Consider the following 57,671-nt stretch of genomic DNA (forward strand, 5'->3'; position numbering starts at 1 on the left):
ACTCATTGATTGATCCCAATACCATCCCCTTCTACTTTTCGACTGTCTCAGATCGGAAGAGCAGAGCCATGCACTCAGCGGTTCGGACTTACCGTATCATTTCGTCGGTTTCCCTCCTCATTCTACGAGTCCTATCCCATGGGCGGAACATCTGCTTCTACTTCGCTGATGCCTCAGCTTGTACAAGCAGTGATACCACCTCAACATGATGCGTTTGTGGGACTCAAAAGGTTTGGTGAACCTTTTGAGGTTTAACTACGTTTCTCTAAATAACTCACACACTCAACGTGATGCGTCTGCGGAAATAAATCCACCGGCTGAACTTTTTTCAATTCATATCCCAACTCTTGGTAGAGTTTGATATCACGCGCCATGGTTGCGACATTACAAGAGATATAGGCGATGCGGTCAGCCCCAATTAGGCTACTTGCTTTGATAAAGCTTTCGGTCAAACCCTTGCGTGGTGGGTCGACCAAGATAACGGTTGGTTGGATACCTTCCTTGAGCCAGTTCTTCATAGCATTTTCAGCAGTATCACAGACATAGTGGGCATTTGTGATATTATTTAATGCAGCATTCTTCTGGCTATTCTCAACTGCTTCTGGAATCACTTCAACACCGTATACTTCTTTAACATGCTTGGCAACGGATAATCCAATCGTTCCAATCCCTGAATAGGCATCGATCACCACATCATCTGCTTTTAACTCCGCAAACTCAATGGCTGTTTGATAGAGTTTCTCCGCCATTTGAGTATTGACTTGGTAGAAAGCTGGGCCAGCGATTTGGAAATCATTTCCCAACATCTGGTCCGTAATATAGTCTTGGCCATAAAGTGTGCGCCATTCTTTCCCAAAAATCGCATTGGTATTCTGGTCATTGATATTCTGCATGACAGAGACAATCTCTGGGAACTGCTTGATGATTTGTTCAATCAATTGCTCCACTCGGAAAATTTTAGGACGTGTAGTCACTAAGATAACCATGATTTGTCCTGAATAGTGACCACGACGCACAACGAGGTTGCGAATCAAGCCAGACTGTTCCTTTTCATCATAAGGTTTCAAATCATAACGACGGAGCAGGTCTCGAAGAGCTACTACAACTTGGTCAATCACCGGATCCTGAATAAAGAAATCTTCGAGTAGCATAAGGTCATGCGAATTCTTACGGAAAAAGCCAGTTTCCAAGACACCATTCACTCGACGAACGGGCACCTGCGCCTTATTGCGATATTTGACTGGATGTTCCATACCTAGTGTCTCAGCGACCTCTACATTTCTAATGCCAGCAATTTTGTAGAGACTATCCTTGACTTGCTTGCTTTTAAACTTGAGCTGCTCTGGATAGGCAAGATGCCCCAAATCAGCGATACCTGAGCGTAGATAAGCTAGGTCAAGGTCTTGGTTACGATGTGGAGAGTAAGTAAGGTATTCTTCAACTTTCCCATAGCCAATCTTTTTATTGACTTTAAGGACTCGCATGAGGATTTTCTCAGTTGGTAGAGCATTCTCTACAAAGAAAACCAAACCTTCTACCTTGGCCACCCCAGCACCTTCATGGGTCAAATCAACAATTTCAACTTCAACAATATCATTTTTCTTTAACATATTTTTCACTTTCTATCGGCCGACAAAAAAGACGGCAACATTTCTGTTACCATCTATTATATCATGAAATGACCTAAGCACCAAAACTCTTGAAGAAGTTGACAATGGCTTGCCAAAGAGAGCTAAAGAAGTTGCCCCCCTCTTCTAGCGCTTTATTGGCATCAAAGTTGAGGTTGATATTTTTAAAGCTATCTCCAGCTTGGGATACAATGCTTTCCTTGAGGTCATTTAGGGTTTTAGTGAAGTCAGCATTGTTCAAAATATCACTCTTTGAGAGGTTAAGTGCAAAATTGATGATGATATTGACCTGGTTTCCTGTTATAACCTGATCGAGTTTGTAGTTTTTTAGTGTGTCTTCAACGATTTTGCGGACATCTTCTTCTGTCAGATTTCCTTTGGCTTCTTTTGCCTTTGCTATTCCTGCCTTGATATCTGCCATGGCCGCATTTAGCTTATTGGCATCGTAACCTGACTTGTCCTTATTTTCAGCATTGATATCGGACAAGGCTTTTAGCTCCTCTTGAGCTAGATCTTTATTGGCTTGCGGAACTTTAGCACCATTGGCCTCTAACGAGTAGTAAATCCCAGCAAGAGCGCTCTCACCTGTAACTGGAATAGGAGCTGCAACTGTGATTTTGGCATGCTCCACTCCCAGCGTCACTGCTGCGTTACGGTACATATCCTGCGTCACCTTGGTGATGTTTTCAGGCGTTTCAATCTTGACCTCTAGAGGTGATTTGTCACCCAGCTTTTGAATTTTAGCCGACGAATAGAGCTGTAGACTAGCATCATTAGCCACATTCATAATTTTCGAATAGATATCAGGTGTCATGGTTTTGATATCTTTGGTGTCTTTTGATGCGTCATAGCCAAGTTTGCTAAGAGTTTGGTTTTTCTGGTCTTCAGATAGAGAAGAACCTAGGACATATTCTGGTTGTACATAGGTTTCATCGATTACTTTTTGAACATCGGTTGCTGCGTGGACACTCGTCATAGCTATTGCGGCCCACAATACTGCAGCACTTGTTAGAAAGAATTTCTTTCTCATGGGATATTCCCTCCTTTACCTTTCTAGGGTAATAAAACAATCTTAAAGAAAGCTTATAGTGAAAAACACCTGGTCAAACCAGATGTTTAGAAGAAATTAAAGAATTTCATGATGTAGAGATTAAAGCGTACCTGTCTCGAGTAGTAATAATTTCCTCCATTTTCATAGAGTTCTGCACCATGAAAGATAGAAATTGGGTTGATGTAGGTGTAGGTCTTCCCAGTGGTATTTCCAAGGATAGGAGCAACCGTTTCTCGGGAGTAACGCTTGGCTAGGGCCAGAGTATTTTCCTTGCCATTCTGAGCGATAAAGTCGATATAGGCAGGTCCAAAATTATAGGCTTGAACGGCGGTCCAGACATCTACTCCTTTGCTCTGTGCCAAATAGAGATTATCTGTTAGTGTCTGTATCCCTTGGCGAATACTAGAGGCATCGTCTTTGATGGTATTGGTAGCGCCACTAGCAGACTCACTAGACTGCATGACATCCCGCTCTTTTCCCTTCGTTTCGGTATAAATCATGGCGAGCACCAACTCTTCATTGGCTGGGGTATCTCTTTCACTCAAGATTTCTCGAACCATGGGTTGGTAGGTCATGACTTGTTTAACATCCTGATGGATATGATAAGCTTTATATCCTGCAAAAAGGAAGACTGCTAGCACAAGCACTCTTCTTATAAATTTAAACATTATTTACTTTGAATATCCTCGATATTTTTAATTAAGATAGAATAGGTTCCATTGTCATTTTGGATAAACTCGACCGATTCCGCATCTTGGTATACATTGTTGGGAACGATGAGCTCGATTCCATTTGACAAGGAGAGTTTTTGGTTTTCAAATTTCTTGAGCTGACGACTGGCATCAATTTCATCGAACTGGACTGGTTCTGGTACGGCTTCCTTGACTTGGTCGATAAAGCTCAAACGAGCTGTCAGATTGTTGTCAAAAAGGTCATTAGCCAATTTCTCAGGAGACAACTCATTGTTTTCTTCAAGATTGTTGAAAATCGCTGATTTGACCTTAGATTGAAATTGAAAATCATCTGTGTTAAAGGACTCTGCAATTCTCTGAGCCGTTTTTTCCAGTTCCTTGATGGATTTTTTTGGCGAAATCTTAGGGGCAACAGCTAGGAGATTTTCTGAAAAATAATTCAAGAAAGTCCCATTATACTTGATTCGTTTTTCAATCAGATGGTACTTGCGACTCTGTAGATTAACCACCAAGGCCTCGTCAGCTCCCGTTCCAAATCCAGGAAGGTTATTCTGAGTTAGCTTGATTGGGTTATCAACTTCTCCACCAAGGTGGGTCAAGGTCTCACGTAGAGCAATTCGCAAGAAAGCAAAATGTTCAACGCCTTCTTTAGAAAACTGAACAAAAACCAAGTCATTGGTCTTGAGATTTTCAGAAATGCTAAACTCCTCTTTCCAGAGATTAGCCAGTGTTACTGATGTCTCCAACAAATCATCTGTGATGTGATTGAAGAAGGGATTTTCTTCTTCGAAAATCCCAGTCTTAGCTTCATCTGAATACACACGTTCGATTTTTTTGCGCAGGTATTCTTCGATTTTTGGAGTGATATTGAGAAACTTATCCGCTAGAAACAACTCAGTATCATCTGGGCTGAACTGATGGATAATAGCTTTCTTAATATAAATGTCCATAAAAGTATTAGTCCTCGTATAGTGGGATGGCATCTGTCAACGCTTTGACTTCACTTCTCACTTCTTCTAAGACAGCTTCATTTTCTGCATTCTTAAGGGTTTTAATGATGAGTTCAGCAACTTTACGGCTTTCTTCTTCACCAAATCCACGTGCAGTGATGGCTGCAGATCCGATACGAATCCCACTTGTCTTGAATGGTGACAAGGTTTCATATGGGATTGAGTTTTTATTTAGGGTAATATTGACTTCATCCAGCAAGTTTTGAGCAACTTTTCCGTTTTCTACAACCTTAGTCACATCCACTAGGAAGAGATGATTTTCAGTACCACCAGAAATGATACGGAAATCAGGGTCTTGCAAGAAGACTTCAACCATAGCCTTGCTGTTTTTGATGACATTAGCAGCATATTCCTTGAAGGCTGGATCCAAAACTTCTTTGAAGGAAACTGCCTTAGCAGCGACAACATGCTCCAAAGGACCACCCTGAATACCAGGGAAAATAGCTGAGTTGATTTTCTTAGCTAGGTCTTCATCATTTGTCAAAATCAAACCACCACGAGGTCCACGAAGAGTTTTGTGGGTCGTTGTTGTAGTGATATGAGCGTATGGCACTGGGCTTGGATGAAGTCCAGCTGCAACCAAACCAGCGATATGGGCCATATCGACCATGAGCTTAGCACCAACGGCATCTGCGATTTCACGGAATTTTGAGAAGTCGATAATTTGAGAATAGGCTGAAGCACCCGCTACAATTAATTTTGGTTTTATTTCTTGGGCTTGTTTCAAGATAGCATCAAAGTCCAAGAGTTCCGTTTCAGGATCAACACTGTAAGAAACAAAGTTGTAGGTTTGACCAGAGAAGCTAACTGGAGCTCCGTGGGTCAAGTGTCCACCTGCTGCCAAATCCATCCCCATAACGGTATCACCTGGCTCAATCAAGGCCATGTAAGCCGCACAGTTGGCTTGGCTTCCTGAGTGAGGTTGGACATTGGCGAATTTAGCACCAAAAATTTCTTTTGCACGTTCAATAGCTAGAGTTTCTACCACGTCTACTACATCGGTTCCACCATAATAACGGCGTCCTGGGTAACCCTCGGCATATTTGTTTGTCAAGATAGACCCTTGAGCTGCCATAACAGCCTTGGAAACCACGTTTTCCGAAGCAATCAACTCGATATTGTTTTGTTGGCGTTCTTCTTCTTTGGCAATAGCATTCCATAGATCAGCATCGTATGCTTTAAAATCGTCTTTGTCAAAAATCATAGGTCTTCTCCTTTATAGTGTGACTGGTCCTTTAGTTTAAGAAAATAAACTAAAAGATGCGAATAAACCGTTTCTGCACTTTATCACAAGTATAACCAACTTTTTCATAAAATGCATGAGCACCCAGACGATGATCGGCAGAATTTAAGCGGATAAACCCATAACCACGTCTTTTTGCTTCTTGATCCAACCCTTGCAGTAAGCTTTTACCGATACCTCGGCCTTGTGCTTGAGGCGAAACTGCTAAAGCTAAGATATTGAATCCTGCTTTGGAATAGAGGGATTCATAAACTTCAGCATGGACATACCCAAGCAAGGTATGGCTGGCTTCATCCTCATAACCAAGTAGGAAATGATGGGAATCCTGAGACAGTCTAGCTAGTTGACTAGCTGTGTCCTCTGGACTAAAAGAATAGCCCAAAGCCTCTTGGTTAATCTCACATATAGCATTCACATCTGTTTCTTGCAAATCTCTTAGCATCTCATTCCTCCTCAAAAGAAATCTCTGGCAACTGTGCAAGAATATCTTCTCGCTTAATCGCCCCTTGGCGTAAGATTTTCACCTTGTCTCCAGACAAATCCAGAATCGTCGAATCCTGTCCAGTTAGAAAAGCATCATCCTCCAAACCCAGAACCTCTTGGTCAAAATCCTCTAGAATTTGAGCAAAGGTCACTCCACTCGCCTGACCTGAAATATTGGCAGACGGCCCAATCAAAGGACCTGTCTCTCGAATCAAATCAAGTGTAATGGGGTGACTCGGCATCCGAAATCCGACAGTTGCAAGACCAGAGTTGGCCCAATAGGGAACTCGGTCATTGGCTTCGAGGATAATGGTCAAGGGACCCGGTAAAAAGGCCTCTACAATTTTTTCTAGATAAGTTGGCTGATTCTTTGAAAAGTGCAAGATGTCCTCTAGAGAAGCGACATTAAGATTGAGTGCCTTATCTCTGGGACGACGTTTGAGTTGGTAAACATGGTCGACAGCTTTTTCATCTAAGGCCTTAGCAAAGAGACCATAAACTGTCTCGGTAGGTAAAACGACTGCCCCGCCCTTTTCCAACTCTTGTCTAATCCTGTCCATCATCAACTACAACCATCCTATCTTGACCAAATTGGTCCTTGAGTGTTCGTACCCGTTTTTCAGGAAGATGTTTCCTAAAAAGCGCAGGAACACTTTGACCTTGTTTGTATCCAATTTCAAGGTAAATCTTACCACCATCTGTGAGATAGTCTTTTGCATCTTCCGCAATTCTGCGGTAAATAGCTAGGCCATCCTCATCTGCAAAGAGAGCTAGATGAGGTTCTGAATGCAAAACATTCAAACCAACCTCTGACTCATCTTCACGAGAGATATAGGGTGGATTGGATACAATTATATCATATTTTTCAGAAATTTCTGCAAAACAATCAGATTTTTTAAAAAATATATTAAGATTTTGATTGCTAGCATTCTCTGATGCAAGCTCTAAGGCGGCTTGGGAAATATCTGCTGCTGTCACTGACCAATCTGGTCTGTTTTTAGCTAATCCAAGAGCTATGGCGCCACTTCCAGTCCCGATATCTAGGACCTTAAGATTTTCCTCAGGATTTTCTGTGAGGATGAGTTCCACCAACTCTTCTGTTTCTGGACGAGGAATCAAAACTCGCTCATCCACTTTTAACTGCATTCCAAAGAAATCTGCGTGACCAATGATGTACTGCGCCGGTTTGTGAGCCACTAACTGCTGGTAAATTTCCTCTACAAATTGTTTTTCTTCCTCTGTTACTTCTTGCTGGAGGGCAAAGACGAAATCTGTAAAAGAGAGTTTTTTCAGGCTACGATAGACAAAAGAGAGGCTTTCTGCTTCCTCTCCTTGTCTTATCAATTCTTCTTCAAAATCTGAAAATAATTGAGCTAATTTCATTATTTGTTTAATTCTTCTAATTTTTGTGTTTGGTCATAAAGAACCAAGGCATCTACAACTTCATCCAATTTACCTGACAAGATGGTATCTAGTTTTTGGAGGGTCAAGCCAATACGGTGGTCTGTAACACGGTTTTGTGGGAAATTGTAAGTACGGATCCGTTCTGAACGGTCACCAGTACCGATAGTTGACTTACGCTCAGCGTCTTGCTCATCTTGGGCAATCTGTGCAAAATGGTCAGCCACACGCGCACGGATGATTTTCATGGCCTTCTCACGGTTCTTCTGCTGGGTACGTTCTTCCTGCATCTCAACCTTGATATTGGTCGGCAAGTGAACAATACGAACGGCAGTCGCAACCTTATTGACGTTCTGACCACCAGCACCAGATGCGTGGTAGATATCAACACGAAGGTCTTTTGGATCAATATCGTACTCTACTTCTTCTACTTCTGGCATGACAAGAACTGTCGCTGTTGAGGTGTGGACACGGCCTTGGCTCTCTGTCACAGGGACACGTTGCACACGGTGGGCACCTGATTCGTACTTAAGCTTAGAGTATACAGACTGACCAGAAACCATGGCAACCACTTCTTTGAAACCACCGACACCATTCATAGAAGCTTCCATGACTTCAAAGCGCCAGCCTTGGGCTTCCGCATACTTTTGGTACATGGTTAGCAAGTCTCCAGCAAAAAGTGCTGCTTCGTCACCACCAGCCGCTCCACGAATTTCAAGGATGATGTTCTTGTCATCGTTTGGATCCTTTGGAAGAAGCAAGATTTTTAGTTTTTCTTCGTATTCTTCTTTTTCAGCCTTGGCATCCTTGAGCTCTTGCTTGGCCATTTCTTCCAAGTCCGCATCTCCGCCTGATTCTTTAATCATCTCTTCTGCATCAATGATGTTTTGGAGGACTTGTTTGTACTCACGGTAGGCTGTTACCGTATCACGAGTAGAAGCCTCTTCTTTTGAGAGCTCCATGAAACGCTTGGTGTCAGAAACCACATCCGGGTCACTAAGCAACTCTCCTAACTCTTCATAACGGTCTTCTACAGCTTGTAGTTGATCATAGATGTTCATTTTTCTTCATTCTCCTTATTGATTTCAGGGGCAAAATAATGTTTACGGCAAACCGAGATATAGGTTTCATTACCACCTATCTGGATTTGTTCACCTTCATATGTGGGTTTCCCATCTAGCGTTCGTAGTACCATGGTCGCCTTTTTCTTACAATACTGGCAGATGGTTTTGATCTCATCAATCTTGTCTGCTAGTAACAATAGATGTCTAGATCCTTCAAAAAGTTCATTACGAAAGTCGTTCTTTAAACCAAATGCCATAACAGGTATGTCTAACTCATCGACAACACGCGCTAGGTCGTAAACATGGTGACGCTTTAAAAATTGGGCTTCATCGACCAAAACACAGTAGGGCTTTTCAGGTAAATCTCGAATAAATCCAAAAATATCCGTAGTATCATCGATAGCAACTGCTGGTCTTTTCATCCCAATCCGACTTGAAACATAGCCAACACCATCTCTTGTATCAAGAGCTGAAGTCATGATGACAACACTTTTACCTTGCTCCTCATAGTTATAGGCTACTTTAAGAATCTCAATGGTCTTTCCTGAATTCATAGTCCCATAACGATAATACAACTGTGCCATGCTTCTATTTCACGTCCATTTCTAAATTTTTGCTACATTCTAGTATACCATATTTTCTCAAAGCTTTAAATGCCAAAATATGGTAAAATAAAAGAAATCATTTAGTGAGTGGAGGAAACTATTATGCCATTTGTACGCATCGATTTATTTGAAGGACGCACGCTAGAGCAAAAGAAAGCCTTAGCTAAGGAAGTAACTGAAGCTGTGGTACGTAACACTGGTGCACCACAATCTGCTGTTCACGTTATTATTAACGATATGCCAGAAGGAGCTTACTTCCCGCAAGGGGAAATGCGCACTAAGTAAAGCTTAAGCAATCTGCTTAGGCTTTTCTTTATAAGTGGCATTCGTTGAATAAATAACTTTATTTTGTTACAATTTTAAGAGATATTAGTAAATAAAAGACTTCATTTTTAAAAAGGAATTAACATGATTACACGTGAATTTGATACCATTGCTGCAATTTCCACACCTCTCGGAGAAGGAGCCATTGGTATTGTCCGCTTGAGCGGAACAGACAGTTTTGCCATTGCGCAAAAGATTTTTAAAGGCAAAGACTTGAGTAAGGTTGCCAGCCACACACTGAACTACGGCCACATTGTTGACCATTTGACTGGTAAGGTTATGGACGAGGTTATGGTTGGGGTTATGAAATCTCCAAAGACCTTCACTCGCGAGGACATTATCGAGATTAACACCCACGGTGGGATTGCCGTCACCAATGAAATTCTCCAGCTAGCTATCCGTGAAGGAGCTCGGTTAGCAGAACCTGGTGAATTTACCAAACGGGCCTTTCTAAATGGTCGTGTGGACTTGACACAGGCTGAGGCGGTGATGGACATCATCCGTGCCAAGACAGATAAAGCCATGAACATTGCAGTCAAACAATTGGACGGTTCCCTTTCTGATCTCATTAACAATACTCGGCAAGAAATCCTCAATACGCTTGCCCAAGTTGAGGTCAATATTGACTATCCTGAGTACGACGATGTTGAAGAAGCCACTACTGCAGTTGTCCGTGAGAAAACTATGGAGTTTGAACATTTGCTAACCAATCTCCTTAAAACAGCTCGTCGCGGTAAAATCCTTCGCGAAGGAATTTCAACAGCTATCATCGGCCGCCCCAACGTTGGAAAATCTAGCCTTCTCAATAACCTCTTGCGTGAAGACAAGGCTATCGTGACCGATATCGCTGGTACTACACGTGATGTCATTGAAGAATACGTCAATATCAACGGTGTTCCCCTTAAATTGATAGATACAGCTGGAATCCGTGAAACAGATGACATCGTCGAACAAATCGGTGTTGAGCGTTCCAAAAAAGCCCTCAAGGAAGCTGACTTGGTTCTACTGGTGCTCAATGCCAGTGAACCTCTGACTGCCCAAGACAGACAGCTTCTTGAAATCAGCCAGGATACCAACCGCATTATTCTTCTTAACAAAACTGACCTGCCAGAAGCGATTGAAACTTCTGAACTTCCAGAAGATGTCATTCGTATTTCAGTTCTTAAAAATCAAAATATCGATAAGATTGAAGAGAGAATCAACAACCTCTTCTTTGAAAATGCTGGTTTGGTTGAGCAAGACGCCACTTACTTGTCAAATGCCCGCCACATTTCCTTGATTGAAAAAGCAGTTGAAAGCCTACAAGCAGTTAATGAAGGCCTGGAACTGGGGATGCCAGTTGACCTTCTCCAGGTTGACTTAACTCGTACTTGGGAAATTCTCGGAGAAATCACTGGGGATGCTGCTCCAGATGAACTCATCACCCAACTCTTTAGCCAATTCTGTTTAGGAAAATAAGAAATCCATGATCGTTCTTGCGGTCATGGATTTTATTGTCTTTATTAGTAATCTGGTCTTAAGACACCTGTTACAGTTGCTTTAGTTGCTTCGTAGTCGCCATCTACGACAACCTTGATAATGCGTTTGGCATCTTCTTCTGGTGCTGGAACGAGAGGTAGACGAGTTGGTCCAGCTTCAAATCCCATGTAGTTCAGAACTGCCTTAACTGGAGCAGGGCTTGGATAAGAGAAGAGGGCATTGACCTTAGGAATGAACTTGCGCTGAATAGCTGCTGCTTTCTTCATATCGCTTTCTGCAATGGCAGTGAGCATCTCGTGCATCTCATCTCCATTTGTATGGGAGGCAACAGAAATAACCCCATCCGCACCAAGGTTCATGGCATGGAAGGCATCTCCATCTTCACCTGTATAAATCAAGAATTCTTCTGGCTTGTGCTCAATCAAGTAAGCCATATTGGCCAAGCTGGTACATTCTTTAACACCGATGATATTTGGATGGTCAGCCAAACGAAGCAAGGTTTCTGGAGTTAATTCAACAACTACACGCCCTGGAATGTTATAGATGATAATAGGTAAGTCAGAAGCATCTGCAATCGCTTTAAAGTGCTGATACATTCCTTCTTGAGAAGGTTTGTTGTAGTATGGTACGATAGCAAGTCCAGCAGCGAAGCCACCAAAGTCTGCTACTTCTTTGACAAACTCAATCGAGTCACGCGTATCATTGGTACCTACACCCGCAATCAAAGGAACACGTCCATTAACAATCTTTTGTACAGCCGCAAAGAGTTCCAACTCCTCATCGTGGGTCAAGGTCGGACTCTCAGCAGTCGTTCCAGCTAGAAGAATTCCATCTGTATGATGGGCCAATAAATGCTCAATCAAGGCTGGAATGGCATCAAAGTTGATGGAACCATCCTCATGGAAAGGGGTAATAAAGGCTGTGATGATTTTACACTCTTTTAAATCTTGATAAGACATGAGAAACACCTCTCTATTTCAAAGAAGGAGTTCATCTGAACTCCTAAACGATATGACTATTTTAATTCAAATTTCAACTCAGCTGTTGGACGAACCAATCCACGTTCGTGAAGCGTTTCTGCAATCTGAACTGAGTTCCAGGCAGCACCTTTAAGAAGGTTATCTGAAACAACCCACATATGGATTCCTTTTTCAGCATCTAAGTCTTTACGGATACGACCAACAAAGGTATCACGTGAACCAACTGCATTGATGGCTTGCGGATAGATTTGATGCGCTACGTCATCCTCAAGAACAGCACCTGTAAAGGCTGCGATAGCTGCTTTCACTTCTTCGATTGGAGCCACTTCTTTTGTTTCAATATAAACTGACTCAGAGTGAGCTGACAAAACTGGAATACGAACACAGGTTGCAGACACTGCGATGCTATCATCTTCCATGATTTTCTTCGTTTCCTTGGTCATCTTCATCTCTTCGTAAGTGTAATCATTGTCCGTGAAGACATCGATTTGCGGAAGAGCGTTAAAAGCGATAGGATAGTGTTTCTTGTCACCACCTGAAGGCAAGATTTCTGCATGCAAATCACGTGGATTTACACCGTCATTCAAGACTTCACGAAGTTCACGTTGTGTCTCAAGAATCGCTCCCATACCAGCACCTGAGACCGCTTGGTAAGTTGAAACGATGATACGGTCCAAGCCCCATTTTTGACGAACAGGCTCAAGAGCCACCATCATTTGGATTGTTGAACAGTTAGGGCAGGCAATGATTCCGTTGTGGGCATCAAGTGCATGAGCATTGACCTCTGGAACAACCAAGGGTACATCTGGGTTTTGACGGAAATAAGATGTATTATCCACTACTACCGCTCCAGCTTGAACTGCGTATGGTGCATACTTAGCTGATGTCGAACCACCTGCTGAAAAGAGAGCAATGTCAACTCCTTCAAAAGCAGTTTCAGTCGTTTCTTCAATCGTAATATCTTGGTCTTTAAATTTCAAAGTCTTGCCTGCTGAACGTGCAGAAGCAAGGTAACGAATTTTATCGATTGGAAGTGTTGATTCTTCCAACATTTTTATCATCTGAGCTCCGACAGCACCTGTCGAGCCGACTACAGCAACTGTATATCCCATAAACAACCTCTTTCGGAATTTTCTAAAAATTTCTATAATAGATGTATTATACTACTTTTTCCAGAAATTGAAAAGCATTTTTGGGTTATATTTTCTGAAAATTAAAAATCCCTAGTCATTGACCAGGGACTAAGAGGCATCTTCATGTGATGAGCAGGTTCACACAACTCATCAAGGTCCGCTCCTGCGTTATGACCTCCTTATGCTCAATAGCAGTCCGAAGACTACCTATCGACTCATCGCAGGTTTTATTCTACTATGCTTTGCTGACTTTGTCAAGGCTAATGCGGGGGAAATATAAAAAACTCTCGAAAATCAAGAGTTTTTTTGTCTATCTAATGCTAATTGCCGGGATTGAACCGGCGACCTCATCCTTACCATGGATGCGCTCTGCCAACTGAGCTAAATCAGCTTACCTAAAAAGTATACTATAGTTCTATGCTCTTGTCAAGCGCTCTCTTTTAAATTTCTGAAATGAAAAAAGCTAGATCTATCAAGAATCTAGCTTATAAACTTCTTATTTTGTTAGATCGATTCGCTGTCCTAGTTTTCCGATTAGGATTGCACCAACGATAAGCGATGCAAATTCTCCAATCCCTGTAGAAAACCAAGTAAAGAAGAATGGAGCTTCAGCAACGATATGAAGTTCTGCTGCAATGGTAATCATTGAAATAGAGAAGAGGATTGAAAATAAGAAATGATCTTTTCGAATCAAACCATTGAACAAATAGTCTTTCTTATACTTGCTAAAGAGCCATACACCTAGACTTAGGAAAACTAGGGTAGATCCCCCGCCAACAAAGACATCAATTAGGCCAAAACTAAAGAAATTAGCAATCATACAACCAATCGTCACACCGATGATATATTTAGGATTGTAAAAAGCCAAAAAATTCATCATCTCAGAAATACGGAACTGGTAAGCACCGAAGCTAATAGCATTTAGTGGTGGGGTAATGGTCAAAACCACATAGATAGCAGCAACGATGGCAATATCTGCCATGTCACGAACAGTTAATTTTTTCATGTTTTCTCCTTTGGCGGTTTCCCGCGTAAAATATGCTTGATGAAAGAAGCTAAGCACCAAGGGTTGAGTGAATCAACCTTACCAGTATAGCACAATATATGACTTTATGCTATACTAAAATCATGAAAAAACTAATAAAAACTTTTTTTGATAGCGAAATCCTTGCCTATCTATTTTTTGGTGGCGCTACTACTTTGGTTTCTATTGTATCGCGTTTACTTATTTACCATATCAGCCACCAGGAAATCCTCGCAACTGCCCTCGCTAATATTATCGGGATTCTCTTTGCCTTTCTCACAAATGATACAATCGTCTTTAAACAAGAGAGAAGGAATTGGCCAACCCGCCTGGCTAAGTTTTTCTTAGCTCGTCTCTCAACACTTGGTCTCGACATCCTTTTAACTTATATCTTTGTTACAACCTTTCCTGATCTTATTGGCCAGTTTGTCGAATTTAATATAGATAGGGTTAATACGATTGAAACTATCCTAGCACAAATTTTGATCATCATTTTAAACTATATTTTCAGTAAAATCTATATTTTTAAAGGGAACAACTGACCACTTTGAGCGTTCAAGTTGCTTTTTGTCACATTTTAGGATATAATAAATTAGAAAATTAGGAAAGGAATTTATGAAAATGTTAAAGGATCTTAAAGCATTTTTGCTTCGTGGTAATGTTGTTGACCTCGCTGTCGGTGTGATCATTGCCTCTGCATTTGGTGCTATCGTTACTTCATTTGTTAATGATATCATCACTCCACTTCTCTTGAACCCAGCTTTGAAAGCTGCGAACGTTGAACGTATCGCTGAACTTTCATGGAATGGTGTTGGTTATGGTAGCTTCTTGAGCGCTGTTATCAACTTCCTCGTTGTGGGTACAGTTCTCTTCTTTGTTATCAAAGGTATTGAAAAAGCTCAAAACCTTCGTAAGAAAGAGGAAGTGGTTGAGGAAGCTCCTGCTGCTCCAACTGAACTCGAAGTTCTTCAAGAAATCAAAGCTCTTCTTGAGAAAAAATAAGACAAATAAAGGATCTAGCTTAAAGCTAAATCCTTTTTTCTTTACTCTTTTGGTAACTTCCCAGCCTTTTCGAGCATTTTCTTAATCAAGTAAGGCATCTTCACATTTTCACGGCCTTTTTTCTCAATGAGCTTTTTGACAAATTCTGGCATCTGAAGATCGTCTGTCTCCTCCATGATGTCCTTGGTAGTTGCTGAAGGAGCTAACTCATCAAAAGTTTCTTCTTCTGGGAGAAAAGCTTTAAATTCTTTGTCTTCATTGGCTCTTACAGTAGCAACTAAAGCGTCAATTAAACGGCTATCCGTATTGGGCATAGGTGGGCGATGGTAGGTGACACCTAATTCTTGACACAACTCATAACATTCCACATCGTTGTCAAACAAGACTTCGATGTGCTCACTGATAAAACTAATAGGAATAAAAATATAATGCTCGGGATATTGCTTTTGTTCTCGTAAATATTCTAAGACATCTGGCTTGATCCAAGGGATTCCAATATCGCTTTCGCTCTGCCAAGTATTGGTATACTGGTCTGTCATTAGGCCGAGTTGTTCAGCGATTAGCTTGCTATTATCGAAAATCTGATCGATATATGGATCTCCATAGTCCAAGGCAAAAATGGGAACACTGTGGGCTGAAAAGATTACCTTGAAGGACTCTTCTCCCACCTCATTTCGTAAAATTTTTCTAATCTCATCTGTCCAAAAGTCCAACAAAGCCTGTTGTTGATACCAGTCCTTAATTACTAAAAATCGGATCTGCTGGCTTTCCAGAAACTTTTCATACCCCATGACTGAGTAAAAAGAATAATGAGGTTCCAAAATCAAGCAGATACATTCTTCAACACCATCAGCCTCCATCTGCTTGATCACTTCTGGGATAAAGGGGCGAGAAAATTTGTTGGCAAAGTAGATACCATACTCCTCACCTAATCGCTCTCTAACTAGGGCAACTTCTTCTCGCGTAATCCGCTGCAAGGGCGTCCCACCGATAAGGACATAGTTGTCATAGAGAGTCTGAATCTCGTGATCTTGGGGTCTAACTCCACGACGAATGTTTGTAAAAAATTCTGCTACTCCTTCAAAACTAATCTCCTCTGGAGATCCAAAGGTCATCATCAATATTGCTTTTTTCATATTATCATCCTTATGTTATTATTTTCACTATCTATTCTATCATGAAAGAAAAAAATAGTAAACGCTTCCGAGTCTACTATTTCTTTTGTTCTTTTGTATTTCTATCTCTCCTCATGATTAGGATGATGAGGATAAGAAGTAAGAGGACGATAATAAGGAGTAGAAAGGCTAGGATGTAGATCCAATGGCTGGGAATTCCGTGATCGAAATACCGCGTTCCTACTGCTTCTCTACTCTTATCCTGTGCTACTTTTACCGGCGCATCCGTTATTTTAGCTAAGAGGATATGTCGTCCATTAGTTATGTTAAGGAAACAGGTGCTTAATAGAACAATCTTGTCCGTTGAGGTCAAGGAAACATCTCGCTTGTATTTGGCTTTGCTTAACAGATACTGATAGTAAGCCTGATGTTCCTCGTCATTGGAACTCAGGGTTCGATAAATCTCCGTGTCATAAGCATCCACTTCTAAAATCCCAAAAATCTCTAGCCCTCGTTCACGACCGTTATAATAGATAGAACCATAGCGATGCTTTTCAAAAAAATCTTGATCCGCAAATTTTTGAATCTCCCCAAACATAGCACCAGAGGCCATAGAGTGACCGTATATGATGGTATTAAAGTCAGTAAAATTTGGATTAAAACGATAGTCTAGAAAAATAGACCCCGACACAGTATAATCACCAAAGGCATTTCGGTCAAGGTATTTAACATTGTCCTGACTCTGCAAGAGAGGATAGTCTACCTTGGTTCCATCAAGGCTAATCCAACCACAAACATCCTTATTCAAGTGCTGCAGGGTTTCAAAACCCGTACTGCTCGCATCTTTTTCAATGGGATTATAGTGATCGTAGTCGCTCGCAAGGACCCTGTCACCGGTAAAAAGATAGAATAAAGCTAAAAAGAGAGATAGAATGACCTTTATGACTTTGCGACTCGTATTTGTTTTCATATTTCCTTCTTTCTCCTTTCTAGCCTTGAAAATAAAAGAGCAAGAGAGGCTGTCCCTTTCTCTTTTATTGGTAGTTTAGTCAGTAATGGTATCTGCTCCTTCTTCCTTTGCTTCTCTTCTACGACGCAAGATCAAGTAGAGGATGATGAGCAAGAAGATCAATAGCAAGAGCAAGATAAACAAGATGATGTACCATATCCACAAAGGAATCGATGAGAGAAATCGTCCGAGCGACGAATCATCAAAGACACTGTATGGGAATGGTTTTGATTTTTTCGTATGGAAGGTGTTCTTTGGAACCGTATCCGTAATCTTGGCAACTACGATATGTCTCCCATTTGTTACGTCTAGGAAACAGGTACTGAGAAGGATGATATGGTCATTTGGCCCCAGTGTAATGTCTCGTTTGTGAATGGCAACCGAGAGTAAGTGATCGATATATTCTTGGCGCCGATCATCCCCATTAATACCTGGATCGTAGATGTTAAAGTCATAGGCGTCCACCTCGAGCATTTCAAAGATTTCAAGACCTTTTTCAACGCCATTATAGTAAATACTGCCGTAGCGATGCTGGTCAAAAAATTCCTTATCAGAAAACTTTGCTACATCTCCAAACATAACCCCATTTTCTACATGGTGACCGTAGATGATGGTATTAAAGTCTTCGAACTTGGATTCATTTCGAGCCTCAAGGAAAATAGCCCCTGTAGCTGCAAATTCTCCCTTAGAATCCTTGTTCAGGTATTTTTCATTGTCTTTGGCTTGGACTAAGGGATAGTCGATATTGGTGCCATAGACATTGATCCAACCGAGAACCTCTGGATTGACTTGCTGTAGCTTGTGAAAGCCAGAAAAACTAGCAAGCTCATCCTTCTCACTGGTACTAACAGGTCTATAAGCCTCATACTCACTTGATGAAGCCTGAGAATAAACCTGATTGGCATCCCAAAGGGCGTAGAAACCAAAGAGAAAGACTAAGGCAGCCAAGAGGAGCAGGATATGATTCATCAATGCATCTACAGCAAGGACCAGACGCCTAGACAAACTCCTTTTTGGTTTCTCACGCTTGATTTTCATAATTCAAACCAGTTGCCTAAGCTTGTCTGCGTTTTTTAGACAAAACAACAAATCCAGCCAAACCAAGACCAATCATCAAGATGAAAGGAAGGTTATCAATCAAGAGACCAGTAGGGGTAACGTCTGGTAAGCTATTTGTGATAGTGTTATCGTTTGGCTTTTCACCAATAAGGATGTTTTCTTGTGTAAAATCTTGTGATTTTGTTCCATTCTGTGTTCTAATTAAACCATTTGATTTGAGTTCTGATGATGCAGTATATCCCTGAGAACTAACTTCAACTAATTTATATTTTGTACCAGCTGGAATTTTTTTAAATACAAGAGTTTGATTATGTCTTAAAGTAATTGTAGTTTCTCTATCATATTCAAAAGTTTTGGAAACTCCATCAATACTACCATTAATTGAACTTGCTTCTTCAGTCGACGCTTTTTTAAAAGTAAGTTTGAAAGTGAAATTTTTAGTCTTATCAGCACTTGATCCTGACACAACTTTTTTAATAACTAATGAATTTGCTGTTGGATCTATGTTAGCTTGATCTGGATTATTTGGTTTTGGATCATTGGGGTCCGTAATTTTTCCAGCATCTTTTCGATAGATGTTACTAAATAAATCATATTTATATGTTTCAGAGCCTGTAGAAGGTTTTACTTTTGCGCCATTAGTATTACTGGTTTCTTTAAAATACACAGATGAAATGTAAGTCCCATTCTCACGACTCTTATTCTTTACAATAACGTGCATGTCGTATGTACGCGTATCATAAGTCATATAATCAATAGGGGTACCATTTTTGGAAATCGCATGCCAACCATCATTCTTTTCTGCAACTCTATAAACATATTCACCAGCATGATTATATCTAACAGAATAAAAAATATTAGTTGTGTCTTTTTTTATACTATCTTCATTCGGTTTCAAGACATCTGACGAACGAAAAGTTACACTCTGATCTGGAATATTCGTTCCAGTTTCATATGGTGCCCCATTAGATGATGTTCCAGTTTGAGGTGTGAATGTAAATGTAAAAGTTGCATTAGGTGTAGTAATTCCTTCGGCAATTTTTAAAGTTTTATTTATAGCAACTTTAGCATCACTTTCTCCTGTTGCTCTAGCTGTTGCGAGATTATCATCATTTGTATCCGCAAATGTTGGCACTCCTCTAAAGACCGACAAGGCGGTTACAGCTGCAATACTTGCAGTAACTAATTTTTTCAAAAATGTTTTTTTCATGATTATTCCTTTTATTTTTAAATTTCTTTTTTCATAAATTATCATCAAAAGCCCCGTCGCCTTAGGACTGTTACCACCTTGCCATGGGTATCCTGTATAGGAATGGTTCCAAAAGCACGACTATCTACAGCCGTTGTTCGATTGTCTCCGAGGACAAAGAGTTGTCCTGCTGGAACTTTCATTGGGAAGGTAGCCCCTTCCTTATAGAGCAGCGTTTCTTTGTAGATATCCTGCTCTTGTTGAGGAGAACCATTGATGATGAGACCATTTTCGTTTATATCGATCGTACTTCCTTCGGTTGCTATGACACGCGCCACTCTTTCCTTGCCCTTATAACTATAGACGAGCAGATCACCAATCGAATAACGTTTATCCAACCTATAGTAGACAACCAAGTCGCCATCTTTTAAGGCTGGCTTCATGCCATCGTCATTGTATCTCAATAGTCCAAAGACAAAAAAGTAAAGGGTGGCCAGTACAAATCCAACCATCAGAAGCTTACTGACTAAGTAGAGGATATCTCCCCATACACTCGGCGGAGACTTATCCCAATTGACTTGTGTTACTGTTTTCTTATGTTTCTTTTTAAGTAGCATTATTTTCTCCTATGTACCACTAGATATCCGAGTAGGATTGTAAAGAAGATTCCTCCTAGAGGAAGGATTATTCCTAACATGAGTGTACTGCTGAGGAAGTCAACTCCGGTTTCAGGTACACTATTCTTATTATTCGTGACTGTCGCGGACTTATCCCCATCCAGCTTGCCTTCTTGATTTTCATAAGAAACCTGATATCCACGCGAAGAGTTTGATTCCTCTTCTACGGTATAGTGACTATCGAGTGGAAGTCCATCAATTTTTATGGTTTGGTCTTTGTTGAGATCAATAGACGCTCGACCATTCGTGAATTGCAGAGAGGTTCTTTTATTATTCACCGTTGCATTATAGGTTCCATTCAATGGGCTATTCTGAGCATCCCTGATGTTAATGGTAATCTTGAAGGATTTTAATAGATTGGCAAATACGCCTGTAACTTTTTTTGTGACTGATAAACTTGGAAGCTTGTGATTTGTGACAATACTGCTTTCGTCTTTATTCAGATCACCCTCTTGATTCTCATATGTAACGTGGTAACCATTCGTTGATGCCGCTTCTTCTTCAACCTTGTAATGTGTTCCATACGGAAGATATTTTAGAGATTTTTCGGCATTATGTGTTAATGGTATTTGTGCACGTCCATTAGTAACTTTGATATCACCAAAAGTACCATTTATAGGATTTCGTTCTTTATCAGTTAGCTCGATGTTAATATTAAAACTCTTATTCGATGTATCTTCAGGGACTAATATCTTTCTTATCGTCAAACTAGGTAATTGACGATAAAATACTTTAAAGGTTGGCGATTGGTCCGTTCCTTCTTTTTTTACTTCCTTAGTAAAACCTGGAACATCAGGTGCTATTAAATCGTATTGATATCCTTTAGCAACTTTTTCAAAGTTTCTCGTTTCATTAAAGATATTTGTTCTAACATTTACATTAGTCTTTCGATAGTCTTGATTGTCTGAACCCCCATTCTTGTTCTTTTGAACCAATTTGAGTTCAAGATTACTTGGTTGCTTAGCTGTTATAACGGTTCTCACACCCGTCACACCCTGCCATTCGACTTCCACTGGAACCGTTAATGGATCCGTAGGTTTGAAGGTTGGGTTGTCAGAATAATCTTTGGTCTTGGTTTGAGAGGTCCCTATTCCATAAGAATAAGTGACACTGGCACCTTTATTGGAGTAGAGTTTATTGACATCAGATCCCTCAGCATCACCAACCTCTAGTTTTTTATCACCAGCAATAACATCTAAGGCTTCTTGACTTGATATAACAGTGAATTTTAGAACATATCTAGCTCCATCTTCTAAGGAATAATTAGGAGAAAATTTAGCCCTAACTTCCACTAATCCTTCTGAGGTTGTTTTGGTATCAAAAGTTACTTGCTCTTTGCTTAATGTTTCACTGCTACCATCTTTCTCTTTAACGACACGAAAATCTGAAGATCCATTAGGTAATAACTGAACATACTTAGAAAGAACATCCTTGATGGTCACATGGTGAACCCCCAGAGGCAGAATCTTATCTGTGATATCTTTAAAACTGTCTCGTAACTGGTCTTCATTGTTTGCGGATAGGATTTCATTAGGAATGGAAGAATTGTGGTACCTGATATAATACTGCAGACTAGTAATACTGTCGACATTGTTTGAATAACGAAATTTAATGGAATAAAAACCATCAAGTTTTGGAGCAAGACTATAGGCTAGATTATTGATAGATACATCTAAATTATTCCAGAACCATTCAGGCGCCGTTTCTGATCCATCTTGATTATTATAGTTATAAACAGTATAACCACTGTCGTTGTAATACATATTGGCAAAACCATCTGATAGAACAATAACAACCTTCTTTGCATTTGGTCTTGCACTATCTATCAATTGATTGGCAATACGAATACCCGCGCTAATATTGGTTCCTGTACCGATTCCTGATTCAGTCCCTATTGATTGACCACCAGCAATTCTCATATTACTGACTGCAGTCTTTGAACCACTAGCATCGTTATTCCAATTTAAAATTGTTTCTGCATCATCCCATGGGGATACACCATCATAAAATGCTGTTCTCTCTTCATACGGCCAATACCGATACCCCCACTCCCATTTTCGGTAGTAGGAATTCCATGCTTGTTCCGCAAACTTATTATCAATCTTTCCGCCAAAACCTACCATGGATAACCGATTATTTGAATTGGATAAAATCGTATCAATTAATCCCTGACGATCTCGAGTTCCTTTAAGGGTATTTTTTAAAGCATCCAATCTTGTAATTGTTCGGCCAGTGGAAGAAGGAACATCTCTCTTGTTCATACTTCCTGAGAGGTCTGCTACTAAAACAACATCCAAGGGATCCGTTTGGGTCTCCGTTCCCAGTTTAGAAGTGATATCCAATGACAACTCATACTTGTCATCCTGTCCCGATATCGGAGTAATTGTTTTATGAAGGGTTGTCTGAGGTTCTGTAGTAGAATCAGCATTTAACAGACTTATCGGAGCACAAAAAAAGAGAATAGCTAACAGTGTAACTAAATGGCGCGCAATAATTTGAACTTTCTTAAAATCGAAGCGAATGTTCATTTTATTCTCCTTAATTATTTTGGTTTTAAATCTATTGTTATATCAATCTAAACATTTGCAAGATAATTGTACAATAAAGTTCACGCAGTGTCAATTAATATGATTAATTTTATATTATATCAATTAATAAAAGAGTATGATTCTTCTTTGTCTTTCAAACTATTCTATGGTAAAATGAAAAAAGAATAAAAAAATCTCATAAAATATAAATGCATATATTCTATTCTGAAATATCCAAGATTTCATTTGAAAGTCTATTGAATTTGAATTATTATATTTTTTCAAAATTCATGAAATTTTCAGAATGAGGCTTTTTCCGAAGTTTGCATTCTATTTTATGATTGTTAAAGGAGTTTTTATGACTTATCCGAACCTTTTAGATCGTTTTTTGACCTATGTCAAGGTCAATACGCGCTCTGACGAACACTCTACTACTACTCCAAGTACGCAAAGTCAGGTAGATTTTGCGACCAACGTTCTTATTCCTGAAATGAAACGTGTTGGTTTGCAAAATGTTTACTATCTACCAAATGGTTTTGCTATTGGAACCTTGCCAGCTAATGATCCGAGCTTGACACGCAAGATTGGGTTTATCTCCCACATGGATACTGCTGACTTTAATGCTGAGGGCGTTAATCCGCAAGTCATCGAAAACTACGATGGAGGTGCGATTGAACTGGGGAATTCTGGATTTAAACTGGATCCAGCTGACTTTAAGAGTCTTGAGAAATATCCAGGTCAAACGCTTATCACAACTGACGGCACAACCTTGCTGGGCGCTGATGACAAATCAGGTATTGCTGAGATTATGACCGCTATCGAGTACTTGACTGCTCATCCCGAAATCAAACACTGTGAGATCCGTGTTGGTTTTGGACCTGACGAAGAAATCGGTGTCGGTGCCAATAAGTTTGATGCAGAAGACTTTGATGTAGACTTTGCCTACACGGTTGATGGTGGCCCACTAGGGGAGCTTCAGTACGAGACTTTCTCAGCAGCTGCTGCTGAACTCCATTTCCAAGGGCGCAATGTCCACCCTGGTACTGCAAAGGGTCAAATGGTCAATGCCCTTCAGCTAGCGATTGATTTTCATAATCAACTTCCAGAGAATGACCGACCTGAATTGACTGAAGGTTACCAAGGTTTCTATCATCTTATGGATGTGACAGGTAGTGTCGAGGAAGCGCGTGCAAGCTATATCATTCGTGACTTTGAAAAGGATGCCTTTGAAGCACGTAAAGCAGCTATGCAGTCTATTGCTGACAAGATGAATCAAGAACTTGGGAATAATCGCGTTAGCTTGACTCTGACAGACCAGTACTACAATATGAAGGAAGTCATTGAGAAAGACATGACACCTGTTACCATTGCCAAAGCTGTAATGGAAGATCTAGGGATCGCGCCAATTATCGAACCAATTCGTGGTGGAACAGATGGGTCTAAGATTTCCTTTATGGGGATCCCAACTCCTAATATCTTTGCTGGTGGTGAAAACATGCATGGACGTTTTGAATACGTTAGCCTTCAGACTATGGAGCGTGCAGTGGATACCATCATTGGTATTGTATCTTATAATGACTAAAAAAGACGAGGTAGCTGAGCTACTTCGTCTTTCTTTTTATTCGTTTGGTTGAGCACTCGGCTCAGACTCACTTTGTACTTGCTTTTCTGTTGGTTTAGAAGCAGCTGTTTCACTGTCTTTCTCAGACTTAGATTGGCTATCAGTTTCACTTGCTTTTGAACGGAGTTCCTGATTCAAGCTAATGATCTCTTTAGCTAGAGTGAGGAGACCTTCCTTATCACTACTTTTGGCTGCGAGTTGATCAAATAGAGCATCAACACGCTCAAAGTCTGCATCTGATCCTTTGTTATCTTCTAAATACTTGTGAAGAGAGAGCAAGACATTATAAAGTTTTTGATAGACGATCACCGTTTGCGGATCCTGTTCAGCTTGTTTTTCCTCTCGTTGGATAGTTGCTGCAATACGATTCAAGAGATCATCAAGCTGTGTTTTGGCTTCATCAAAGTCTGCATTTTCTTTTTCTGCGGCTGCTTTGATATTGGCTGCTTCTTCAGCTAAGGATTGTTTAACACCGTCTTCTTTGACACGCGCTAGAAGTTGAACGACTTTGGATAGGAGAGCATCCACTTCTTCCTTCTTGACCTTGCTAACCCGCTCTTCTGGCATAAAATCACCGTAGAGTTCTTTTAGGAATTCATAGATAGCTGTCTTAGCAGTTTGACTATCTACTTTTTCCGTATCTAGAATAGTCTTATTAGCTTTTGTAGAAACGGGTTCTTCTTTGAGAGCTTCTTCTACTTCTAGCTTAGTTTGGTAAATAGTTGGGAATAACTTGTTCAAGTCGATTGCTTTGAGGAAAGATTGTGACTGGTAAAGTTCCCATGTCAACTTGGCAACACGGTTCCGAAGTTCTTCTCTCAAACGACCATCAGACACATGTTCGTAGAAGTACTTGATGTACTCTACTGTTGTGACTCCTGTCCGATCTCGGAAATCTTGCAAGGCCTGAAGTTTCGCTTCAATGGCAGCCAACTCTGTCTCATCCTGTGCTAGTTTTGCTTCCTGCAAATGTACCAAAAGATCTTTCTTAGGCAAGCCATAAGTGTCCGTATCCAGTGTATTGATCTTATCTACTAGGGCTTGGTACTTCTTATCTAAAGGTGAAGTTTCAATCGGTGCCACACTTTGATCCACATGGATATACTGTTTATCAAAGAGATCCAAGGTTGCTAGATATCCAGCAGTTGAGTTTGTTGCCAATTTTTTCATATTTTCGGTGAATTGCCCCAAAGCAAGTTCAACACGTCTCTGCATGATTGGCTGGTCTTTGTAGAGACTTCTGCTATCTGCTAAAAGTTGATCCACCTTAGATAGAACAGTTTGTTCATCAAAAGCCCCAGGTTGATAGGTCGATTGTAGGGCTGGAATCTTGTTTTTCAAAGCTACTTCATAGCCCTTAGTTTGAACCTTGATGTAGTGATTGTGGTCTCCGTGAGGAATCACAAAACTACCACTTTCTACCTGTAAACTATAAGGAGACACCCCATCACGTAGGGCAGTCGTATACAGTTCATTTAGGAAATCCAGTTCTGGATTTCCAGTTTGGAGAGGAATACGAACATGTTCTTTTCGAACAGCATAGGGATGGATATGGGTTGGATCATAGGCTTGATCCGGATTTCCAAAGACAAAGAATCCATTTGAAATGCGAATCGCTTCGAGGGGAACCCCGTAGGTCTGTGAGATATACTTGATTTTTTCTTCATCGCTAGCATCTCTTGAGAAACTTTCCACAGTCTTTGCAAGTGGTTGAACGTGCTGCGACTGATGATTTTCTTTCAAGTGATCTTGGGCAGCTTTGATTTGGGCTGCAGTCAAGTCTTTCTTAAAGAAATAATGAGCGTGATCTCCGTGAGAAACTACAAAACCTTGCTCATCCTCACTTATAACACGATCAGCTGCAAAGTCATGATCATGTTCTTCGTCATGATGATGGTCATGGTTCTCTCCATCGTGGTCATGATCTTCATGGTTGGTCCCCTGACTTCCATGGTTACCGTCTTGGTCATGATGATGACCTTGCTGATCAGGATGTTCTACTGGTTTGCTTGGTTTTTCCAAAGGTGCTGGTTTCCCACTGTCGATAGCAAGAGGAATCATACGCGCAATCTTTTCTTCCAAAGCAGAAAGCTTTGTATACGGAATGAAATGATAGTGATTTCCATGAGGAATCGCTACGCCACTTGGTGTTCTGCTTGAAATCTTAGCAGGGTCAAAAATCAAGCCATCCGATTCTGCATAACGTTGCTTACTTGGAAGAGCATAGAGTTGCTGCAATAGACTCTGAAGGCTCTCTTCTGGTTTGCTTGGTGTTTCGGTTTGTTGACCAGGATTAGTGGTTTGACTGGTTCCATTTTGACTTGGACGATAGTCAGTCACACTCGGTTGTTTTCTAGTTCCAGAGAGGTAGGCTTGAGCAGCAGACAATTCACTAGCAGACAAATCACTTTTTGGAATGTAGTGATAGTGTCCTCCGTGAGGAACAATATAAGCATCACCAGTATCTTCAATAATATCAGCTGGATTAAAGACATAACCATCATCTGTCGTATAGCGTCCCTGAGACCTTGCTACAGCCACATCAGAGCTGACCTTCTTATTATCTTTGACATGTTCTTGTTTTTGACGATTGATTTCATCTTTAGTTCGAACATTATCAGCATGAGCTGCATCTTTCAGGTAGACATAATATTTTCCATCGACTTTGATGATATAACCACCTTTGATTTCATTGACAATATCAGCGTCTTTAAGTTGATAATTGGCATCTTTCATCAAAAGTTCTTCACTGAAAATCGCATCAAAAGGAACTTTTCCATTGTAATAATGGAAATGATCACCGTGTGAAGTCACATAACCTTGATCGGTAATTTTCACGACAATTTGTTCTGCCTGAATATCTTCCTTTTTGCTAACTTGATCTGGTGTCTGAGTCTCTGTTTTTTGAGAGTCTTGTTTCCCATCAACATAAGATACACGGTTATTATCTTTGTTTCCTTCTACCTGGTGTTGGTTCAGTGCATAGATGCAAAGACTTAGGGAAAGGACTAAAGCCGATCCCGCCACAAGATACTTTTTCTTCATTTTCATCATCTCCTCATTTTAATTCTTCTGCAAGAACTTTCATATTTTCTTCTAGATTTTCTAAGTAAGTTTTATCATTTTCAGGATCTGCTTCTAAAGGATTCAGTGTTTTCAAACTAACTCCTGTTGATTTGACCAAGGTTTCAGCTACTTTAGAAGAAGCATTGCTCTCAGTAAAGATGGTTTTGACCTTATAGGTCTTAACGAATTCCTGAATTTCTGTTAGTTGTCTCGGACTTGGCTCTTGTTCAGGAGAAATACCAGCAATTCCAAGTTGTTTCAATCCAAAACGTTTAGCCAAGTAAGAAAAGGCTGTGTGTTGCGTAACAAAAGTCTTTTGACTCGCTTTTTCAAAAATAGGCTGGTATTTTCTAGTCAATTCTTGGGCCTTAGAGATGAAATTCTTGGCATTCTTTTGATAAGTCTCTTTATTGGCACTATCAAGCTCCGAAAGTTTGTCCGCAATAATCTGCGCTTCTTCGCCTGCTTTTTCAGGATCTAACCAAGTGTGAGGGTCGTAAAGTGTTTTTTCATCAATACCATCACCAGCTTCTACATCTTCTAAACCTGGTACACGTTCCAAGGTCATCCCTTCAGACGCTTCCAAAACTTTAACTTTTGATTTTTTCAAATTTGGATCCAGACTTCCCGCCCAAGACTCCAGTGTATGCGAGTGGTAGACAAAGACATCCGCGTCATAAATAGCAGCAATGTCATTCGCTGAAGGTTCATATGAGTGAATTCCACTACTTGACTGAATCATCCGAACATCATTCAGGTTACCTGATACCTCTTTGACCATGGCATAGACTGGGTAAAAACTTGTGACAATCTTCATCCCTTTTGCTTCTTGTTTTTCTTTTTGACTACATGCTCCTAAGACAAGAGCCAACAAACTGGCCATCAATAATAGGATCGTTCTTTTTTTCATCATTACTCCTTAACTAGTATTTAACCATTTAATTAACTAGTAAATAGTTTATCTTTATTTACATTATATGTCAAGTTATTTTGCACATTTTCATGAAAAAAATGAGAACTAGAACTCACACTCTGCTCTCATTTTTCGATTTTATCTTTTCTAGCTCTCCTATCCTGTTATTAGGAGTTAGAAAATGTTGCTACGACTACTTACTCTCCCTTAACAAAGCCAATAATTTTTCAGCTTCTGCCATAATAGTATTGTTGTCTTGGGCACCAAATAGCAGGTTATTTTTTAAGCCAGTGAGAGTTTCTTTTGCATTGGACTTGATAATGGGGTCTTGGATCTTTCCAAGTATATCTTCAGCCTCTCTCAGTTTTTCTTCAACCTTTTCAGTTTCAACCTGAGGTTCTTCTGATTCCTCTGGCGATTCTTCTTCTGGCTCCTCAGTTGGTTTTGGAGATTCTGGTTTCTCACTCTTCGGCTTCTCTTCGCGCGGTTTTTCTTCCTCAGGTTTTTCTGTCTGAGGTTTCTCTACTGATGGTTTTTCCGTATGATTGTTATCAGCTTGACCATTTTGGTTTCTTTGAACATGGTCACTTGCATTTCCCCAACCACTATCTGAATGCGGACATTCGTTTGGATGTTCGACATAGTACTTCACAGTCGCAAAGAGATCCTCTAAAGAATACCCCTTAGGAGCCTCATAAAGACCTTCGTCAAACCACTCAAATTTGATGTTATGGTAATGGTCATAATGAGGTATAATCAAGCTTCCGTTTTTGACTTCCACAGTATGTTGGAGATTGTAAGGCATACGATCAAGCGGTACCTTCTTAGCTGCTTTCACGCGCTTGTAGATAGCTTCTGCTCCTTTAACCTCCGTATTTCCTGGATTCTGATGGTCTGTTGAAGGAGGAGTCAAACCTTTCTCTTTAGCATAAGCCTGGGCTGCCGCTCTTTCGGCTTCAGACAAACTATCTTTTTTAATCCAATGGCTATGGGTCATATGTGGAGTTATATAGGCATCCCCCTCATCACTGGTGATATCACGAGGATCAAAGATATAGCCATCTTCTGTTGTATACTTGCCTGCCAACTTGGCTACCTGAATCTCATCATCAGTGTAGGCAATTTGCGCATTTGGTTTTCCTAAACGTTCTGGATGACGAATCGGTGCTAGAAAGGCCAAGATATCATCCACCAACTTGACTTTATCACTTGAGGTATCATTGAGTCGTTCCAAGAGTTTATCCAAAGCCTCAAAATCAGCTTGGCGCCCTTTATTATCAAGTAAGTCTTGATGAACTCTTGCTAGTAAATCATAAGCCTTATTGTAAAATCCTTGATCACCAGATGGGAGGTTGGTTTTCTTAGCTCCGAGTTTATGAGACAAACTTTCTTGCTTGTCTAGTTTACTATCAATGGCTGCAGCAGTTTCTGCTGAAAGTTCCTTGGCAGGAATATAACGAGAGATTCCATTCTCCTCAAATACATAGCCATCAGCTACTTTTCGAATCACCTGTTTAACCAATTTTTCATCAATTGGATTGCTTGGAGATGGTTGAGGATTTGGTGCAGGTTGCGGGCTTGGACTAGGTTCCGGAGTCGGTTGTGGACTTGGTTGTTCTGGTCTTGAATCTGGTACCCAATGGTTTGAACGATAACGAAGGGGAATAATACGAGCAATTCGTTCTTCCAATTCAGACATTTGTTCATAAGGGATAAAGTGGTAATGGTTACCATGAGGGACAGCTACACCTCTGACGGTTCGACTTGTGATTTGCGCCGGGTCGAAAACAAGGCCATCAGACTCTACGTGTCGTTGGCTCAAAGGCAGTTTGTAGAGCTGTTTCAAAAGACTATCAATGTCATCACTTTGACTTGCTTGACTGTTCGTATTGCTGTTGTTACTTGTGTTAGTATTTGTAGTTCCTGGATTGCTTACAGAAGGTACCCAGTTTGTTCTTGGAGTGTTATCGCTATTTTGTCGGCGATAGGTTCTTGAACTTGACAGATTGCCCCGACCAGATAGGAAGGCTTCTGCAGCAGCCAACTCGCTAGCTGATAACTCATTCTTAGGAATGTAATGGTAATGATCGCCATGAGGAACGATATAAGCATCACCAGTATCCTCTATAATATCAGATGCATTAAAGATGTAACCATCATCTGTGGTATAACGTCCTTGCGAACGTGCCAGAGCTACAGCACCATCGTTTCTTGGAGTCCCACCTTCACGATGTTGACTATGCTCTTGTTTTTGTCGATTAATTTCTTCTTTTGTACGAACATTATCCGCATGGGCAGCATCCTTAAGGTAAACATAGTATTTTCCATCTACCTTGATAACATATCCACCCTTGACTTCATTGACAATATCCTCATCTTTTAGCTTATAGTTTGGATCTTTCATGAGTAATTCTTCACTAAAAATCGCATCATAAGGAACCTTACCATTGTAATAATGATAGTGATCGCCATGTGAAGTGACATAGCCTTGGTCTGTTATCTTGATGACGATTTGTTCGGCATTGATGCCTTCTTTTTTACTAACCTCATCAGGAGTTAGATTCTCCGTTTTTTGCGCTGCTTGTTTTCCATCAACGTAAGACACACGATTATTTTCCTTGACTATTCTAGCTTGATACAATCCCAACTCATAAGAACAAACACTTAAAATCAAGGCTGCCGCAGAACCTGCTAGATATTTTTTATTAATTTTCATCGAAACTCTCTTTCTTTTTTAATATTTCTATTTGCAATTCATTTCTAAATTGAAGAAACTCCTCTCTATTACTTAACTGGTTAATAGTTTACTCCTAAATTTCCACCTTGTCAAGAATTTTATGAACCAGTTAAGCATTTTTTGTTCTGACCACAAATTTCTCAGGATTGGGGTTTATACAAGAAAGATTGGCTTGAAAATTCTTTAAGAAAATCCCTGCAACTGAGTTGCAAGGACTTTTCGATTAATCAAAATTAACGTATTCTTTTTGAAGTTCAAGAACTTCTTCCATTGTTGAGCATTCTGTAAGGGCACGGTTTGCGTACTCTTCCATCTTAGCTGTATCCAATTTCTTCATCAAGCTACGTGTACGAAGTACAGATGTTGCTGACATAGAGAACTCATCCAAGCCCATTCCGACAAGAAGTGGAACAGCCTGTTGGTCACCAGCCATCTCACCACACATACCAGCCCATTTACCTTCAGCGTGAGCTGCTTTGATCACATTGTTAATCAAGCGTAGGATTGATGGGTTGTATGGTTGGTAAAGGTATGAAACTTGTTCGTTCATACGGTCTGCTGCCATTGTGTATTGGATCAAGTCGTTTGTACCAATTGAGAAGAAGTCAACTTCTTTAGCAAATTGGTCTGCAAGCATAGCCGCTGCAGGAATCTCGATCATGATACCAACTTGGATATCATCCGCAACTGTAACACCTTCAGCAAGAAGGTTTGCTTTTTCTTCGTCAAAGACTGCTTTCGCTGCACGGAATTCTTTCAAGAGCGCAACCATTGGGAACATAATACGCAATTGACCGTGAACAGACGCACGAAGAAGAGCACGGATTTGTGTGCGGAACATAGCATCTCCAGTCTCAGAGATAGAGATACGAAGAGCACGGAATCCAAGGAATGGATTCATTTCGTGAGGCATATCGAAGTAAGGAAGTTCCTTATCTCCACCGATATCCATTGTACGAACGACAACTGGTTTACCGTTCATTCCTTCAAGTACAGCCTTGTAAGCTTCGTACTGCTCGTCTTCTGTTGGGAAGTCTTGAGAATCCATGTACAAGAACTCTGTACGGTAAAGACCAACAGCTTCAGCACCGTTGTCATTGACACCTTCAACGTCTTTTGGAGTACCGATGTTGGCAGCCAATTCGAAATGTTTGCCATCAGCAGTCATTGTTTTAGCATCTTTCAAGAGTGCCCATTCAGCTTTCTGTTGAGCATAAGCTTCACCAGCTGCTTTAAATTCTGTAGCTTGTTCATCAGTTGGGTTGATGATAACTTCACCTGTAATACCGTTAACGGCAAGGATGTCACCGTCTTTTACGATTTCAGTGATGTTATTTGTACCCAATACAGCAGCAATTTCAAGTGTACGTGCCATGATAGCTGAGTGGCTTGTACGTCCACCAATGTTGGTTACAAAAGCTTTTACAAAGTTTTTGTCCAATTGAGCTGTATCAGAAGGAGTCAAGTCATGTGCAATGACAATCACTTCTTCATTGATAGAAGCTGGGTTTGGCAATTTTTTACCAAGAAGATTTGCCAATACACGTTTTGTCACGTCGCGAATATCCGCCGCACGTTCTTGCATGTATGGGTTGTCTTCCATACCTTCAAAGATAGTGATAAACATGTCTGTAACTTCTTTCAGACCTGCTTCTGCATTCACTTTCTTGGCACGGATTGTTTCTTTGATTTGGCTGATCATTTCTGGGTCAGCAAGAACCATTAAGTGAGCGTCAAATACTTGAGCAGCTTCTTCACCGAGCGTACCTACTGCTTTCTCACGAATAACAGAAAGCTCGTCTTGTGATGCTTTTAGAGCGGCATCAAGGCGAGCTTCTTCTGCGTTTGTATCTTCGACTGTAACAGTCTCAAATGACAAATCCGGTTGAACGAGTAGATATGCTTTTGCAACTGCAACACCGTCTGATGCTGCGATTCCTTTAAGCATTTCTGTCATTTTCCTTATGCCAATCCTTCTTTTTCCATAGTTTCAGTGATAGCAGCGATTGCGTCGTCAGCATCTGCACCTTCAGCTGAAATTGTAACGTCAGCACCTTGGCCAACACCAAGACTCATAACACCCATGATAGATTTAAGGTTTACTGATTTACCTTTGTACTCAAGAGTGATATCTGAAGCAAATTTGCTAGCTGTTTGAACCAACAATGTTGCTGGACGTGCGTGAATACCTGTTTCTGCCACTACGTGGAAATCTTTAGAAGCCATAGTTTGACTCTCCTTTAGTTATTTCTTTTTTGGATTATATGTGATAACCCTTACAAGACTGTATTATATCACCTTCTAGATAATTTTTCAAGTGTTTTATGGACTTTCTTCTATTTCCTTTCTGATAACTTGCTGAAAATCTTCTATTTATCTTACCAATATACAGTATATAGTTTTTTTGTTTTGATAAACTTTGATAGTTCAATGAAAACCCAATTTTACACTCTGACAAAACACTATATATTGTGCTTTGTTTTTGAAACTGTAACTTTTTAGCACAAGATTTAGTTTAAAAAGTTTGACAAAGTTTTTTTTTCTGATATACTAAGAAAGTAATCAATTTTGAAAGAGGAGTTACGAAAATGGTAACCGTTTATTCTAAAAACAACTGTGTCCAATGTAAGATGACCAAGCGTTTCTTGGACAGCAACAATGTGGCTTATCGTGAGATTAATCTTGATGAACAACCTGAGTACATCGATCAAGTTAAAGAGCTCGGTTTCACCGCAGCTCCTATTATCCAAACACCAACTGAAGTTTTTTCAGGTTTCCAACCAGGAAAACTAAAACAGTTAGCATAATCTTAGTACATCATCCAGAAGAAACTGCTTCTAGGGCTAACTTAGAAGCCTTTCTTTTGTAATTAGATAAAGGAAATTTTATGGGATTAAAACATCTTGAGGACGTGACTTACTTCCGTCTCAATAACGAAATCAACCGTCCTGTTAATGGACAAATCATGCTTCATAAAGATAAAGAAGCCTTGGATGCCTTCTTTAAAGAAAATGTTGTTCCAAACACTATGGTTTTTGATTCAATCACTGATAAAATCAACTACCTCATTGAACACAACTACATTGAAACAGCATTTATCAAAAAATACCGCCCAGAATTCTTGGAAGAATTGTCTCAATTTATTAAAGATCAAAACTTCCAATTCAAGTCTTTCATGGCTGCCTATAAGTTTTACAATCAATATGCCTTGAAGACTAACGATGGGGAATACTATCTTGAAAGCATGGAAGACCGTGTCTTCTTTAACGCACTTTATTTTGCTGATGGTGATGAAGCTGTTGCGATTGATATTGCCAATGAAATCATCCACCAACGCTACCAACCTGCTACTCCTTCCTTCTTGAACGCTGGTCGTGCTCGTCGTGGGGAGTTGGTATCTTGCTTCTTGATCCAAGTAACGGATGATATGAACTCTATCGGACGTTCTATCAACTCTGCCCTTCAACTTTCTCGTATCGGGGGTGGTGTGGGAATTACCCTCAGTAACCTTCGTGAAGCGGGTGCACCTATCAAAGGTTATGAAGGAGCCGCTTCTGGTGTCGTTCCAGTTATGAAACTCTTCGAAGACAGTTTCTCTTACTCTAACCAATTGGGGCAACGTCAAGGGGCTGGTGTAGTGTATCTCAATGTCTTTCACCCAGATATCATCGCCTTCCTTTCAACCAAGAAAGAAAATGCCGATGAAAAAGTTCGTGTAAAGACCCTTTCACTTGGTGTTGTGGTACCAGATAAATTCTACGAATTGGCTCGTAAAAATGAAGAAATGTATCTCTTTAGTCCATATTCTGTAGAACTTGAGTATGGTGTGCCATTCAACTATATCGATATCACTGAAAAATACGATGAATTAGTAGCAAATCCAAATATCCGCAAGACAAAAATCAAGGCGCGTGATTTGGAAACTGAAATTTCTAAATTGCAACAAGAGTCTGGCTATCCATATGTAGTCAACATCGATACGGCTAACCGTGCGAATCCTGTCGATGGAAAGATTATCATGAGCAACTTGTGTTCTGAGATCCTTCAAGTTCAAGAACCAAGCTTGATCAACGATGCTCAAGAATTCCTTCAAATGGGAACAGACGTCTCATGTAACCTTGGTTCAACCAACGTGGTCAACATGATGACCTCACCTGACTTTGGTCGTTCTATCCGTGCTATGGTTCGTGCTTTGACTTTCGTTACAGATAGTTCACACATCGTAGCTGTCCCTACTATCGACCACGGAAACAGTTTGGCTCACACCTTTGGTCTTGGTGCCATGGGACTTCACAGTTACCTAGCGCAACAACTCATCGAATACGGATCTCCTGAGTCAGTTGAATTTACAAGCATCTACTTTATGCTTATGAACTACTGGACCTTGGTGGAATCAAATAATATCGCCCGCGAACGTGGTATCACCTTCCACAACTTTGAAAAATCAGATTATGCTAACGGAAGCTACTTCGACAAGTATGTAACTGGTGAATTTGTTCCAAAATCAGACCGTGTCAAAGAGCTCTTCAAAGACGTCTTTATTCCAAATGCTGCTGATTGGGCTGAACTTCGAGAAAAGGTTCAAGCAGATGGACTTTATCACCAAAACCGCCTTGCTGTAGCGCCAAATGGTTCTATCAGCTACATCAACGATGTTTCTGCTTCTATCCACCCGATTACGCAACGTATTGAAGAACGCCAAGAGAAGAAAATCGGTAAAATCTATTATCCTGCTGCAGGTTTGTCAACAGATACTATCCCTTACTACACTTCTGCTTACGATATGGATATGCGTAAGGTGATTGATGTTTACGCTGCTGCAACAGAGCACGTGGACCAAGGACTTTCACTCACCCTCTTCATGCGTAGTGATATTCCAAAAGGTCTTTACGAATGGAAGAAGGAAAACAAACAAACGACACGTGACCTATCTATCCTTCGTAACTATGCCTTTAACAAGGGTATCAAGTCTATCTACTACGTCCGTACCTTTACAGACGACGGTGGAGAAGTCGGTGCTAACCAATGTGAAAGCTGTGTGATTTAATTTTTATCTGGGGCAACCACATTTTCTCAGACTACTGATTAAGTTCCCCATCATACAAAACTTGATAAGTATCTTAAATACTATGAAAAACTAAAAAGTCGGTCTTCCGACTTTTTGTGCGATACTCTTCTCAGACTATGATAAAATAGAGATGATTCGACAATCGCATTATTACATACAGAAAGAGATTTCAAATGGAAACTTACTACAAAGCCATTAACTGGAATGCCATCGAAGATGTCATCGACAAATCAACTTGGGAAAAGCTAACTGAGCAATTCTGGCTCGACACTCGTATCCCCTTGTCAAATGACCTTGACGACTGGAGAAAACTATCAAACAAGGAAAAAGACTTGGTAGGAAAAGTCTTTGGTGGTTTGACCCTTCTTGATACCATGCAATCTGAAACAGGTGTTCAGGCGCTTCGCTCAGACATCCGAACACCGCATGAGGAAGCTGTTTTCAACAACATCCAGTTTATGGAATCTGTACACGCAAAATCTTACTCTTCTATCTTCTCTACCTTGAATACCAAGGCTGAAATTGAAGAAATCTTTGAATGGACCAACACCAACCCTTACCTACAAAGAAAAGCAGAAATTATCAACGAAATCTACCTCAATGGTACGCCTCTTGAAAAGAAGGTTGCCAGCGTCTTCCTTGAAACCTTCCTCTTCTATTCAGGTTTCTTCACTCCGCTCTACTACCTTGGTAATAACAAACTTGCCAATGTTGCGGAAATCATCAAACTGATCATTCGTGATGAGTCTGTTCACGGAACCTACATCGGTTACAAATTCCAACTTGGTTTCAATGAATTACCTGAAGAAGAGCAAGAAAAACTTAAAGAATGGATGTACGACCTGCTCTACACCCTCTACGAGAACGAAGAGGGTTATACAGAAAGCCTCTATGACGGTGTTGGCTGGACTGAGGAAGTTAAAACCTTCCTTCGTTACAATGCCAATAAAGCTCTTATGAACCTAGGACAAGATCCGCTCTTCCCAGATTCAGCTGATGATGTCAACCCAATCGTTATGAACGGAATTTCAACAGGAACTTCTAACCACGACTTCTTCTCTCAAGTCGGAAATGGTTATCTCCTTGGTGAAGTTGAAGCTATGCAAGATGAAGATTACAACTACGGTTTAGACTAATTTGGCCAATCATTCAAAATATCATGGTTTGTTTAAAACAACCATGATATTTTTGTTTTTTGTTTTATTTTGTTTTTTTCTATTTGATATATTGAGCGTTTTATGGTAAGATAATGATAGTAGAAATCGAGGTGATAAGGATGCTAAAGCAAGAAAAGCTAGATAGTATTTTAGAAACAGTGAATACTAAAGGAACCATTACTGTAAAAGAAATCATGACGCGTCTGGATGTATCAGATATGACAGCTCGTCGCTACTTACAAGAATTGGCAGATAAAGATTTACTGGTCCGTGTGCATGGTGGTGCTGAAAAACTTCGTACAGGTTCTCTCTTAAACAACGAACGGTCAAACGTTGAAAAACAAGGCTTACAGATTGCTGAAAAACAAGAAATTAGTCGTTTTGCAGGTCGTTTGATTGACGAAGGAGAAACTATTTTTATCGGTCCAGGAACGACCTTAGAGTGTTTTGCTCGTGAGCTCCCTATCGATAATATTCGTGTTGTAACAAACAGTCTTCCAGTTTTTCTCATCCTAAACGAACGAAAGCTAACAGATTTGATCTTGATTGGCGGAAATTATCGCTCGATCACTGGTGCTTTTGTAGGGACACTTACCTTGCAGAATTTGACAAACCTTCAGTTTTCTAAGGCTTTTGTAAGTTGTAATGGTATCAAGGATAAGGCTATTGCCACCTTCAGTGAGGAAGAGGGCGAAGCACAACGCATCGCCTTGAATAATGCTAATAAAAAATATCTACTGGCAGACCACAGTAAGTTTAATAAGTTTGATTTTTACACCTTCTACAATATCTCAGAGATTGATACCATCGTTTCAGATTCCAAACTGAACAAAGAAACTTTCGACCAACTTTCGAGACAAACAAAAATCATTCTTTCTAAACCATAAAACTATCCCCACCGATTGGTGGGGATTTTTGTAAGTATTAAAATTTCAGTCTTTAATTTCAGTCTTTAATGGTTTTATTACACGCGTTCTTTCCATGAAGTCGCTGTTGTTTGAAGAACCTTGTTGAGTTCGTCAATGTTCTCAAATCCTGTTGTACGCAACCATTCACGAGCTGCTGCCTCACCGTCTTTGATGTAAGCTTCAACTGATCCAGCCCAGGTTGCACGGCCGCAAAGAACTCCATTGAAGTTTGCGCCTGATTCGTGGGCAAAGACAAGGGTTTCTTGGAAGAGTTTAGCTGATACACCCGCACTCAAGTAGATGTATGGCAGGTTAGTTGCCTCGTCTTGTGCTCTGAAGAAGGCTGCTGCTTCTTCTCGAGTATGGACGATTTCACCATCACCAAATCCTTCAACGTATTTGACGTTGACTGGAACTTCTACTTTCAAGACATCGATGTTAAAGCGTGGGTCTGAGAAGACCTTCATAGCACCGATAACCTTGTGTGGTTTCACTTTTGCGTATTCTGCAGAACCTGCATCCGCAATCTTTTCATCGTAAGCCAAGATTTCAAGGAAGAATGGAATGTCTTCCGCCACACACTCAGAACCGATACGTTCGATGTAGGCCTGTTTTTCTTGGTTGAGTTCGTCAGAGCTGTCTACGTCATAGTAAAGCAAGAACTTGACAGCGTCAGCGCCTTGTTCCTTGATGCGTTTTGCAGACCAAACATCCAAACAGTCAGGCAAGCGTTTGGTGCTTGTTGTGTCGTAACCAGTTTTTTCATACGCAAGGAGAAGACCAGCATTGGCATCAAGCGCTTTTGTAGCTGGAAGACCATACTCAGGGTCAAGGAGCATAGATGATGCGTATTTTGTCAATTCATCTGCAACCAAGACTTTGAGTTCTTCCATTTGAACGACTGTTGGCTCTTCTGTTTGGTATTGAGCCATGAGGCGTTTCAAAGCGCCACGTTGGTCAAAGGCAAGAGCTGAGATAATGCCGTTCTCGTCAGAGAGTTTTTGCAAGCATGCACGTTTATTTTCTGTTAAAACCATTTTATACCTCTTTTACTATTAATTGATCATATAAAGCTTGATAGTTGGCCATATTGACATGACCTGTCATCTTTTCTTGGGCATTGAGCATACCAAGGACATTGGCCTTGATAAGAAGTTCTTGATCAGTTTCCTTATGAAGAAGGCCTGATGAAATACCTGCAACAGTAGAATCACCAGATCCGACAGGATTGACTACCTGAATTCTCGGAATATCTACCTTGTAGAAAGTGTCACCATGTTTTGCAAAAGCACCATTTGCACCAAGTGAAACGATAATCCACTCGATCCCTGCAAATAGAGGCTCTTGAAGAACTTCTTTTAATTCATCCAAATCCTCAGAAACTTCTCTTCCTAGAAGCTGAGACAATTCTTCGTTATTTGGTTTGATTACTGTTGGTTTGTGTGGTGATTCAAGAACCGCCTGAAGAGCTGCACCTGAGCAGTCTAGAACAACTGCTTTCTCTGCTTTATTAGCAAGATTCACTAAGTTTGCATAATAGTCAACTGGAAGACCAGCTGGAAGACTACCTGAAATGGCTACTACTTCTACAGTGTCAAGAAGATTCTCGAAATGAGCCAAGAAATCTTGCCCTTCTTGTTCCAGAACTTCAGGTCCTTTTTCAAGGATTTCCGTTTGGTTATCTCCGTGCAGAATTGCGATACAGTTACGAGTTTCTCCTTGAATGGAGAAGAAACGTTTACTTACTTTAACGTCAATGTTTTCTACTAGATAGTCACCAAGTTTACCACCGACCAAACCAGTAGCAGCAACAGAATCACCAAATTCTGAAAGAACTCGCGTAACATTGAGACCTTTCCCGCCAGCTGTTTTTGTTACATCCACCACACGATTGACAGTATCAATCTTCAACTCATCCAAAGGATAGGAAATATCAATGGACGGATTCATTGTGACTGTTAAAATCATAGGTCACCTCTTAGTCGTGGTATTCACCGCGATCCCATTTTTCAAGGAATTCTGTAAAGAAGTTTGCATCTGCTTGATGAGCATTGTGAGTTTCAACATGCTCAATTTTAGCGATCAATTTTTTGTTTTCTTCAGATGGCTTGTATTCAGCATTAATGAAAGCTTCAATGATATCACACATGAGCAATTCACCAGTAATCTTACCACCGAAACCAATAACGTTGGCGTTCAATTGTTCTTTTGCATAAAGTGCTGTTGTCATATCACGAACCAAGGCAGAGCGTACACCTGGAACTTTGTTAACAGCGTTATTGATACCAACACCTGTACCACAGATACATACCCCAAGATCAGCTTGTCCGCTAACAACTGCTTCCCCTACCTTTTTACCAAAAATTGGGTAGTGTGTTCGCGCATGATCGTAAGTACCAAAGTCAATGACTTCATGTCCTTTTGATTTCAAGAATTCAGAAACCGCCATTTTTTCATTTGTTACGATGTGGTCACATCCGATTGCAATTCTCATTTTTAACTTACCTTTCTTACTGTAATCTAATTAACACATTTTGTTCAACATGTCGACACGAATTTGGTGACGTCCACCGTCGTATTTACCATTAACAAAACCTTTAGCGATGTTTTTCGCCAATTCATCACCAACAAGTTGTGCACCCATAGTGATCATACGTGAGTTGTTGTGTCCACGAGTCATATAGGCTGAACGTTCATCTGAAACTTCTGCAGCAACCATTCCTTTGATTTTAGTTGCGACCATGAAAGGACCAGCACCATAAGCGTCAATCACGATACCAAGATTTTGTTCTTCTTTGTTTACTTCTGCAGCAACAGCAAGAGTCACATCAACAAAGTCTTGACCTTCAGCTGTAACATCCACAACGTGGAAGTTTTCTTTTTCCAAGAAGTCTTTCACAACTTCTTTCAATCTCAAACCTGCAGCATCTGCACCGATAACAATAGACATATTGTATACTCCTTTTTATTTTTCTAGGCTAGTAAAGACTTTTATAGCTAGCAGTTTACCTACAAAAGACTTTCTAACAGTTTAGTGACAAATTTGATTGAATGAGATGAATATCACCTTATCCAAGTCCAGGAAATCAAGTTCCTAGAAACAAACTTTCTCCTCGAAAGAGAATATAACAAGTGATTATTTGTTTGTTACAAACATCATTTGTTGCTTACAAACATAATATACTCCTATTTTTATAAAAAGTCAACAGTAAATGTTTGTTTTTGTGGTTTTTTTATCTAGAATATTTCAATATCAAAGCCAATTTGGTCTACTTGACCGGGTTCCAAGAGACGAACGTTCTTCTTATCTTCTAAATGATCTCCTTCTTCAAGAGATGTTGATAATCCAGACCAAGGTTCAAAGGCAATGAATGGTCCCTTATTCAAAGTTGACCAAATGATGAGATTTGAGAACTCTTGGAAGTGTACTTTTAATCCCTTCTCATGCTTACGAGAACGAAGGGCAATTGTTCTAGATTGAAACTCATCGAGTGTCACTGCATCAACACTGAACAAATCGTAGCTGAGATTCACTTCCTTTTGAGAATTCAACCATGGACTTCTATCTTGAAAGTCTAAGAGTCCAGTTTCTGGGAAAGGACGGGGAACAGAGCAAGTCTCTTCTTTCTCAAACTCTAAATAGTAATCTTCATAAGTTTCGCCTTCTAGCAGAGGACAGTTAAATCCTGGATGACCACCAATAAAGAATGGCATGACTTTATTCGTTTCTTTATTAAGGACTTTGTATTGAGTACGAACAGTCTTGCCAATAACCTCATAAGTAATTTCAAGGCGGAAATGATAAGGATAGTTTTGATATGTATTCTCATCATCTTCGATAGTAAAAGATACGCTATTTTCTGTTTGATCAACTAATTTGAATTCATTTTTACGGACCAAACCATGACGAGGAATGCTTCCTTTAGTTTCCGTTCCATCTACGTGACTATAGATTGCTGTATCCTCTCTCAAAGAACCACAGATTGGAAAAAGTACTGGAGCCTGTCCACTCCAGTAAGTGGCATCTCCTTGCCATAAGTACTCAATGCCATCTCGGTCCTTAATTGACGATAAGGCGCCACCTAAGGTTTTAAACTGCACCGTTAACTGGTCTGATTTGATTTCAATTACCATTATATTCTCCAACTATTTTTAGATCTTTATATAAAAAACTAGGTTGCCACTCCCAATGTCGGAAATTAACAACCTAGTTTTCACAATTTACATTTTATAGGAGCGAATTATTTAGCATTTGCTGCGTATTCTTCGTTACGTTTGATCATTTGTTTTCTATACCAAGCAAAGATACCTACATAGAATACAAGGAAGGCTGCTGCACCAAGGATTGCTTTGATATCACCTGTTGTAGCATTACCAATTGCCCAACCAAATAGTTTTTCGATTGGTCCTTCAAGAGTTGAGTGAGTGATCAATTGAGTTTGGCTCACACCTTCTGGGAAGGCACCTACGCCTTTAGCAAGTTCAGTTGCAAATGGAGCGATAAGAGTACCTGAAAGAAGGAAGAGTGGCAACAAGAGTGTACCAAAGATGATCATACGAAGCAATTTACCACGAGTAACAACCAAGAGAGCTGGAGTCACACCCATGGCGATGATACCTGCAAGTGGCAAGATACCATTTCCGACGTTTGAAAGAAGCACTGCTTCAATCAACATGATTGGTGCAAGTACGTTGGCACAAGCCCAGATTTCAGCACGACCAGCGATGAAAGGCCAGTCAAGACCGATGTTGAATTTACGTCCTTGAAGACGTTTAGTAGCAACGTTTGTGATACCTTGTGAAAGTGGTTCTACGGCTGCGATGAACCAAGATCCGATGAGTGAGAAGAGCTCCAAGCAGACACCGGCAGTCAAACCAAGGCTCAACCAACCTTTAATAACAAGTTCCCATGAAGATGCATCTTCTACTCCAGCAACTGGATGTGGAGTTCCCATCAAACCAATAACGATACCAAGAATGAAACCGATGAAGAATTTAGATCCCCAGAAACCGATTTTTTTGTTCAATTTCGCAGCGTCGAAGTCATATTTATCAAGACCTGGTAATACTTTATCAAAGATCTTATCCAAAACCATGATAACTGGGTTCATCATGTAGTTCATGTGAGTTGAAGTCATCGGTGATGAACTTGGTGCGTTAAGAAGGTCGTCGAATGTTGGTTTCATCAAGTCAGAGTTGATGATCTTCAAAATACCTACAAGTACAACTGCTGCTGTCGCGATGAAGAGTGAAACTCCTTGGCTTACACCGTTGTTGTCAGCGTACCATTTGATCAAAAGACCAGTGATTGACAAGTGCCAGATATCGAAGATATCAACGTCAAGTGTGTCTGTTTTCTTCATTGCAAGCATCACAACGTTGACAATCAACATGACAAGCAAGAAGTAAAGTGTCCATGCAGACCCCCAAGTAATGGTTGCAAGTGGTGCCCAACCAACGTCGGTGATGTTCAATTGAATACCAGTATTTTCAACGAATTTCGCAAGTGAAGCTGAGAAAGCTCCGTTGAGCATACCGATGATGGCACCGATACCTGTAAGGGCAATAGCAAGCTTGATACCACCTTCAAGCGCTTTGGAGAATTTCACTCCAAAAAGTAGGGCCAACACTGTCAAAATGATCAGCATTATGATAGGGCCACCCATAGCCAAGATAGGTTTAAAGATATCGTTGGCCAGATTGATAATGACATCCATAATAGTTCCTCCCGTTTTTCTAAGTTATATGAATGTTAACAAGATAAAGAATAAATTAGCTTAATCCGTGTTCTTTAATAGCTGCTTCAATATTGTCAAATACTGGAGCGCTCATTGCAGGAATACGGAACAAGATTGGTCCAGCTTCGATTACTGGAATACCTGGTTCAAAACCAAGATCTGTTGCAGCGATTGGAGTAAAGATATCGTAACCTTTCATAAGGTCTTCGTTCACATCTTTAACCATGACTGCATCACAGTGAACGTCATACCCACGGCTTGAAAGTTCTTCTTCTAGAGCACTTTTAATTTGGTGACTTGAGTTAACACCTGCACCGCAGGCAGCAAGAATTTTAATCATTAGGATTTCCTCCGATTTAATAATTTTAATGTACGATTTAAGCAGTTGCTTCAGAAATGTAAGTGTAGAGAGCTTCTGGTTCAGAAATTTTTGCCAGATCTTCTAAGTGACCATTTCCAGTAAAGAAGTCCATCAACTGAGCAAGAATATTGGTTTGACTCGAACTTGAATTGTTAATGATAAAGAAGAGTAGGGATACTGCTACTTCCTTATCAGGAGCAATCATATTGTGAAAAGTTACCGGTTTTTCTAGTCGAACAACCACCACTTTCTCAGCTAGATTATGAACAATATCTGTATGAGGTATCGCTACATTTGGCAAATCCTTGCCCAGAAATTCCATATCTAAGCCAGTTGGAAACGACTTTTCACGCGTGATCAAGGCTTCACGATAAGTTGGAGTTACAATTTCTCGTTCTTCCAACAGGGTTGCTACCTGATCAAAGAGTTGTTCTTGATTATCCGCTTCTAAGCAAAACACGAGGTCTTTGTCAAAGAAATGATCTAATCCCATAACATTTTCCCTTCTTTCAATTAACTTTTATGCTATAAGTATAACACTATATGAAATCGTTGTCAATATTTTTTGTTTTATTTTGTTCATTTTTTTATAAATTGTGTTTTGTTTGATAAATACAATCAATATCAAACACTCCTTCGTTTCAACCACAAAAAAAGAAGGCTGAGCCTTCTTTTTTTGGATTGGTTATTTAATAGAAGATAAAATCTCTTCTAGTTTTTGATAGTCTTTGACACTATCGATTTCATAGATGCTATTACCTTCTAATTCTTCTACATATACATCTAGTTCTTTAATATTATCTTTAACCATATTGTCCCAGTAGAGATCCACAAATTCTCCACTTTCATAAGCTTTGTCAATAAAGCCAACAATCTTCTCAGCAGTTGGTGCATCCCAGAATGATACACCACTCAAAATACGGCCTGCCTTACTATCAACAATGATATCTTGAACCTTATAGTCATCACCATAAACTAGGAACCATTCGTTTGTACAGTCTTCACGATAAACGCTAAAATAGGTAGAACGTTTAAGATCGTTTCGAAACATATTTTTGAAAAGATAGTTATCTGCATCGATGACGTAGCTGTTAGCCAAATCTTCTTTTACTAGATAAAGTGAGTAGAAGTTATTGTAATCAGCATACTTGTCGTTAAAGACTAAACGAACACCATATTTTTCTTTTAAGTAGTCAAATTGTTCTTTGAGATAGCCGACAACAATGATAATCTCATCAATTCCACGCTCTTTCAAAAATTCAATTTGGTATTCTACCAAAGGTTTTTGGTTGACCTTAACCAAGGCTTTAGGGGTATTTTCAGTCATAGGGCGCAGACGAGTTCCCAATCCCGCTGCCAAGATAATTGCTTTCACGCTATTCTCCTTTATTCTTTAATAATAATATAAACACCAGCCATAACAACAAGCGATGTAATAATGGTCACCATATCGAGTGGTGTACCTAAAAGCATTGCTGAGAACAATACTGTCCATACGACATAGCTTACGTTCAAACCAGTTGCTTTTGCAGGTTGTAAACGGTTGATAGCAATATAGTAGGCTAAGTATGAAATCATATTACATGCTGCAAAGACTAACATCAAACCGAGCAATTGCCCATCTGCCACTTCCGCAAATGAATGATGAGAAAAGAGGACAATGACAAGGTATGACAAGAATGAGGTTACTTGGCGGATTAATAGTGCCTCGATTTCACTCAAGTCACTTTCCATGGCGTAGGAACTAAGAACACTTTCACTTCCCCAGGCGATGGCACAAACTAATGCACAGAGAATTCCGATATAAAAAGAATTGACCTGCTCAACTTTGTAAGTTTGGGCAATAATACCAGCGATAATCAATAAAATACCAAACACAGTATTCTTAGATACCTTGTGTTTCAAAATGAAAAATGCTAGTAAAACAGAAACTGCTGGATAGATAGCTGATACTGAAGACGCAAGTGAACTACCGATATACTTAACCGCGTAAAGATTGGCTTGCATACCAATTGGTCCTGCTAGCAAGGCTCCGATAATAACACTGACATTTCGAATATTTAGAAAGATTGACAATCGAACCTTCCCTTCTCTAATTAAGAGAAAAGCTAATAAAATAAAGATACTCAAGAAGTCATGTGCCGCTGCCACCACAAAGGGTGATAGATTGGTAAAAATTGAAAAGATATAAGCACTGATTGTTAGGCCTAATCCCCAGAAGATACCTGAGAGAAGACCGAAAGAAACACCATTTTTATTCTTCATCCTAACCTCCATAATAAGTCAAACCGTCAACAGCTCTTTGGTAACGACTCACACCATAATCTCCAAAGTCAGCACCTTGAGCCTCTTTGTACACTGTCCACAAACTCCAGATGGTATCTTGCAAAATTTTATAGATTCGAATCTTTTCACGAGATACTGGAGTTTTATCACTCTCATAATAAGCAAGGAAATCTTCTTCTTCCTGATTTGTAAAGTCAGACTCCAAAAAGAGAGCTGCCAAGTCCCACATTGGATCATTCATGGAAGAGTATTCCCAGTCAATCAAATACAAGCGACCTTGAGGTGACTCGATAAAGTTTTCTGGAACCAAATCGATATGACAAGACTTTCTGTCAACACCCAAATCAGCCAATCTTTTCTCTAGCAAGAATACTTCTTTTCTCACAGCTTCATAGTTGGCGTAAGGGATATTTCCCTCAATCAAGGATTCGTATTTTTTTATTTCTTCAAAAGGTGCAAATTCCCCTCTTAGTTCTTTGCCTGATGCATGAATGGTCTGTAAAATTGGGGCAATCTTTTCAAACTTGGTCTTAATTGAAGTGGAATCAAGCGTTGTTGCAGAATCAATGTACTCATTTACCTTGATTCCTGACTCAATATCAAAAAGATAATTCTTGACATCGAGATTCAAATCTTTCAACAATTCAAGATTGTATTTTTCATTTTGACGATTGATGAGCTTTTCGGTCCCTTTTCCGAAAAATTTCACAATATACTGTTTGTTGGTTGTTTTGACCAAATAGTTTTGGTTGGTCATGCCTCCCAATTGCTCAACGCTGAGGACTTCCTCTTCTTCAGATAGTAAAGAAGAAATTTTTTCTTTGATGATTTTCTCCACAATTAGCCTCCATCTCTTAAACTTCCCACTTAAACACTGTTTTGAAAGCAGTATTTAGGTCTGTAGCAAAGACACGATGAATGTCCTTGATTTCTCTCACTGGGTCTTCAACATAAAGGATATTTTTTAGACGATTCGCAAACTTTTTAACTTCCATCATCTGTATTGCATTTTCAAAATCAATCCGTCCAGATCGAGACGAACCGACCAATAATAAACCTTTTTCTAAAGAGTCTCGCGTATTGATATTAACCTTGTACTCGCTCACTCCCATCATGAGAATCGTTCCCTGAGGTCGAATGTAACGAATCAAATCATTGATAGCTGGGCCTGTACCATCACCACCACAACACTCAAATCCATGATCAAAGGTCAAATCTTCTGGAATATTATCAGTAATGTAGCACTCTTTTGCAAAAGAGAAGAGCTCTAGTTTTTCCCAATGACGGCCAATGACGATAAGCTCTGCTTCTGGTAGAGTGTAATTGATAATATTGGCAACCACAAAAGCCAAACTACCATCTCCAATAACAGCGATTCGCTCTCGTTTGCTGTGGGCAAGATTTAAGAAACGATTCATGGCATGCATACCCACACTCACAAACTCGGTAATGGCAGCAACTGTGTCCTCAATGTCATTATAAGACACAACACGATCTTTTGGTAGAGAGACAAATTCTCTCATAAAGCCATCATAACCACTAGATAGGAAGTAGGTTCCAGTCATGTAGTTTTCGTAGAACTCTTTGTCACTCTGCATAGGCGGTTGATTTGGAATCATAACTACCTTTTGACCGACTTCATAAGTCCCAGTTGGATCTGAAATAACAGTTCCACAAGACTCGTGAATCATAGCCATAGGAAGTTTTTTAGCCAATATCTTTGGATCACGCTTCCCTTGATAGTAACGTTGATCCGCATGACAAACCGCCATATAATTTGGACGAATCAGGATATGATTCTCCTGATCAATGTCCTCTTCTTGGTATTTTACATTGATAAATTTTGGTTTGGTCAGTTGATAAATTTGATTAATCATAGCCTTAGTCTTTCTCAATCATGCTTTTCGCGATTTTCAAGTCCGTCACAGTTGTGATTTTAAGATTTGAATATTCCCCTTTAGCTAGGGCAACGTCTTTCCCTTTTATAACAAAAATCTTACATGCATCCGTCAGGATTTCCTTTTCTTGATCAGATAGGGAACCATACAAATCCATGAAATCCTTGCAACGGAAGGTTTGTGGTGTTTGACCTTGATAAAGGTGAGCACGATTTGGAATATCCGTGATAAACTGACCATTGGTGCTTTCAACAATGGTATCAACCGCTTCTACTACTGTGTCAACCGCATCATGATTTTGGGCGAGTTTGATATTGTCCTGAATCATGCGAAGTGTGATAAAAGGACGAACAGAGTCATGCGTAATCACGATATCTTCTGGAGTGATTGGACGGTAGGCATTAATGGCTTCTATTATCTTCTCGATACTGGTATTGCGATCAGCCCCACCCTTGGTAATGATGATGCGATTCTTGTGGAGAGAAAGATACTTGTCAACCAAGTCCTCAGCGTGTGACACCCAGTCTCCATGAACTCCAACTACAATTTTTTCAATACTTGGTTCTAAGACGAATTTTTCAATTGTGTGGATCAAAATAGGTCGATCACCCAACTCCAAGAATTGTTTTGGTAAATTACTGATTCCCATGCGTGTGCCAGTTCCTCCGGCTAGGATTCCTGCATAGATCATTTATATTCTCCTTTAGTTTATTCTAAAAAACTCATTACTATCTATTATATCACAATCTATCTTTATCATGAAGAAAAGATAGAACACCATTTAGCCGAGCCAACTCACTATTTTGACCAAAAAGTGAACAATAGCAACTAAATCTGAAAAGTTCATAATAAATTAAGAAATAAAATTAGGTTATCCTCTATATCCTCCGTTTAACGTTCGGTTAACATAGAGTTCTTTAGAATATAATATAAACCTTAAAGAAAACTTAAACACATTTTTTTAAATACAAAAATAAGCTAGGAAACTGTTCAAATTTGTCTACACAGCTACAGTTCCTAACTTTCTTGTTTTTATCTATGATTATGGAATAGATTACTTTTCCTGATCTTGTTCACCAGATCCTTTAACTGCCTTTTTAAACTCAGACAGCATTTTACCAATTGATTCACCTAGTTCTGGTAAACGTTTTGGTCCAAAGATTAAGAGTGCACCTAGAACAATGATAATCAATCCTGGAGCACCGATATCACGTAAGATTCCCATTCTTTTCTCCTTTCATTTTTTTCTTTATTATCCTCTTGCTAATTACAATACTAAGCTCATAGAGCGAGATTAAAGGAATTGTCATGGCTAGATCGCTAATAAAATCAGCTGGTGTTAAAATAACAGCGAGTACCAATAAAATAAAGTAGGCATAACGTCTATAGGTAACTAAGAGCCCTGGTCCAATCAAGCCAATCGTCGTTAAAAAAGCGATGATGACTGGCAATTCAAAGATGAAGGCCAAAGGGATAGTTGTTTGAAAAACAAAGTCTAAGTAGTTCTGCGCTGTTAATTGAGTTTCAAATAATCCTTCCCCGAGCCCTAAAAGCACTTGAAGTAAGGCAGGCGTTACAAAGTAGAAACCAAAGGCTAGGCCAAGTAGAAAGCAAATAAAACTAGCTGGAATGTAGGCAAAGATTGCTCTTGCTTCTTCGATTTTCAACCCTGGTTTGACAAAACTCCAAATCTGATAAACTGTAAAAGGTAGCGTAATAGTAAAGGACATTAGGCTCGCTAAGCGAAAATAAATCCACAAAATATCATTTGGACCTAATACAATCAACTTTTGATTAAAGGAATGAGTTAGATAGTAGTAAAGCTGATCTGCAAACAATAAAGCTCCACAGAAGACTATAGAAAAGCAGGCTATAACAGCAATGAATCTCTTTCTAAATTCTACCAGATGTTCAATAATTGTCAATTCTTTTGTATCCATCTACTTTTCACCCTGTCTCAATGTGACAGCCAAAACAATTATCAAAAAGACTAGCTGACTTCCTAAACCTTCCCAACTTGGATAGATACCCAAGAGATCGATAGTAGGAAAACCTGGAACTAAGTGGTTAGGTGTCATATTGGTCAGCTGGAGAGCATGTAGGCTAACACCTAGCATCTTGAAGGCAAGAGCATAAATCATCCACGTCAGTAGGAAGAAGACCTTATGAGGTAGGAAGAATTGACTCGCCTTGTTCATCAGAAATGCAGTAATCAGCAAGACTAACAAAGCTAGAGAAATACCAAGGATAAACTCAAAACGAGATATTCTCGGTAAAATTCCTACATAAAATAGTATGGTCTCTGCCCCTTCACGAAAAACAGCTAGAAAACTTAGAGCAAACATGGAAATGAATGAACCTGTCTTGGTCACAGTTTTCATCTGGGAATCCATAAAGTCATTCCATTTTTTGACCGAGGATTTACTGTGAAGCCAGATTCCGATCAAAATCATCATCACTACCGCAAAAATCCCAACAACTCCTTCGATGATTTCACGATTAGCCCCCGATGTTACAGCAGGAAAGGCAATTTGGAGTATAAATGCAATCACTAGACTCGCAGCTATTCCTGATAGTGCTCCACCATATACCCACTTGAGTCCTTTGCGCATCTTGGCTGCTTTTAGAGTTGTGACCAAGGCCATGACGATTAAGAGAGCCTCTACCCCTTCTCTCAGGAGAATGAGCATAGCATCAAAGGCATTGTAACGTGCACTGGTATCAATTTGTGATAAATCTGCAATCAGTTTTTCTAATTTTTCTTGATATTCCTTCTCACTTCCCTTGACCATAATCACAGGACTTTCACTTTCAACTCGTGTATAGAGGGAAGGATTGGTCGTGCTAACAGAACCCTCAATCGTTGGCCAGATAGTGATGAATTCCTTCATACTAGCTGCTCCTGATGCTTGGTCGCCAGCTTGGAATTGTTCCAAAGCCTTCTTCAAAAGGGCAATACCGTCTTTGAGACTTAAATCAGAAGATGCTTCTGCGACTTCTTTTCCAGTTACAAAATCATCAATAGCCTTTTTTAAGTCCTCAAAGGAAGTCTGGATGGAGTTAAAATCAGTAGGCTCAGTTTCTATGCTACTACGCAAGAAGGAGATAGCTGTTTCAACACGTCCATAATGGGCCGTACTATTGTCACGAACCACACTTTCATTGATGGTCCAAGTGGAATTCATCTTTTTATAGGCTTCTCGAATTTGCTCTATGTCTTTGGAAGAAATTGCCTTATCCAAAGTCTCAAAACGTGGTTTTAGTCGACTAATAAGCTTTTCTTTTTCAGCATCAAGATCTACCGGATTTTGCTCTTTCTCAAATGCAAGAAGAGCAGATGAAATCTGTGTCAGATTTTCTTCATTAATCTCTCCTGACAGAGCAAGTTTTTCTTTGACAACCTTTCCAGCATCCGAATCAGCATGTTCTACTGTTTCAAAATCCGTCGCCATTTCTCTAACTAGAGCCTTAGCTTGTTCCTGATTTCCATTTTTTATAGCCTGAGAGGCATCCGTAATTTTCACAAAATAAGAACTCAGACTTTCCTTAGCACTAACAGGAAAGATAGCTAACAAGAGAAAAGACAACGTCAAGAAACAAATACTAGTCTTCCAATAATTTCTGACCAATATAGCCTCCTTTCTCTACTCCACCAAAGCAGGCAAAAAGACCACTACCGATGTGGGTTACATACTCATTCATCTTGTCTGTAGCTCCGAGGTTGGTTTGAACCTTGACAAAATGATCTGGATCCTTTTGGAAAGAGATAAAGAGTAAACCCGTGTCAAATTGTCCAGTCTTTTCATCAATGCCATCTGAGTATGAATAGGATCGTCGTAAGAGTGGCTTATCTACCTCTTTGGCTAATCGAACATGCGAATCATCTGGTAAAAGACTCAAATCCACTTCATCAAATTCATTCTTCTTACCAAAGGGAGCGCCACTTTCCTTGTAGCGACCAAAGGTATTTTCTTGCTCTTCAAGATTGGTTCGATCCCAAGTATCGAGAAACATCTGGATGCGGCGAACAGCCATATAGGATCCATTTTCCATCCAATCCTTGCTGTCAGCCCAGACAACACGATCAAAATCCTCCTCTTTGGTTACATTAGCAGTTCCGTCCTTGAAACCAAAAAGGTTACGTGGTGTCTCAAGACGATCTCCAATAGCAGCAAATCCAGATTGGCTCCAACGGAGAATCACCGCATTTCTCCCTTTACGGATAAGATTGCGAATAGCATGAAAAGCAACTTGCTCGTCATCTGCACAGGCTTGGATAACTATATCTCCCCCAATATATTTTTCACGTAGTTGCTCTTTTGGGAAGGGAGGTAAATCCTTAAAAAGTTGAGGGCGTTTTTGCTCTAATTTCATCTTTTTCAGGAAACTAGCAGACACACCAAAAGTCAGCGTTAAACGATGAGGATTTAGCCCCACGGTTTCTCCAGTGTCACTAGGTGGCAAGAGAGCATTCTGACCATCTTTTTTAACCAATTCCCCCTCAACCAACTTGGCACTATAATCTGACCAATCCTTGAACAGTTGGATAATCTTATCCTTATCCGTCGTATGCAAGTCCAAAACGACAAAATAGATATTTTTTTGCATAGGGGTCGTGATACCCGCTTGGTGTTTCCCATAAAAGTCAATCTTTTCATTACCGTACGAGATTTTTTCCTGCTTGTCTAACCTAGGTGCTAAAAAAGCGGAGGCACCGGAGAGACCTAGTGCTAGTCCAGCACCTCCAATACCCGCTTTTTTTAGAAATTCTCGACGGTCCATTTTTTTCTCAAAAAAATTTTCGTCTTTCTTTGTCATACTACTTATTCTCCATCAAGAAATTTACCCATTTGTGATAGAGGTTCACCAAGTTTTGTCACGGCTTCAGCCAATTCTTTGGTGTCTTCCTTTGTTAAGTCTGTATAAAGTTTGTAGTGCTCCTTGTCCGTCATATGTTTGTCCAACAAGCTATTAACAGATTTGAAATCAGCTTCTAATTCTTTAACTAAATTAGCATCTGATTTTTCTAGTAAAGGTTTAAAGAGTTGGAAAATCTTCTCAGCACCTTCAATATTGGCACGGAAGTCGTACAAATCTGTATGTGAGTAGATTTCCTCTTCACCTGTAATCTTGCTTGTCGCTACTTCATTAAGCAAGTCAACTGCTCCAGTCAACATAACCTTGTAGTCCACATCTACAGTTGCAATCTTAGCCTTCAATTCTTTGATATCGTTGACTAATTGATCGCCATAACTTTCAGTTCCTTTAGTTGTATTTTCTTCCCAAAGGATACGCTCGATACGGTGGAAACCAGACCAACCTTCCTCAGTCTTATTTTCATCTACGTAGTCAGCCAAACGAAAGTCAATCTTGACATCTGACTCACCAAAGCTTTCGGCAATCGGTTCTGAACGCTCATAAGACATACGAATCAGAGGATAAACCTTCTTTGCTTCTTCTAATTTGCCTTCTTTCAACAGTTTGACAAAGCCTTCCGTATCAGTCAAAAGTTTATCAATTTGCTCTTGTACAAAAGTCTTATAATCTGCGGTTGCCTTATCAAGCATTTTTTGCTTGTCTTCAGACAAGGCTGTTACCTTAGAGGAATCACTTGTGTTGCTTGGCTTAGATTGATTATTAGCACAAGCAGTCAATAGCAAGGCTGAAGATAAAAGAACAAAACCTAGTTTTTTCATTATTTACTCCTATCATTTCAGGGATCCTGAATTTATTTTACGTTTCATTATATCATGTCTTCTCTCATTTTTCAATAAATTGTCAGAAAATTTAATAATTAACAAATTAACTATTATTAGACTTTTAATCCTAAAATTGTTAAAATAAAAAGGAAAATAATAGAAAAAGGAAACTGTAAACCGCTATGATGAATATGCAAAACATGATGCGTCAAGCACAAAAACTTCAAAAACAAATGGAACAAAGTCAAGCAGAACTTGCTGCTATGGAGTTTATTGGAAAATCTGCTCAAGACCTTGTCCAAGCAACCTTAACTGGTGATAAGAAAGTTGTAAGCATCAACTTTAACCCAGCCGTTGTTGACCCAGAAGACCTCGAAACTCTATCTGACATGACTGTTCAAGCTATCAATGCTGCGATGGACCAAATCGACGAAACGACTAAGAAGAAACTTGGTGCTTTCGCTGGAAAATTGCCTTTCTAATCCATAAGAAAAGAGAAACGAATGTTTCTCTTTTTTCTTAGAAGTCAAAAAATCCCATGGCTTTCTTTAGAATCAAATCAGTATATTCAGGGTCATCCTGAGCCATCAATACCTGTGACTGTACCATTTCTAGGTCATCTGTTATCATACCGTTGGCTCCTAGACGAATAGCTTTATCGAAAGCGTCAGAACCATTTACGGTCCAAACGTAGAGTCTCTGATCAGTTGTCCAGAGTTTATTGACAAAGTATTCATCCAAAGTTGAGTACTCCATAGTGTAACCAGTTGCCTTGGTTCTTGGGAAGATACTGTTATAAGGCATAATAAAGTAGGACGGAATCTCAGAATCATAATTCAAAACCTTATCAATCACTTGGTAATCAAGGGATTGAATCTGGTGCCCATATTTTTTGATGGTCGTCCCATATTTTTCAAGGAAATGTTCCATCATTTGAGGGCTATCTTTTCTACTGGTTTTAATCTCAATCAGCAATTTTTGGTTTAATGCATTGGCGCGTTCCAGATAAGCGTCGAAACTGGAAATCTTTGTCTGATAACCATTCTCGTAAATATCTGTATTTGTTAATTCATCTAGAGTCAAATCTTGAGGGGCAGCATTGATTCCTGCTAATGATTTCAGATTGGCATCGTGCATCATTACAAACTGACCATCCTTGGTTTCCTGGATATCCATTTCAATCAAATCTGGTTTTAGTTGAGCTGTTTTCTCTAACGACTCGACTGTATTCTGAACTCCATTTTTATTGGAAACTCCTCTGTGAGAAATAACCAAAGGGGTACTCGTGTCAGGAGACTCAAGATAGATATAACCCTCTAAAGCAAAAACGATACTAGCGCAGCCCATTACTCCCCATCTCATCAAATGGTCTTTCTTTCTTCTTGGCATGATTTCAAGTTCTTCACCAGTTAAAAATGAAACAAATTTAACGAGAAAATAAGTCAAGGTCATATAATGGAAGTTCTTAATCAAAACATAATTGATTACCCCTAGGACTAGGGATTCTTTATGAGTTAATTCATCCATTACAACTTGAGCAAACAATATGGGAATCAAGAGTAGAAAGAAAAAGAGGTAGGTTTTAATGATAATGAGGAGCAAGTTCCAAGCATAAAAGATAACGTGTTTTTTCGTCTTTTGCAGACTATATTTCACTCCCTCTCTCACTGTTTTCTTTTCAAAGAGAATCTTGGGAAGCGCGAACATGAAACGAACTGAAATATAGAGTAAAATCCAAGCAGAGGACAGAATCAGCAGACCAACTAGCCAATGCTTATCTTCAAGGTAGGTAACGATAAAATCTGGAATAATAATCTTATTAAGGTAGTAGATTTTTAAAATTTTCCTGATGAAAGGAAAAAGCATAGCGACGTAAAAGAAGACAAAGGCCATTTTACAGAAACTAAATCGTTTCATAAATAGAAAACTCTGTTGAAAGACTTTTCGACTATACTCAATCAAGGTTCTCTTTTCATGGTAGAGAAGGTGACGCGCCCCAATGAATAAAAGACAAATCTGAAAATAAGCAACCAAGAGATTGATTGCAATTAAGATGAGAAAGGCTAAACTGACAAAAGGTGATCCTTGAATAATAGTAAGAAAGTTATTGTAAGAAATAAACAAATAACCTGTTTGTCTGAGCAACATCCCTGCAATCCAAGAATTCAATGGCAACCAGACAAACTCTACCATCATAAATATCAAGAAAAATAGAAATAAAATCTTATCTAGGTTATAGTATATCTTCCTAAAACCTAGCTTCTTAGGTTTTTCAGGTTTCATAGGCACTCCTAGTCTAAAAATTGGGATAAATCTAAACCCCCAAAGGGATTCATAGATAGACTACTCTGTTCTTTCAATAATAGCTTTCCTTCATCCGATTCTAAAAAGGCTTCATAAACACGCGCTGTCATACGGGCATCTTCTAAACTATTATGCGATTGTCCTTTAAACCCTAAAAAATTTGCCACAGTTTGCAATTTGAGATTGGCTATGCCGTGTAGGTCAGAACTACGGCGTTCAAAAGCCTCATCATATAGGTCGACCTTATACTGGTCACGATAGTCCAAACCGTGCTCCAAGAGAATTGGTAAATCACTCTTAGCTGCATTGTAGCCAACGATTGGTGATTTGCCAACAAAGGCCTGAAAATCTTTTAAAACTTGCTCTACTTTCGGCGCATCTTTCAAGGTTTCAGCTGTGATCCCAGTCAAACCATTGATAAAACTCTTCAATGGGGCTGTAGTATAAACATAAGAATCAAAAGCAGCACTTTCTTGTCCATCTTGAAAGCGGACTGCTGATACTTGAATTAAATGAGTAACCCCATCGTGTTGATTAAACTCTAAATCAAAGGCAATATAATCTCGTAATTTTTCCATTTTTCCCTCAATTTCGACTCGATTTTAACTATAAATAATAAAAGAAGCCATTAGGTTAGTGAATAACCCAAACAGCTTCTTTATTTTCCTCCAAACAGGCGAGCAAAAAAGCCTTTTTTAGTTGCTTGGACTTCTTCTTTTGCTTGGTCCAACTCTAGTTTCAAGGTTTCTTGATCCTTCATGGCTTGAAGAGTTAACTGTTGTTGTTGATCCAACTGTTTGTCCTTCTCCGCAATCTGACGGTCTTTGATGCGCATCTGCTCATCTTTTTCTGCCAACTGCTGGTCCTTGGCCTTGAGTTGCTCGTACAATCGAAGAATTTCAGCATTCTTCTCATCGACCAAGATTTCCATCAGTTCGCGTTGTTTTACATCGTCACTGACTGGCTCATCTTCAAAAATCGTTTTTTTGTAGATTTCTTCTAGCTTAATTAAGCCACTTCGAGTAACTACAGTTACACCTTTGTCATTTTTTTTCGTGTCCTCTTCTGGAAGTTCTTTGACACGATTGTTGATTGCTTGACGAGATAGACCTAAGACCTCTGCAATCTCACTGACGGTCATTTCAATACTCATAATATCCTCTGAAACGTTTTCTAGCTTTTCTTTATTTAAATCTTATCATAAGCTAGATAAACTGTC

The 57,671-nt window shown here is 39.7% G+C and carries 56 protein-coding genes, 1 tRNA gene and 1 riboswitch (1 of these 58 running past the window's edge); of the genes, 11 read left to right on the forward strand and 46 right to left on the reverse strand.

Translation table 11 applies throughout. The annotated features are described in order from the left end of the window. Positions 1 to 209, forward strand: the 3' portion of a protein-coding gene (locus MK409_RS02880; protein WP_268705277.1) for a hypothetical protein. The gene continues 28 nt to the left of window position 1, outside the view; the window shows 209 of its 237 coding nt (coding positions 29-237); the start codon falls outside the window, past its left edge; the stop codon is at positions 207 to 209. 42 nt (positions 210 to 251) lie between these two features. On the opposite strand, the gene rlmD is transcribed toward MK409_RS02880, so the two are convergent. From rlmD to MK409_RS02930, 10 genes are all read right to left on the reverse strand, one after another. Then, complete coding sequence (gene rlmD, locus MK409_RS02885) at positions 252 to 1,610, reverse strand: 23S rRNA (uracil(1939)-C(5))-methyltransferase RlmD (RefSeq protein WP_268705278.1); 1,359 nt, start codon at positions 1,608 to 1,610, stop codon at positions 252 to 254. A 73-nt stretch (positions 1,611 to 1,683) separates the two neighbouring features. Then, positions 1,684 to 2,658, reverse strand: a complete 975-nt coding sequence (locus MK409_RS02890) for a DUF1002 domain-containing protein (protein WP_268705279.1) — start codon at positions 2,656 to 2,658, stop codon at positions 1,684 to 1,686. An 86-nt stretch (positions 2,659 to 2,744) separates the two neighbouring features. Further along, a complete protein-coding gene (locus MK409_RS02895) occupies positions 2,745 to 3,347 on the reverse strand; it encodes a lysozyme family protein (RefSeq protein WP_002893258.1) in 603 nt (200 codons plus the stop codon). After that, positions 3,347 to 4,321: a nucleoid-associated protein gene (locus MK409_RS02900; protein ID WP_049505781.1), complete on the reverse strand. Its 975-nt coding sequence runs from the start codon at positions 4,319 to 4,321 to the stop codon at positions 3,347 to 3,349. Before MK409_RS02900 ends, MK409_RS02895 begins: the two co-directional genes overlap by 1 nt. 7 nt (positions 4,322 to 4,328) lie before the next feature. After that, complete coding sequence (gene glyA, locus MK409_RS02905) at positions 4,329 to 5,585, reverse strand: serine hydroxymethyltransferase (protein ID WP_268705280.1); 1,257 nt, start codon at positions 5,583 to 5,585, stop codon at positions 4,329 to 4,331. A 49-nt stretch (positions 5,586 to 5,634) separates the two neighbouring features. Beyond that, positions 5,635 to 6,066 (reverse strand): GNAT family N-acetyltransferase, encoded by a 432-nt coding sequence (locus MK409_RS02910; RefSeq protein WP_268705281.1) that lies wholly within the window; start codon positions 6,064 to 6,066, stop codon positions 5,635 to 5,637. Between the two features lies 1 nt (position 6,067). Further along, positions 6,068 to 6,670 (reverse strand): L-threonylcarbamoyladenylate synthase, encoded by a 603-nt coding sequence (locus MK409_RS02915; RefSeq protein ID WP_268705282.1) that lies wholly within the window; start codon positions 6,668 to 6,670, stop codon positions 6,068 to 6,070. Beyond that, a complete protein-coding gene (prmC, locus tag MK409_RS02920; protein WP_268705283.1) occupies positions 6,654 to 7,490 on the reverse strand; it encodes a peptide chain release factor N(5)-glutamine methyltransferase in 837 nt (278 codons plus the stop codon). The genes MK409_RS02915 and prmC overlap by 17 nt, the downstream gene beginning before the upstream one ends. After that, positions 7,490 to 8,569, reverse strand: coding sequence for a peptide chain release factor 1 (gene prfA / locus MK409_RS02925; RefSeq protein ID WP_001028810.1), 1,080 nt, complete (start codon positions 8,567 to 8,569; stop codon positions 7,490 to 7,492). The genes prmC and prfA overlap by 1 nt, the downstream gene beginning before the upstream one ends. After that, positions 8,566 to 9,156: a thymidine kinase gene (locus MK409_RS02930; protein ID WP_268705284.1), complete on the reverse strand. Its 591-nt coding sequence runs from the start codon at positions 9,154 to 9,156 to the stop codon at positions 8,566 to 8,568. Before MK409_RS02930 ends, prfA begins: the two co-directional genes overlap by 4 nt. Before the next feature lie 123 nt (positions 9,157 to 9,279). Here MK409_RS02930 and MK409_RS02935 point away from each other — a divergent pair, with 123 nt between their 5' ends. Beyond that, positions 9,280 to 9,462 carry a 4-oxalocrotonate tautomerase gene (locus tag MK409_RS02935; protein WP_138700916.1) on the forward strand — a complete coding sequence of 61 codons (183 nt, stop codon included), beginning with the start codon at positions 9,280 to 9,282 and terminating at the stop codon, positions 9,460 to 9,462. A gap of 123 nt (positions 9,463 to 9,585) precedes the next feature. After that, positions 9,586 to 10,959: a tRNA uridine-5-carboxymethylaminomethyl(34) synthesis GTPase MnmE gene (mnmE, locus tag MK409_RS02940; RefSeq protein ID WP_268705285.1), complete on the forward strand. Its 1,374-nt coding sequence runs from the start codon at positions 9,586 to 9,588 to the stop codon at positions 10,957 to 10,959. A gap of 44 nt (positions 10,960 to 11,003) precedes the next feature. On the opposite strand, the gene dapA is transcribed toward mnmE, so the two are convergent. The 4 genes from dapA to MK409_RS02960 all read right to left on the reverse strand — a co-directional run bounded on the left by dapA (position 11,004) and on the right by MK409_RS02960 (position 14,099). Further along, on the reverse strand, positions 11,004 to 11,939 hold the full coding sequence (dapA, locus tag MK409_RS02945; protein WP_084880676.1) for a 4-hydroxy-tetrahydrodipicolinate synthase: 936 nt from the start codon (positions 11,937 to 11,939) through the stop codon (positions 11,004 to 11,006). Positions 11,940 to 11,995: 56 nt separating this feature from the next. Continuing rightward, on the reverse strand, positions 11,996 to 13,072 hold the full coding sequence (locus tag MK409_RS02950) for an aspartate-semialdehyde dehydrogenase (protein ID WP_268705286.1): 1,077 nt from the start codon (positions 13,070 to 13,072) through the stop codon (positions 11,996 to 11,998). A 339-nt stretch (positions 13,073 to 13,411) separates the two neighbouring features. Beyond that, positions 13,412 to 13,484: transfer RNA gene (locus tag MK409_RS02955), tRNA-Thr, on the reverse strand. 105 nt (positions 13,485 to 13,589) lie between these two features. Further along, positions 13,590 to 14,099 (reverse strand): QueT transporter family protein, encoded by a 510-nt coding sequence (locus MK409_RS02960; protein ID WP_268705287.1) that lies wholly within the window; start codon positions 14,097 to 14,099, stop codon positions 13,590 to 13,592. Next, positions 14,097 to 14,193, reverse strand: a riboswitch (PreQ1 riboswitch). Its footprint overlaps the gene before it by 3 nt. A gap of 28 nt (positions 14,194 to 14,221) precedes the next feature. Between MK409_RS02960 and MK409_RS02965 the strand changes: the two genes are divergently transcribed. Together MK409_RS02965 and mscL are read left to right on the forward strand one after the other, a co-directional pair. Continuing rightward, complete coding sequence (locus tag MK409_RS02965) at positions 14,222 to 14,659, forward strand: GtrA family protein (protein ID WP_268705288.1); 438 nt, start codon at positions 14,222 to 14,224, stop codon at positions 14,657 to 14,659. Between the two features lie 79 nt (positions 14,660 to 14,738). Beyond that, positions 14,739 to 15,119 carry a large conductance mechanosensitive channel protein MscL gene (mscL, locus tag MK409_RS02970; protein WP_084911142.1) on the forward strand — a complete coding sequence of 127 codons (381 nt, stop codon included), beginning with the start codon at positions 14,739 to 14,741 and terminating at the stop codon, positions 15,117 to 15,119. Positions 15,120 to 15,160: 41 nt separating this feature from the next. Here mscL and hemH read toward each other — a convergent pair whose 3' ends face one another. The 6 genes from hemH to pitA all read right to left on the reverse strand — a co-directional run bounded on the left by hemH (position 15,161) and on the right by pitA (position 22,696). After that, complete coding sequence (hemH, locus tag MK409_RS02975) at positions 15,161 to 16,255, reverse strand: ferrochelatase (protein ID WP_268705289.1); 1,095 nt, start codon at positions 16,253 to 16,255, stop codon at positions 15,161 to 15,163. Positions 16,256 to 16,331: 76 nt separating this feature from the next. Then, positions 16,332 to 17,204, reverse strand: a complete 873-nt coding sequence (gene srtB, locus MK409_RS02980) for a class B sortase (RefSeq protein ID WP_268705290.1) — start codon at positions 17,202 to 17,204, stop codon at positions 16,332 to 16,334. A gap of 75 nt (positions 17,205 to 17,279) precedes the next feature. Continuing rightward, positions 17,280 to 18,281: a class B sortase gene (srtB, locus tag MK409_RS02985; RefSeq protein ID WP_000695087.1), complete on the reverse strand. Its 1,002-nt coding sequence runs from the start codon at positions 18,279 to 18,281 to the stop codon at positions 17,280 to 17,282. Positions 18,282 to 18,297: 16 nt separating this feature from the next. Continuing rightward, complete coding sequence (locus MK409_RS02990) at positions 18,298 to 19,512, reverse strand: DUF7601 domain-containing protein (RefSeq protein WP_176553059.1); 1,215 nt, start codon at positions 19,510 to 19,512, stop codon at positions 18,298 to 18,300. Between the two features lie 44 nt (positions 19,513 to 19,556). Beyond that, the gene (gene sipA / locus MK409_RS02995) at positions 19,557 to 20,108 is read right to left on the reverse strand and encodes a PI-2 pilus system signal peptidase SipA (protein ID WP_139658604.1); all 552 of its coding nucleotides are present in this window, start codon (positions 20,106 to 20,108) and stop codon (positions 19,557 to 19,559) included. Continuing rightward, positions 20,108 to 22,696, reverse strand: a complete 2,589-nt coding sequence (gene pitA / locus MK409_RS03000; protein WP_268705291.1) for a PI-2 pilus tip adhesin PitA — start codon at positions 22,694 to 22,696, stop codon at positions 20,108 to 20,110. Before pitA ends, sipA begins: the two co-directional genes overlap by 1 nt. A gap of 358 nt (positions 22,697 to 23,054) precedes the next feature. Between pitA and pepT the strand changes: the two genes are divergently transcribed. After that, positions 23,055 to 24,278, forward strand: a complete 1,224-nt coding sequence (gene pepT, locus MK409_RS03005; RefSeq protein WP_268705292.1) for a peptidase T — start codon at positions 23,055 to 23,057, stop codon at positions 24,276 to 24,278. A gap of 36 nt (positions 24,279 to 24,314) precedes the next feature. Here the strand turns inward: pepT and MK409_RS03010 are convergent, their stop codons facing one another. The 5 genes from MK409_RS03010 to MK409_RS03030 form a co-directional block, all read right to left on the reverse strand. Beyond that, entirely contained in the window at positions 24,315 to 27,362 is a 3,048-nt protein-coding gene (locus MK409_RS03010) for a pneumococcal-type histidine triad protein (RefSeq protein ID WP_326845906.1), read from the reverse strand. Between the two features lie 13 nt (positions 27,363 to 27,375). Next, the gene (locus MK409_RS03015; protein ID WP_268705294.1) at positions 27,376 to 28,293 is read right to left on the reverse strand and encodes a metal ABC transporter solute-binding protein, Zn/Mn family; all 918 of its coding nucleotides are present in this window, start codon (positions 28,291 to 28,293) and stop codon (positions 27,376 to 27,378) included. Positions 28,294 to 28,489: 196 nt separating this feature from the next. Then, positions 28,490 to 31,012, reverse strand: coding sequence for a pneumococcal-type histidine triad protein (locus tag MK409_RS03020; protein ID WP_268705295.1), 2,523 nt, complete (start codon positions 31,010 to 31,012; stop codon positions 28,490 to 28,492). A gap of 244 nt (positions 31,013 to 31,256) precedes the next feature. Continuing rightward, positions 31,257 to 32,990 carry a phosphoenolpyruvate--protein phosphotransferase gene (gene ptsP / locus MK409_RS03025; RefSeq protein WP_268705296.1) on the reverse strand — a complete coding sequence of 578 codons (1,734 nt, stop codon included), beginning with the start codon at positions 32,988 to 32,990 and terminating at the stop codon, positions 31,257 to 31,259. Positions 32,991 to 32,995: 5 nt separating this feature from the next. Continuing rightward, a complete protein-coding gene (locus MK409_RS03030) occupies positions 32,996 to 33,259 on the reverse strand; it encodes a phosphocarrier protein HPr (RefSeq protein WP_000146948.1) in 264 nt (87 codons plus the stop codon). Between the two features lie 362 nt (positions 33,260 to 33,621). Between MK409_RS03030 and nrdH the strand changes: the two genes are divergently transcribed. The 4 genes from nrdH to MK409_RS03050 all read left to right on the forward strand — a co-directional run bounded on the left by nrdH (position 33,622) and on the right by MK409_RS03050 (position 38,145). Next, entirely contained in the window at positions 33,622 to 33,840 is a 219-nt protein-coding gene (gene nrdH / locus MK409_RS03035) for a glutaredoxin-like protein NrdH (RefSeq protein ID WP_268705297.1), read from the forward strand. Between the two features lie 80 nt (positions 33,841 to 33,920). Continuing rightward, the gene (gene nrdE, locus MK409_RS03040; RefSeq protein WP_268705298.1) at positions 33,921 to 36,080 is read left to right on the forward strand and encodes a class 1b ribonucleoside-diphosphate reductase subunit alpha; all 2,160 of its coding nucleotides are present in this window, start codon (positions 33,921 to 33,923) and stop codon (positions 36,078 to 36,080) included. A 194-nt stretch (positions 36,081 to 36,274) separates the two neighbouring features. Further along, positions 36,275 to 37,237, forward strand: coding sequence for a class 1b ribonucleoside-diphosphate reductase subunit beta (gene nrdF / locus MK409_RS03045; RefSeq protein WP_000451379.1), 963 nt, complete (start codon positions 36,275 to 36,277; stop codon positions 37,235 to 37,237). 140 nt (positions 37,238 to 37,377) lie between these two features. After that, positions 37,378 to 38,145: a DeoR/GlpR family DNA-binding transcription regulator gene (locus tag MK409_RS03050; protein WP_268705299.1), complete on the forward strand. Its 768-nt coding sequence runs from the start codon at positions 37,378 to 37,380 to the stop codon at positions 38,143 to 38,145. Between the two features lie 77 nt (positions 38,146 to 38,222). Here the strand turns inward: MK409_RS03050 and lacD are convergent, their stop codons facing one another. The 18 genes from lacD to efeO all read right to left on the reverse strand — a co-directional run bounded on the left by lacD (position 38,223) and on the right by efeO (position 54,145). Further along, the gene (gene lacD / locus MK409_RS03055) at positions 38,223 to 39,203 is read right to left on the reverse strand and encodes a tagatose-bisphosphate aldolase (RefSeq protein ID WP_268705300.1); all 981 of its coding nucleotides are present in this window, start codon (positions 39,201 to 39,203) and stop codon (positions 38,223 to 38,225) included. A gap of 1 nt (position 39,204) precedes the next feature. After that, positions 39,205 to 40,134 (reverse strand): tagatose-6-phosphate kinase, encoded by a 930-nt coding sequence (locus MK409_RS03060; RefSeq protein WP_268705301.1) that lies wholly within the window; start codon positions 40,132 to 40,134, stop codon positions 39,205 to 39,207. Positions 40,135 to 40,144: 10 nt separating this feature from the next. Continuing rightward, positions 40,145 to 40,660, reverse strand: coding sequence for a galactose-6-phosphate isomerase subunit LacB (gene lacB, locus MK409_RS03065; protein WP_045591451.1), 516 nt, complete (start codon positions 40,658 to 40,660; stop codon positions 40,145 to 40,147). Positions 40,661 to 40,690: 30 nt separating this feature from the next. Further along, on the reverse strand, positions 40,691 to 41,116 hold the full coding sequence (gene lacA / locus MK409_RS03070) for a galactose-6-phosphate isomerase subunit LacA (protein WP_000029277.1): 426 nt from the start codon (positions 41,114 to 41,116) through the stop codon (positions 40,691 to 40,693). A 287-nt stretch (positions 41,117 to 41,403) separates the two neighbouring features. Next, positions 41,404 to 42,300, reverse strand: coding sequence for an aldose 1-epimerase family protein (locus MK409_RS03075; protein ID WP_268705302.1), 897 nt, complete (start codon positions 42,298 to 42,300; stop codon positions 41,404 to 41,406). Positions 42,301 to 42,407: 107 nt separating this feature from the next. Further along, entirely contained in the window at positions 42,408 to 43,883 is a 1,476-nt protein-coding gene (locus MK409_RS03080) for a PTS galactitol transporter subunit IIC (RefSeq protein WP_000382522.1), read from the reverse strand. Between the two features lie 55 nt (positions 43,884 to 43,938). Further along, complete coding sequence (locus MK409_RS03085; RefSeq protein WP_000590577.1) at positions 43,939 to 44,244, reverse strand: PTS sugar transporter subunit IIB; 306 nt, start codon at positions 44,242 to 44,244, stop codon at positions 43,939 to 43,941. Positions 44,245 to 44,281: 37 nt separating this feature from the next. Beyond that, positions 44,282 to 44,758 (reverse strand): PTS sugar transporter subunit IIA, encoded by a 477-nt coding sequence (locus MK409_RS03090; RefSeq protein ID WP_000521966.1) that lies wholly within the window; start codon positions 44,756 to 44,758, stop codon positions 44,282 to 44,284. A gap of 192 nt (positions 44,759 to 44,950) precedes the next feature. Continuing rightward, positions 44,951 to 45,640 (reverse strand): sugar phosphate nucleotidyltransferase, encoded by a 690-nt coding sequence (locus tag MK409_RS03095; RefSeq protein WP_061588148.1) that lies wholly within the window; start codon positions 45,638 to 45,640, stop codon positions 44,951 to 44,953. A gap of 11 nt (positions 45,641 to 45,651) precedes the next feature. Then, positions 45,652 to 46,530: a DMT family transporter gene (locus tag MK409_RS03100; protein WP_096407348.1), complete on the reverse strand. Its 879-nt coding sequence runs from the start codon at positions 46,528 to 46,530 to the stop codon at positions 45,652 to 45,654. A gap of 1 nt (position 46,531) precedes the next feature. Continuing rightward, complete coding sequence (locus MK409_RS03105; protein ID WP_268705303.1) at positions 46,532 to 47,389, reverse strand: phosphotransferase family protein; 858 nt, start codon at positions 47,387 to 47,389, stop codon at positions 46,532 to 46,534. Positions 47,390 to 47,405: 16 nt separating this feature from the next. Then, positions 47,406 to 48,428 (reverse strand): ribitol-5-phosphate dehydrogenase, encoded by a 1,023-nt coding sequence (locus MK409_RS03110; protein ID WP_268705304.1) that lies wholly within the window; start codon positions 48,426 to 48,428, stop codon positions 47,406 to 47,408. 4 nt (positions 48,429 to 48,432) lie between these two features. Next, complete coding sequence (locus MK409_RS03115) at positions 48,433 to 49,140, reverse strand: 2-C-methyl-D-erythritol 4-phosphate cytidylyltransferase (protein WP_268705305.1); 708 nt, start codon at positions 49,138 to 49,140, stop codon at positions 48,433 to 48,435. Positions 49,141 to 49,503: 363 nt separating this feature from the next. Then, positions 49,504 to 49,674: a twin-arginine translocase TatA/TatE family subunit gene (locus MK409_RS03120; protein ID WP_096407356.1), complete on the reverse strand. Its 171-nt coding sequence runs from the start codon at positions 49,672 to 49,674 to the stop codon at positions 49,504 to 49,506. Beyond that, on the reverse strand, positions 49,658 to 50,389 hold the full coding sequence (gene tatC / locus MK409_RS03125; protein ID WP_268705306.1) for a twin-arginine translocase subunit TatC: 732 nt from the start codon (positions 50,387 to 50,389) through the stop codon (positions 49,658 to 49,660). The genes MK409_RS03120 and tatC overlap by 17 nt, the downstream gene beginning before the upstream one ends. Beyond that, a complete protein-coding gene (locus MK409_RS03130; protein ID WP_268705307.1) occupies positions 50,390 to 52,078 on the reverse strand; it encodes an FTR1 family iron permease in 1,689 nt (562 codons plus the stop codon). Then, on the reverse strand, positions 52,053 to 53,267 hold the full coding sequence (gene efeB / locus MK409_RS03135) for an iron uptake transporter deferrochelatase/peroxidase subunit (RefSeq protein ID WP_268705308.1): 1,215 nt from the start codon (positions 53,265 to 53,267) through the stop codon (positions 52,053 to 52,055). The genes MK409_RS03130 and efeB overlap by 26 nt, the downstream gene beginning before the upstream one ends. 5 nt (positions 53,268 to 53,272) lie before the next feature. Next, the gene (efeO, locus tag MK409_RS03140) at positions 53,273 to 54,145 is read right to left on the reverse strand and encodes an iron uptake system protein EfeO (RefSeq protein WP_268705309.1); all 873 of its coding nucleotides are present in this window, start codon (positions 54,143 to 54,145) and stop codon (positions 53,273 to 53,275) included. A gap of 185 nt (positions 54,146 to 54,330) precedes the next feature. Between efeO and MK409_RS03145 the strand changes: the two genes are divergently transcribed. Next, positions 54,331 to 54,630 carry a YbaB/EbfC family nucleoid-associated protein gene (locus MK409_RS03145; protein WP_096407369.1) on the forward strand — a complete coding sequence of 100 codons (300 nt, stop codon included), beginning with the start codon at positions 54,331 to 54,333 and terminating at the stop codon, positions 54,628 to 54,630. A 37-nt stretch (positions 54,631 to 54,667) separates the two neighbouring features. On the opposite strand, the gene MK409_RS03150 is transcribed toward MK409_RS03145, so the two are convergent. The 3 genes from MK409_RS03150 to rocS form a co-directional block, all read right to left on the reverse strand. Further along, entirely contained in the window at positions 54,668 to 56,431 is a 1,764-nt protein-coding gene (locus MK409_RS03150) for a glycerophosphodiester phosphodiesterase (RefSeq protein WP_268705310.1), read from the reverse strand. Positions 56,432 to 56,439: 8 nt separating this feature from the next. Next, positions 56,440 to 57,030 (reverse strand): 3'-5' exonuclease, encoded by a 591-nt coding sequence (locus MK409_RS03155; RefSeq protein WP_268705311.1) that lies wholly within the window; start codon positions 57,028 to 57,030, stop codon positions 56,440 to 56,442. Between the two features lie 80 nt (positions 57,031 to 57,110). After that, positions 57,111 to 57,605, reverse strand: coding sequence for a chromosome segregation protein RocS (gene rocS / locus MK409_RS03160; RefSeq protein ID WP_000021248.1), 495 nt, complete (start codon positions 57,603 to 57,605; stop codon positions 57,111 to 57,113). Between the last annotated feature and the right edge of the window lie 66 nt (positions 57,606 to 57,671).

The organism is Streptococcus oralis, from assembly GCF_026782375.1.
In the GTDB taxonomy this organism is placed as follows: domain Bacteria; phylum Bacillota; class Bacilli; order Lactobacillales; family Streptococcaceae; genus Streptococcus; species Streptococcus oralis_CL.

Excerpts from the sequence above, each read along its gene's own strand:
- MK409_RS03145 (WP_096407369.1), top strand. The coding sequence starts at position 54,331 with ATGATGAATATGCAAAACATGATGCGTCAAGCACAAAAACTTCAAAAA.
- prmC (WP_268705283.1), bottom strand. The coding sequence starts at position 7,490 with ATGAAATTAGCTCAATTATTTTCAGATTTTGAAGAAGAATTGATAAGA.
- MK409_RS03080 (WP_000382522.1), bottom strand. The coding sequence starts at position 43,883 with ATGGATGTCATTATCAATCTGGCCAACGATATCTTTAAACCTATCTTG.
- rlmD (WP_268705278.1), bottom strand. The coding sequence starts at position 1,610 with ATGTTAAAGAAAAATGATATTGTTGAAGTTGAAATTGTTGATTTGACC.
- glyA (WP_268705280.1), bottom strand. The coding sequence starts at position 5,585 with ATGATTTTTGACAAAGACGATTTTAAAGCATACGATGCTGATCTATGG.
- nrdF (WP_000451379.1), top strand. The coding sequence starts at position 36,275 with ATGGAAACTTACTACAAAGCCATTAACTGGAATGCCATCGAAGATGTC.
- MK409_RS03120 (WP_096407356.1), bottom strand. The coding sequence starts at position 49,674 with ATGGGAATCTTACGTGATATCGGTGCTCCAGGATTGATTATCATTGTT.
- MK409_RS02990 (WP_176553059.1), bottom strand. The coding sequence starts at position 19,512 with ATGAAAAAAACATTTTTGAAAAAATTAGTTACTGCAAGTATTGCAGCT.
- tatC (WP_268705306.1), bottom strand. The coding sequence starts at position 50,389 with ATGGATACAAAAGAATTGACAATTATTGAACATCTGGTAGAATTTAGA.
- lacD (WP_268705300.1), bottom strand. The coding sequence starts at position 39,203 with ATGGTTTTAACAGAAAATAAACGTGCATGCTTGCAAAAACTCTCTGAC.
- MK409_RS03110 (WP_268705304.1), bottom strand. The coding sequence starts at position 48,428 with ATGATTAATCAAATTTATCAACTGACCAAACCAAAATTTATCAATGTA.
- prfA (WP_001028810.1), bottom strand. The coding sequence starts at position 8,569 with ATGAACATCTATGATCAACTACAAGCTGTAGAAGACCGTTATGAAGAG.
- srtB (WP_000695087.1), bottom strand. The coding sequence starts at position 18,281 with ATGAAAATCAAGCGTGAGAAACCAAAAAGGAGTTTGTCTAGGCGTCTG.
- efeB (WP_268705308.1), bottom strand. The coding sequence starts at position 53,267 with ATGACAAAGAAAGACGAAAATTTTTTTGAGAAAAAAATGGACCGTCGA.
- MK409_RS02965 (WP_268705288.1), top strand. The coding sequence starts at position 14,222 with ATGAAAAAACTAATAAAAACTTTTTTTGATAGCGAAATCCTTGCCTAT.
- rocS (WP_000021248.1), bottom strand. The coding sequence starts at position 57,605 with ATGAGTATTGAAATGACCGTCAGTGAGATTGCAGAGGTCTTAGGTCTA.
- MK409_RS02950 (WP_268705286.1), bottom strand. The coding sequence starts at position 13,072 with ATGGGATATACAGTTGCTGTAGTCGGCTCGACAGGTGCTGTCGGAGCT.
- hemH (WP_268705289.1), bottom strand. The coding sequence starts at position 16,255 with ATGAAAAAAGCAATATTGATGATGACCTTTGGATCTCCAGAGGAGATT.
- pepT (WP_268705292.1), top strand. The coding sequence starts at position 23,055 with ATGACTTATCCGAACCTTTTAGATCGTTTTTTGACCTATGTCAAGGTC.
- lacB (WP_045591451.1), bottom strand. The coding sequence starts at position 40,660 with ATGAGAATTGCAATCGGATGTGACCACATCGTAACAAATGAAAAAATG.
- MK409_RS03015 (WP_268705294.1), bottom strand. The coding sequence starts at position 28,293 with ATGAAAAAAAGAACGATCCTATTATTGATGGCCAGTTTGTTGGCTCTT.
- MK409_RS02930 (WP_268705284.1), bottom strand. The coding sequence starts at position 9,156 with ATGGCACAGTTGTATTATCGTTATGGGACTATGAATTCAGGAAAGACC.
- MK409_RS02910 (WP_268705281.1), bottom strand. The coding sequence starts at position 6,066 with ATGCTAAGAGATTTGCAAGAAACAGATGTGAATGCTATATGTGAGATT.
- MK409_RS02895 (WP_002893258.1), bottom strand. The coding sequence starts at position 3,347 with ATGTTTAAATTTATAAGAAGAGTGCTTGTGCTAGCAGTCTTCCTTTTT.
- mscL (WP_084911142.1), top strand. The coding sequence starts at position 14,739 with ATGTTAAAGGATCTTAAAGCATTTTTGCTTCGTGGTAATGTTGTTGAC.
- dapA (WP_084880676.1), bottom strand. The coding sequence starts at position 11,939 with ATGTCTTATCAAGATTTAAAAGAGTGTAAAATCATCACAGCCTTTATT.
- nrdH (WP_268705297.1), top strand. The coding sequence starts at position 33,622 with ATGGTAACCGTTTATTCTAAAAACAACTGTGTCCAATGTAAGATGACC.
- MK409_RS03100 (WP_096407348.1), bottom strand. The coding sequence starts at position 46,530 with ATGAAGAATAAAAATGGTGTTTCTTTCGGTCTTCTCTCAGGTATCTTC.
- srtB (WP_268705290.1), bottom strand. The coding sequence starts at position 17,204 with ATGAAAACAAATACGAGTCGCAAAGTCATAAAGGTCATTCTATCTCTC.
- MK409_RS03115 (WP_268705305.1), bottom strand. The coding sequence starts at position 49,140 with ATGATCTATGCAGGAATCCTAGCCGGAGGAACTGGCACACGCATGGGA.
- MK409_RS02890 (WP_268705279.1), bottom strand. The coding sequence starts at position 2,658 with ATGAGAAAGAAATTCTTTCTAACAAGTGCTGCAGTATTGTGGGCCGCA.
- MK409_RS02900 (WP_049505781.1), bottom strand. The coding sequence starts at position 4,321 with ATGGACATTTATATTAAGAAAGCTATTATCCATCAGTTCAGCCCAGAT.
- mnmE (WP_268705285.1), top strand. The coding sequence starts at position 9,586 with ATGATTACACGTGAATTTGATACCATTGCTGCAATTTCCACACCTCTC.
- MK409_RS03010 (WP_326845906.1), bottom strand. The coding sequence starts at position 27,362 with ATGAAGAAAAAGTATCTTGTGGCGGGATCGGCTTTAGTCCTTTCCCTA.
- MK409_RS03150 (WP_268705310.1), bottom strand. The coding sequence starts at position 56,431 with ATGAAACCTGAAAAACCTAAGAAGCTAGGTTTTAGGAAGATATACTAT.
- ptsP (WP_268705296.1), bottom strand. The coding sequence starts at position 32,990 with ATGACAGAAATGCTTAAAGGAATCGCAGCATCAGACGGTGTTGCAGTT.
- efeO (WP_268705309.1), bottom strand. The coding sequence starts at position 54,145 with ATGAAAAAACTAGGTTTTGTTCTTTTATCTTCAGCCTTGCTATTGACT.
- MK409_RS03085 (WP_000590577.1), bottom strand. The coding sequence starts at position 44,244 with ATGATTAAAATTCTTGCTGCCTGCGGTGCAGGTGTTAACTCAAGTCAC.
- MK409_RS03090 (WP_000521966.1), bottom strand. The coding sequence starts at position 44,758 with ATGGGATTAGATCATTTCTTTGACAAAGACCTCGTGTTTTGCTTAGAA.
- lacA (WP_000029277.1), bottom strand. The coding sequence starts at position 41,116 with ATGTCTATTGTTATCGGTGCAGATGCTGCAGGTTTGAGATTGAAAGAA.
- MK409_RS03030 (WP_000146948.1), bottom strand. The coding sequence starts at position 33,259 with ATGGCTTCTAAAGATTTCCACGTAGTGGCAGAAACAGGTATTCACGCA.
- nrdE (WP_268705298.1), top strand. The coding sequence starts at position 33,921 with ATGGGATTAAAACATCTTGAGGACGTGACTTACTTCCGTCTCAATAAC.
- MK409_RS03050 (WP_268705299.1), top strand. The coding sequence starts at position 37,378 with ATGCTAAAGCAAGAAAAGCTAGATAGTATTTTAGAAACAGTGAATACT.
- MK409_RS03020 (WP_268705295.1), bottom strand. The coding sequence starts at position 31,012 with ATGAAAATTAATAAAAAATATCTAGCAGGTTCTGCGGCAGCCTTGATT.
- MK409_RS03155 (WP_268705311.1), bottom strand. The coding sequence starts at position 57,030 with ATGGAAAAATTACGAGATTATATTGCCTTTGATTTAGAGTTTAATCAA.
- MK409_RS02960 (WP_268705287.1), bottom strand. The coding sequence starts at position 14,099 with ATGAAAAAATTAACTGTTCGTGACATGGCAGATATTGCCATCGTTGCT.
- MK409_RS02915 (WP_268705282.1), bottom strand. The coding sequence starts at position 6,670 with ATGATGGACAGGATTAGACAAGAGTTGGAAAAGGGCGGGGCAGTCGTT.
- MK409_RS02935 (WP_138700916.1), top strand. The coding sequence starts at position 9,280 with ATGCCATTTGTACGCATCGATTTATTTGAAGGACGCACGCTAGAGCAA.
- MK409_RS03075 (WP_268705302.1), bottom strand. The coding sequence starts at position 42,300 with ATGGTAATTGAAATCAAATCAGACCAGTTAACGGTGCAGTTTAAAACC.
- pitA (WP_268705291.1), bottom strand. The coding sequence starts at position 22,696 with ATGAACATTCGCTTCGATTTTAAGAAAGTTCAAATTATTGCGCGCCAT.
- MK409_RS03060 (WP_268705301.1), bottom strand. The coding sequence starts at position 40,134 with ATGATTTTAACAGTCACAATGAATCCGTCCATTGATATTTCCTATCCT.
- sipA (WP_139658604.1), bottom strand. The coding sequence starts at position 20,108 with ATGCTACTTAAAAAGAAACATAAGAAAACAGTAACACAAGTCAATTGG.